Source organism: Christiangramia portivictoriae DSM 23547 (genome assembly GCF_000423045.1).
GTDB classification, from domain to species: Bacteria; Bacteroidota; Bacteroidia; order Flavobacteriales; family Flavobacteriaceae; genus Christiangramia; species Christiangramia portivictoriae.
On the sequence record NZ_AUHF01000008.1, the window covers coordinates 57,672 to 115,342 of the forward strand.

The 57,671-nt window shown below is 36.9% G+C and carries 49 protein-coding genes and 1 tRNA gene (2 of these 50 cut by a window edge); 34 read left to right on the forward strand and 16 right to left on the reverse strand.

All coding sequences use genetic code 11. The annotated features are described in order from the left end of the window. A protein-coding gene (locus tag G529_RS0106940; protein ID WP_026914854.1) for a DUF349 domain-containing protein crosses the window boundary here: on the forward strand, window positions 1-1,870 show its 3' portion. Its footprint begins 407 nt before the window's first position; only the last 1,870 of its 2,277 coding nucleotides appear in the window; its start codon lies off the left edge, out of view; it ends in the stop codon at window positions 1,868-1,870. Window positions 1,871-1,993: 123 nt separating this feature from the next. Further along, window positions 1,994-2,365, forward strand: coding sequence for a DUF2200 domain-containing protein (locus G529_RS0106945; RefSeq protein WP_026914855.1), 372 nt, complete (start codon window positions 1,994-1,996; stop codon window positions 2,363-2,365). 329 nt (window positions 2,366-2,694) lie between these two features. Here the strand turns inward: G529_RS0106945 and mazG are convergent, their stop codons facing one another. The 5 genes from mazG to G529_RS0106970 form a co-directional block, all read right to left on the reverse strand. Further along, window positions 2,695-3,486, reverse strand: coding sequence for a nucleoside triphosphate pyrophosphohydrolase (gene mazG / locus G529_RS0106950; RefSeq protein ID WP_026914856.1), 792 nt, complete (start codon window positions 3,484-3,486; stop codon window positions 2,695-2,697). 62 nt (window positions 3,487-3,548) lie between these two features. Beyond that, window positions 3,549-3,950, reverse strand: a complete 402-nt coding sequence (locus G529_RS0106955) for a lipocalin-like domain-containing protein (protein WP_169513785.1) — start codon at window positions 3,948-3,950, stop codon at window positions 3,549-3,551. Between the two features lie 90 nt (window positions 3,951-4,040). Continuing rightward, window positions 4,041-4,116, reverse strand: a tRNA-His gene (locus tag G529_RS0106960). A gap of 60 nt (window positions 4,117-4,176) precedes the next feature. Next, window positions 4,177-4,893 carry a bacillithiol biosynthesis deacetylase BshB1 gene (gene bshB1 / locus G529_RS0106965; RefSeq protein WP_026914858.1) on the reverse strand — a complete coding sequence of 239 codons (717 nt, stop codon included), beginning with the start codon at window positions 4,891-4,893 and terminating at the stop codon, window positions 4,177-4,179. 6 nt (window positions 4,894-4,899) lie between these two features. Next, window positions 4,900-6,048: a trans-sulfuration enzyme family protein gene (locus G529_RS0106970; protein WP_035695746.1), complete on the reverse strand. Its 1,149-nt coding sequence runs from the start codon at window positions 6,046-6,048 to the stop codon at window positions 4,900-4,902. Between the two features lie 166 nt (window positions 6,049-6,214). Between G529_RS0106970 and G529_RS0106975 the strand changes: the two genes are divergently transcribed. Continuing rightward, window positions 6,215-7,261, forward strand: coding sequence for an NAD(P)-dependent alcohol dehydrogenase (locus tag G529_RS0106975; RefSeq protein ID WP_026914860.1), 1,047 nt, complete (start codon window positions 6,215-6,217; stop codon window positions 7,259-7,261). Between the two features lie 2 nt (window positions 7,262-7,263). Next, the gene (locus G529_RS0106980; protein WP_026914861.1) at window positions 7,264-7,641 is read left to right on the forward strand and encodes a PH domain-containing protein; all 378 of its coding nucleotides are present in this window, start codon (window positions 7,264-7,266) and stop codon (window positions 7,639-7,641) included. 63 nt (window positions 7,642-7,704) lie between these two features. On the opposite strand, the gene G529_RS0106985 is transcribed toward G529_RS0106980, so the two are convergent. Next, entirely contained in the window at window positions 7,705-8,073 is a 369-nt protein-coding gene (locus tag G529_RS0106985) for a DUF1622 domain-containing protein (RefSeq protein ID WP_026914862.1), read from the reverse strand. Between the two features lie 3 nt (window positions 8,074-8,076). Beyond that, window positions 8,077-9,696, reverse strand: a complete 1,620-nt coding sequence (gene treF, locus G529_RS15570; RefSeq protein ID WP_084509754.1) for an alpha,alpha-trehalase TreF — start codon at window positions 9,694-9,696, stop codon at window positions 8,077-8,079. A 98-nt stretch (window positions 9,697-9,794) separates the two neighbouring features. Here treF and G529_RS0106995 point away from each other — a divergent pair, with 98 nt between their 5' ends. After that, complete coding sequence (locus G529_RS0106995) at window positions 9,795-10,253, forward strand: GNAT family N-acetyltransferase (RefSeq protein WP_026914863.1); 459 nt, start codon at window positions 9,795-9,797, stop codon at window positions 10,251-10,253. A gap of 61 nt (window positions 10,254-10,314) precedes the next feature. After that, window positions 10,315-11,124: an MBL fold metallo-hydrolase gene (locus tag G529_RS0107000; RefSeq protein WP_026914864.1), complete on the forward strand. Its 810-nt coding sequence runs from the start codon at window positions 10,315-10,317 to the stop codon at window positions 11,122-11,124. 452 nt (window positions 11,125-11,576) lie between these two features. On the opposite strand, the gene sucC is transcribed toward G529_RS0107000, so the two are convergent. After that, entirely contained in the window at window positions 11,577-12,770 is a 1,194-nt protein-coding gene (gene sucC, locus G529_RS0107005) for an ADP-forming succinate--CoA ligase subunit beta (protein WP_026914865.1), read from the reverse strand. Between the two features lie 225 nt (window positions 12,771-12,995). Here sucC and G529_RS0107010 point away from each other — a divergent pair, with 225 nt between their 5' ends. Next, window positions 12,996-14,165 carry an MFS transporter gene (locus tag G529_RS0107010; protein ID WP_026914866.1) on the forward strand — a complete coding sequence of 390 codons (1,170 nt, stop codon included), beginning with the start codon at window positions 12,996-12,998 and terminating at the stop codon, window positions 14,163-14,165. A gap of 102 nt (window positions 14,166-14,267) precedes the next feature. Beyond that, window positions 14,268-15,506 carry a diaminopimelate decarboxylase gene (gene lysA / locus G529_RS0107015; protein ID WP_026914867.1) on the forward strand — a complete coding sequence of 413 codons (1,239 nt, stop codon included), beginning with the start codon at window positions 14,268-14,270 and terminating at the stop codon, window positions 15,504-15,506. Here lysA and trhA read toward each other — a convergent pair. The 7 genes from trhA to G529_RS0107050 all read right to left on the reverse strand — a co-directional run bounded on the left by trhA (window position 15,503) and on the right by G529_RS0107050 (window position 22,742). Next, a complete protein-coding gene (gene trhA, locus G529_RS0107020; RefSeq protein ID WP_026914868.1) occupies window positions 15,503-16,150 on the reverse strand; it encodes a PAQR family membrane homeostasis protein TrhA in 648 nt (215 codons plus the stop codon). The two genes, lysA and trhA, sit on opposite strands and share 4 nt — an antisense overlap. Window positions 16,151-16,205: 55 nt before the next feature. Beyond that, window positions 16,206-17,312 (reverse strand): sensor histidine kinase, encoded by a 1,107-nt coding sequence (locus tag G529_RS0107025; RefSeq protein ID WP_026914869.1) that lies wholly within the window; start codon window positions 17,310-17,312, stop codon window positions 16,206-16,208. Then, window positions 17,312-18,073: a LytR/AlgR family response regulator transcription factor gene (locus tag G529_RS0107030; protein WP_026914870.1), complete on the reverse strand. Its 762-nt coding sequence runs from the start codon at window positions 18,071-18,073 to the stop codon at window positions 17,312-17,314. Before G529_RS0107030 ends, G529_RS0107025 begins: the two co-directional genes overlap by 1 nt. Window positions 18,074-18,237: 164 nt before the next feature. Continuing rightward, window positions 18,238-18,789: a hypothetical protein gene (locus G529_RS0107035; protein WP_026914871.1), complete on the reverse strand. Its 552-nt coding sequence runs from the start codon at window positions 18,787-18,789 to the stop codon at window positions 18,238-18,240. A 287-nt stretch (window positions 18,790-19,076) separates the two neighbouring features. Continuing rightward, window positions 19,077-19,244 (reverse strand): hypothetical protein, encoded by a 168-nt coding sequence (locus G529_RS16495; protein ID WP_157514563.1) that lies wholly within the window; start codon window positions 19,242-19,244, stop codon window positions 19,077-19,079. A 160-nt stretch (window positions 19,245-19,404) separates the two neighbouring features. After that, window positions 19,405-21,294, reverse strand: a complete 1,890-nt coding sequence (serA, locus tag G529_RS0107045) for a phosphoglycerate dehydrogenase (RefSeq protein WP_026914872.1) — start codon at window positions 21,292-21,294, stop codon at window positions 19,405-19,407. Between the two features lie 203 nt (window positions 21,295-21,497). After that, window positions 21,498-22,742: an NAD(P)/FAD-dependent oxidoreductase gene (locus G529_RS0107050; RefSeq protein WP_026914873.1), complete on the reverse strand. Its 1,245-nt coding sequence runs from the start codon at window positions 22,740-22,742 to the stop codon at window positions 21,498-21,500. 274 nt (window positions 22,743-23,016) lie between these two features. Between G529_RS0107050 and G529_RS0107060 the strand changes: the two genes are divergently transcribed. From G529_RS0107060 to G529_RS0107080, 4 genes are all read left to right on the forward strand, one after another. After that, complete coding sequence (locus tag G529_RS0107060; protein WP_026914875.1) at window positions 23,017-24,237, forward strand: exonuclease SbcCD subunit D C-terminal domain-containing protein; 1,221 nt, start codon at window positions 23,017-23,019, stop codon at window positions 24,235-24,237. Then, window positions 24,238-27,261 (forward strand): AAA family ATPase, encoded by a 3,024-nt coding sequence (locus tag G529_RS0107065; protein ID WP_026914876.1) that lies wholly within the window; start codon window positions 24,238-24,240, stop codon window positions 27,259-27,261. A gap of 312 nt (window positions 27,262-27,573) precedes the next feature. Continuing rightward, window positions 27,574-28,425, forward strand: a complete 852-nt coding sequence (locus tag G529_RS0107070; protein ID WP_026914877.1) for a universal stress protein — start codon at window positions 27,574-27,576, stop codon at window positions 28,423-28,425. Window positions 28,426-28,543: 118 nt separating this feature from the next. Next, on the forward strand, window positions 28,544-32,497 hold the full coding sequence (locus G529_RS0107080) for an AsmA family protein (RefSeq protein WP_026914878.1): 3,954 nt from the start codon (window positions 28,544-28,546) through the stop codon (window positions 32,495-32,497). Window positions 32,498-32,534: 37 nt separating this feature from the next. Here the strand turns inward: G529_RS0107080 and G529_RS0107085 are convergent, their stop codons facing one another. Then, window positions 32,535-34,319, reverse strand: a complete 1,785-nt coding sequence (locus G529_RS0107085) for an alpha-amylase family glycosyl hydrolase (RefSeq protein ID WP_026914879.1) — start codon at window positions 34,317-34,319, stop codon at window positions 32,535-32,537. Window positions 34,320-34,477: 158 nt separating this feature from the next. On the opposite strand from G529_RS0107085, the gene G529_RS0107090 reads away from it, so the two are divergent. From G529_RS0107090 to G529_RS0107190, 22 genes are all read left to right on the forward strand, one after another. After that, window positions 34,478-35,683 (forward strand): NAD(P)/FAD-dependent oxidoreductase, encoded by a 1,206-nt coding sequence (locus tag G529_RS0107090; protein WP_026914880.1) that lies wholly within the window; start codon window positions 34,478-34,480, stop codon window positions 35,681-35,683. A gap of 270 nt (window positions 35,684-35,953) precedes the next feature. Continuing rightward, window positions 35,954-37,249 carry a phage integrase SAM-like domain-containing protein gene (locus tag G529_RS15575; RefSeq protein ID WP_051201374.1) on the forward strand — a complete coding sequence of 432 codons (1,296 nt, stop codon included), beginning with the start codon at window positions 35,954-35,956 and terminating at the stop codon, window positions 37,247-37,249. Further along, window positions 37,236-38,099 carry a hypothetical protein gene (locus tag G529_RS0107100; RefSeq protein ID WP_157514565.1) on the forward strand — a complete coding sequence of 288 codons (864 nt, stop codon included), beginning with the start codon at window positions 37,236-37,238 and terminating at the stop codon, window positions 38,097-38,099. Before G529_RS15575 ends, G529_RS0107100 begins: the two co-directional genes overlap by 14 nt. Before the next feature lie 112 nt (window positions 38,100-38,211). Then, window positions 38,212-38,514, forward strand: coding sequence for a helix-turn-helix domain-containing protein (locus tag G529_RS0107105; RefSeq protein ID WP_035695750.1), 303 nt, complete (start codon window positions 38,212-38,214; stop codon window positions 38,512-38,514). 39 nt (window positions 38,515-38,553) lie between these two features. Further along, window positions 38,554-38,721, forward strand: a complete 168-nt coding sequence (locus G529_RS16500; RefSeq protein ID WP_157514567.1) for a hypothetical protein — start codon at window positions 38,554-38,556, stop codon at window positions 38,719-38,721. 4 nt (window positions 38,722-38,725) lie between these two features. Further along, the gene (locus tag G529_RS15580; RefSeq protein ID WP_035695751.1) at window positions 38,726-39,934 is read left to right on the forward strand and encodes a primase-helicase family protein; all 1,209 of its coding nucleotides are present in this window, start codon (window positions 38,726-38,728) and stop codon (window positions 39,932-39,934) included. A 541-nt stretch (window positions 39,935-40,475) separates the two neighbouring features. Next, window positions 40,476-40,604, forward strand: a complete 129-nt coding sequence (locus tag G529_RS16760) for a hypothetical protein (protein ID WP_262489254.1) — start codon at window positions 40,476-40,478, stop codon at window positions 40,602-40,604. Between the two features lie 47 nt (window positions 40,605-40,651). Next, the gene (locus tag G529_RS16855) at window positions 40,652-40,783 is read left to right on the forward strand and encodes a hypothetical protein (RefSeq protein WP_422678726.1); all 132 of its coding nucleotides are present in this window, start codon (window positions 40,652-40,654) and stop codon (window positions 40,781-40,783) included. A gap of 152 nt (window positions 40,784-40,935) precedes the next feature. After that, window positions 40,936-42,078, forward strand: coding sequence for a DUF4268 domain-containing protein (locus G529_RS0107125; protein ID WP_211220655.1), 1,143 nt, complete (start codon window positions 40,936-40,938; stop codon window positions 42,076-42,078). A gap of 94 nt (window positions 42,079-42,172) precedes the next feature. Next, window positions 42,173-43,471 (forward strand): DUF4236 domain-containing protein, encoded by a 1,299-nt coding sequence (locus G529_RS0107130; RefSeq protein ID WP_026914884.1) that lies wholly within the window; start codon window positions 42,173-42,175, stop codon window positions 43,469-43,471. Between the two features lie 151 nt (window positions 43,472-43,622). Next, on the forward strand, window positions 43,623-44,423 hold the full coding sequence (locus G529_RS0107135) for an ion transporter (RefSeq protein WP_026914885.1): 801 nt from the start codon (window positions 43,623-43,625) through the stop codon (window positions 44,421-44,423). A 257-nt stretch (window positions 44,424-44,680) separates the two neighbouring features. Further along, window positions 44,681-47,920, forward strand: coding sequence for a type ISP restriction/modification enzyme (locus G529_RS0107140; RefSeq protein WP_026914886.1), 3,240 nt, complete (start codon window positions 44,681-44,683; stop codon window positions 47,918-47,920). Beyond that, a complete protein-coding gene (locus G529_RS16140; RefSeq protein ID WP_051201375.1) occupies window positions 47,913-48,491 on the forward strand; it encodes a GIY-YIG nuclease family protein in 579 nt (192 codons plus the stop codon). The genes G529_RS0107140 and G529_RS16140 overlap by 8 nt, the downstream gene beginning before the upstream one ends. A gap of 30 nt (window positions 48,492-48,521) precedes the next feature. After that, on the forward strand, window positions 48,522-49,652 hold the full coding sequence (locus tag G529_RS0107150) for a hypothetical protein (RefSeq protein WP_026914887.1): 1,131 nt from the start codon (window positions 48,522-48,524) through the stop codon (window positions 49,650-49,652). A 22-nt stretch (window positions 49,653-49,674) separates the two neighbouring features. Then, on the forward strand, window positions 49,675-49,833 hold the full coding sequence (locus tag G529_RS16510; protein WP_157514569.1) for a hypothetical protein: 159 nt from the start codon (window positions 49,675-49,677) through the stop codon (window positions 49,831-49,833). A 32-nt stretch (window positions 49,834-49,865) separates the two neighbouring features. Further along, window positions 49,866-50,243, forward strand: coding sequence for a hypothetical protein (locus G529_RS0107160; RefSeq protein ID WP_026914888.1), 378 nt, complete (start codon window positions 49,866-49,868; stop codon window positions 50,241-50,243). An 82-nt stretch (window positions 50,244-50,325) separates the two neighbouring features. Next, the gene (locus G529_RS0107165) at window positions 50,326-50,892 is read left to right on the forward strand and encodes a thermonuclease family protein (protein ID WP_026914889.1); all 567 of its coding nucleotides are present in this window, start codon (window positions 50,326-50,328) and stop codon (window positions 50,890-50,892) included. 6 nt (window positions 50,893-50,898) lie between these two features. Further along, the gene (locus G529_RS0107170) at window positions 50,899-52,227 is read left to right on the forward strand and encodes a hypothetical protein (RefSeq protein WP_026914890.1); all 1,329 of its coding nucleotides are present in this window, start codon (window positions 50,899-50,901) and stop codon (window positions 52,225-52,227) included. Window positions 52,228-52,232: 5 nt separating this feature from the next. After that, window positions 52,233-52,643 carry a hypothetical protein gene (locus G529_RS0107175; protein ID WP_035695758.1) on the forward strand — a complete coding sequence of 137 codons (411 nt, stop codon included), beginning with the start codon at window positions 52,233-52,235 and terminating at the stop codon, window positions 52,641-52,643. Between the two features lie 2 nt (window positions 52,644-52,645). Then, window positions 52,646-54,130 (forward strand): hypothetical protein, encoded by a 1,485-nt coding sequence (locus G529_RS0107180; RefSeq protein ID WP_026914892.1) that lies wholly within the window; start codon window positions 52,646-52,648, stop codon window positions 54,128-54,130. Between the two features lie 5 nt (window positions 54,131-54,135). Continuing rightward, complete coding sequence (locus G529_RS0107185) at window positions 54,136-57,465, forward strand: hypothetical protein (protein ID WP_026914893.1); 3,330 nt, start codon at window positions 54,136-54,138, stop codon at window positions 57,463-57,465. Then, window positions 57,462-57,671: the start of a hypothetical protein gene (locus G529_RS0107190; RefSeq protein ID WP_026914894.1), read on the forward strand. It continues 576 nt past the right edge of the window; 210 of the gene's 786 nt are visible here — the first part of the coding sequence; its start codon is at window positions 57,462-57,464; its stop codon lies off the right edge, out of view. Before G529_RS0107185 ends, G529_RS0107190 begins: the two co-directional genes overlap by 4 nt.

Sequence of the window (57,671 nt, forward strand, 5' to 3'; positions counted from 1 at the left end):
AACATCAGAAGAACAGGATGAAGATCTTAATAGTGATATAGGCGAGGCAGTGGTTGGTGAAAACCAGAAGAGTTCCGGCAATCATGAAGAGGATATGGATAATGCGGTTGCGGAAGATAGCGAAGATGAAAGTGCCGGAGAGAGGCACGCGATCGAGAAAAAAGACTATCATTCCATGAGTAAGGAAGCACTGGTTGATGAACTGGAAAAATTGCTAAAGACTGAAAAAGTGCAGGCGATCAAAGAACATGTTCAGGAAATCAGAACAGAATTCAACGCTAAGTACGATGAAGAACTGGAAGAGAAAAAAGAAGAATTTCTCGCTGAAGGTGGGAATATAATTGACTTCCACTACTCTACCCCGCTCAATAAAAGATTTAGTTCCATCTACTTCGATTATCGGGAAAAGAGAAACGATTATTACAAACGCCTTAAAAAAGATCTTAACCAGAACCTCAGCATACGTCTGGAACTTATTGAGGAATTAAAAGGATTACTTGGTGTAGAGGAAAATATTAATACCACCTACAATCATTTCAAAGAAATCCAGGATAAATGGCGTACTGCCGGACCAATTCCACGAGACAGATATAACAATGTATGGAACACCTATCACCATCATGTTGAGAATTTCTATGATTTTCTACATTTAAACCGGGAATTCAGAGATCTGGACTTCAAGCATAATCTTGAGCAAAAACTTAAGGTGATAGACCGCGCTGAAGAATTGGCGCAGGAAAAAGATACCAATCGTTCTTTCCGTGAACTACAGATGCTACATAAAATGTGGAAAGAAGAACTGGGTCCAGTAGCCAAGGAATATCGCGAGGATATCTGGAAGCGGTTTAGTGCTGCCACCAAGCAAATTCACGATCGCCGCCAGGCATATTATTCACAGCTAGACGAACAATACGAGAAGAACTGGGAAAACAAGCGAGATATCATCGTGAAGATAAAAGAGATCGCAGAGCAGGATTTTGACAGCCACAACAAATGGCAGCAAAGCATCAAACAAATTGAAGCGTTGCGCGAAGAATTCTTTAAGGCGGGAAAGGTTCCCAGGAGCAAGAATCAGGAAACCTGGAACGAGTTCAAGAAACATGTTCGAAAATTCAATCGCAAGAAAAATGCGTATTACAAGAACTTAAAAAAGCAGCAATACGATAATCTTGAGAAAAAGAAAGAACTTATTAAAATTGCGGAAGATAACATGAATAGCGATGACTTTAAAACGGTCACGCCTCTCATGAAGAAAATCCAGAACGACTGGAAGAAAGTTGGACACGTGCCCCGAAAAGACAGCGATAAGGTCTGGAAACAGTTCAAAAAGGCCTGTAACCATTATTTTGATCGCATGCACGCGCAAAAGAACGAGGAGAACAAGGAAGAAGTGGAAGCTTTCGAAAAAAAGAAGGCTTTGCTGGATGATATGAAATCGATGGAACTTACTGGCACTAAAAAAGAAGATCTTACTGCCATCAAGGCTAAGATCGCGTCATGGAAAGATATTGGTCGGGTTCCTTACAACAAAAGATTTATCGAAGGAAAGTTTAACAAAGCGCTGGATCAACTCTTTAAAAAGCTCGATGTGGACAACACGAAAGCAGAGATGATGAAGTACGAGAACAAAATCCAGGCTCTGGATGATGCAGATGACGATAAGAAAATTAGGAATGAACACTATTTCCTTACCAAGAAGATCGAAGAAACCAGGAGTGAGATCAGGCAGCTTGAAAACAATCTACAGTTCTTCAGCAATGTAGATAATGACAATCCACTGGTACGGGATGTACATAAAAATATCGCTCAGCATAAAGCAGATCTTGAGGTATGGCAGGAAAAACTTGCCAAGATCAAAACTCTGTACTAATTTAAAATCAAATTACAGCCTGTTTTTCCAAGATTACATATGACAGGCTGTAATATTCAAGAACAACCGGAAAAGGAGTGATGCCTAACAATAGGCTTTGCTGAGCTGTCCAATCACTTAAATATGGGAGAAGTAACAGCAGAGAAAAATGAGCAGATCGCGAAAATGAGTTTTGGATCTGTTTATCCGCATTATCTGAACAGGATAGAAAAGAACGGCAGGACAAAAGAAGAACTTGACTGTGTAATTTCATGGTTTACAGGTTTCAACCAGGACCAATTAGAATCTTTTATTAACGGTCAGGCCACATTCAAGGATTTTTTTGAAGAAGCCAGAATCCATCAAAATGCCCACATGATCAAAGGCGTTGTGTGCGGATATCGTATTGAAGAGATTCCTGAAGAATTTGCCTTGTATCGCGATTGTAGAAAAATGGAAAAGCTGATCGATGAATTAGCCAAAGGCCGAAAAATGGAAAAGATCTTAAGAAAATGACTGAAACCGCGATGAAATTAAGGTTACATTAGCTATCAGGTATCGTCTGTATCTTGACGCTGTTTATAAGACTTCAACTGATGATTAAATTGTCTACTTTTCATTTGGATGAATGCAAATTTCAGCAAACATCCACTCCGGATTTATATTCTTTTATAGGAACCTTCTGAATGATTCACACGTGAATTATTCAGAAAATTTACCTCTGAGCAATAATGTAGAATTTGCTACATAACTATCTTCCAACAAAACCGAAAGTTTGAAAAATTGACCGATCTCTATGAAAATAGCTGGTCTTTGCTAAAATAATATCTCGCATTATTATATTTTTAGAAATTGCGATTTGCTTTAACTTTCTTGGCCTCGTTCCAGAACACATCCATCTCAGCAAGACTCATATCTTTCAGTGATTTTCCTTGCTCTGCCGCTTTCTCTTCCAGATATTGAAATCGCTTAATGAACTTTTTGTTGGTACGCTCCAGGGCATTTTCAGGATTTACATTTAGAAAACGAGCATAGTTGATCATAGAAAACAGTACATCACCAAATTCTGCTTCAATCAGGTCACTGTTATCATCTGTTACCTCCGCTTCCAACTCTCTGAGTTCTTCCTGAAGTTTTTCAAATACCTGCTTAGGCTCTTCCCAGTCAAAGCCAACTCCTGCAACTTTATCCTGTATACGATTAGCTTTGACCATGGCTGGTAAAGATCTGGGCACTCCTTCCAGAACGCTTTTCTTACCTTCCTTCAATTTGAGGTTTTCCCAGTTTCGTTTTACCTCTTCTTCATCTGCGACGATCACATCCCCGTAAATATGAGGATGCCGATCTATAAGTTTATCACATATTCCATTCGCAACATCTGCGATATCGAAGTCATTCGTTTCACTTCCAATCTTTGAATAAAACACCAGATGTAATAATACATCTCCAAGTTCTTTCCGTATCTCTTCCATGTCTTTATCCAGAATGGCATCACCAAGCTCATAGGTTTCCTCAATGGTAAGATGACGAAGGGATTCCATGGTTTGTTTACGATCCCAGGGACATTTTTCCCGGAGCTCATCCATGATGGTTAATAGTCTGTCAAAAGCCTGGAGTTGATCTTGCCTGGAATTCATACTGAAAAACAATTTTTTCAAAAGTAATATATCAAAACCGTATGATAAACATGAACTGAAGTTTATTGCTTGCGATATCTATAACTGCAAGCTTCTATACAACCAATATAACTTATCTCCATTTCGCTTTCAGTAATGCTGACTACCCTGAAGGAGCGCATACTTTCTGTGTTATCTGTGCAAGTGAATGAAAGTTCGCTGTCATTGAGATTGAGACTGTAGGTTCCTGTTGAACATTCGTCCTGCGTAGCATTGAAATTACCATTAGAAAAAAATGTATATTCTGTACCATTTTCAACCGTTTGCCAGGTGGTCTCTCCGCCCGGGCTTACATATGCCTCGGTCAATTTCCAGGTTCCTGAAAGACTGTCTACTGTAAGGTCTACGATTAACAGACTATCATCACTACTGCTGCAGCTATTTAAAGAAATGGCTGCGACAAAAAGAAGGATTAATTCTCTCATTTTCATTGATTTGATTCATTAGGTAGATGCAAATAATTGAGAAAGGTTGCGTAAACAAAAAAAGCTTCTCATTTCTGAGAAGCTTTGTGAGGGTGGAAGACCGGTTTCGAACCGGCGACCTCCGGAACCACAATCCGGCGCTCTAACCAGCTGAGCTACAACCACCATTTGATTAGCGGTTGCAAATGTAAGTTATTTGTACAATTCAGCAAAGAAAAAAATTCAATTAAATGAGGTCAAATACAGAATCTACTGCTACATAGCGATCTACATTGTACCCTTCAGCATGATCAGTATTGATAAGCCTTCCCATATCCTGTGCCCTGTATGTAATGCTATCCAGGAAGTTACTACTGGAGATGGGTGTTTCCGGCTCTTTACTGTCTTCGCTATAAAATTGCGATCTGTATGCTTTTACTGATTCAATTTTTTTGTCCAGAAAACCTGTAATATCCACTACAAAATCTGGTTTTAGATTCTTCCATTGGATATAATGAAACACATGTTTAGGTCGCCATGCATTCTGACTCTCACCATTCATAATGGTCTCGATCTTGCGCAAACCACTTAAAAAACAGGCATCACTAGCTAATTTCGCGGCTTTCCCATGATCGATATGCCTGTCATCTACTGCGTTGCACAAAACAATTTCTGGCTGATATTTTCTTATCATCTTAATGATCTCCATTTGATGGGAAGTGTTGTTAGTAAAAAATGCATCACTAAACTCAAGATTCTCGCGAACCTCAACTCCCAAAACCTTGGCTGCTGCAGCTGCTTCCTGATCTCGGATCTCTGCCGTTCCCCTCGTACCAAGTTCTCCCCTGGTAAGATCAAGAATTCCAACCTTTTTTCCTCTGCTAATCTCTTTTGCAATGGTACCGGCACAACTCAATTCTACATCATCTGGGTGTGCCCCGATCGCAAGTATATCTAATTTCATAAAGTATTATTTGGTATTTGCTATAGCCTGCTCGAGGTCGTTCTTGATATCCTCGAACTCTTCTATTCCAACAGAGAATCTTAGTAGATTATCCTTGATGCCCTGCTGAGCTCTTTCTTCCTCGGTTAACAAACCATGACTTGTTTTGGAAGGTAAGAGAATGGTACTTTCCACTCCGGCCAGACTCATGGAAGGTTTTATTAGTTTTAGAGATTTCATGAAATGTTGCACGTCGATCTCAGCATTCAGTTCGAATGACATCATTCCTCCAAAACCCGACATTTGTTTTGCTGCCAGTTCATGATCTGGATGATCTTTTAAACCTGGATAATAGACATTTGCTACGCTGGGATGTGTACTTAAATACCCGGCAAGTTGCATGGCGTTCGCATTTTGAGCTTTAACACGTAAACCCATTGTTTTAATACTTCTTTCCAGTAACCAGACCGTATAATCGCTTAAACTCCCACCAAAATTCTTCGCCATTTGAAAGATGCGGTCCATATGATCTTCTGAGCTTATGGCAGTTCCAGCCAGGATATCACTATGCCCTCCCATATATTTTGTTGCAGAATGCAGAACGATATCTATCCCCAGATCCAACGGATTCTGATTCACTGGTGAAGCGAATGTATTATCGATCATACTAACGAGTCCGTGCTTTTTAGCTAGTTTAGCTACTCCTTCGATATCTGTGATCTTCAGCAACGGGTTAGATGGTGTTTCTATATAAATTACCTTTGTATTCTCCCTGATTTCAGATTCTAAAGAAGCTATGGTAGAATCCTTGGCAAAAGTATATTCTATTCCGAATTTGGCGAACTCTTCTACCGCAAGATTACTGGTTCCTCCGTAAAGTGCATCTGGAAAAACAACGTGATCACCAGACCTTAAAAACGCCATTAATGAAGTGCTCACTGCGGCCATTCCGCTTCCGAAGATCAATGCAGCTTCTCCATGTTCCAGCGCAGCCATTTTTTTAGCAAGGGCTACCTGGTTGGGAGTGTTAAAATATCTGGGATAACGTTTTGTTTCCACATCTTCAAAAGCGTATGATGTTGCCATGTACAGCGGCGAAACAGCACCTTTAAACTGGGTATCTTCCAGTTCTCCGGTATGTGTGCATATAGTATTGATTCCTTTAGAATCGCTCATAATTAAAGTTTCAAGATTGAGCTCCTAAGGTACTAAGAATTCTTTGAAAGCAATGGTTTACCTGAAACTTGACAATGATCAATTCAACACGTTAAGAATAGTTAAACCTACCAGGCATTAGCCTTCTGAAAGCTATATTTTAAGTAAATTTCCAAAAAAGACAGAAATGAAGAATATAAAAGCTTTCGGCGCCAAATCAAACGATGCCGATCTTGAGAAAATGGAAATTGAACGCAGGGAAATTCTTGCTAATGATGTAAAGATAGAAATAGATTATTGCGGAGTTTGCCATAGTGATATTCACCAGGTAAGAAATGATTGGGGAAACAGTAAATATCCAGTGGTACCAGGCCATGAAATTATAGGACGTGTAGTAGAAGTTGGTGCCGATGTGAAAAACTTTAAGCAGGGTGATCTTGTGGGGGTTGGATGTATGGTGGATTCGTGCCAGGAATGTCAATCCTGTGAAGACGGGCTTGAGCAGTATTGTGAAAATGGTATGACCGCTACTTATAATGGAAAAGATGAACATTTAGGAGGTCATACCTTTGGCGGATATTCAGAGATGGTAGTGGTTCGAGAAAAATTCGTCCTTAAAGTGCCAGAGAATCTGGATACAAAAGCTGTTGCACCTTTATTGTGCGCTGGAATTACGACCTGGTCCCCACTTAGGCAATGGAATGTGAAAAAAGGTGATAAAGTTGGTGTTGTTGGACTTGGTGGTCTTGGACATATGGGAGTGAAATTCGCTCACGCTCTGGGTGCTCACGTGGTCATGATCACTACTTCTCCTGCGAAAGCTGAAGATGCAAAATCTTTGGGTGCAGATGAAGTCTTGATATCCAAGGATGAGGACGAAATGAAGAAACACGCGAACTCATTCGATTTTATTTTAAATACAGTTCCTGTTGGTCATGACACGAATCCTTATGTCGCTCTGCTCAAAAGAGATGCAACCATGACGTTAGTTGGTGCGATCGATGAAGTTGATATACATGGTGGAGGACTCATCATGGGAAGAAAAAGACTTGCAGGCTCGCTGATTGGCGGAATAAAGGAAACTCAGGAAATGCTGGATTTCTGTGGAGAGCATAATATTGTTTCAGATATCGAAATGATCGATATGGATTCTATTAATACTGCTTTTGACAGAGTCGTAAAATCTGATGTAAAGTATAGATTTGTAATCGACATGAAATCATTGAAATACTAGATATGGGACTACTATCCTCTTTGTTAGGTAATGCAGGAGCACTGGAGAAAACCGTTATTCAGGAGAAATATGGCAAATTGCTGATACCTTCTGAAGATGTTATAGCTGGCTTCAAGATTATTAGAGATACTTTCATTTTTACCAATAAACGCCTCATCATCGTGGATGTTCAGGGTCTTACTGGTAGCAAAGTGGAGTATTTCACAGTGCTGTACAAAAGCATCACGCGCTTTAGCGTGGAAACTGCAGGCAGCTTTGATCTGGATGCAGAACTTAAGATCTGGATTTCTGGACAACAGTCTCCAAGTATTACTAAAAAGTTCAACAAGAGTGTTGATATATATGAAGTACAGAAGTTACTCGCTGAGTACACCTTGTAAATAAGGATAGTTTAATAGAATATGAAAGCCACTGTAATCTCAGTGGCTTTTTTATGTCATGTGCTAAGCTTCCTGGTCCAGCCTGTTCTCGCTTTCTTTTCTTTGCCAGGGAAATCTGCCTTCAATTTCAAGTTCTATGGAAAGGCTTAGAAAGGTTCTAATCAGGACAATGATTCCCAGGGAGATCACTTCCTCCAATGTTGGTCTTGTCACAACGGTTGCGATGATATCTGCAGCGACCAGGATTTCGAGTCCAAGAAGAATTGCTTTTCCTAGTTCCTGTCTTAGTAATTTATAAGACCTGCTTCCATGTCCTTGCTTTGCCAGGGCATATTTGAATAGTGCGATGATCGTGCCCAGAAGTATTACCACCACTCCGGCAACTTCAATAAATTTAGCGGCATACTCGATATATAAACCTATTTCCTCCATAAACTATTCTTCTGAAGCTAATTTTTTATAAACTCCATTGGTCCACCCGAATCCATCCTGGGTGGGATATTCCCCACCTCCACTCTCTTTCGAAAGGTCCAGTACATTGTATTTCTCTGTCATTTTATAAGTTCTATCGTATACCTCCCGGTTGATCTTAAGCCATCTCTTTTTTATCTCTTCGGAAAGTTCCAGATGCTCATAATTCCTCAACCCCCGTATAGTGATCCACTGCAAAGGAGCCCAGCCATTTGGTGCATCCCACTGCTGTCCGGTATTATAAGGCGTAGTTACAACTCCACCCGGTCTCAGGAATTCTTCTTTGATTCTTATAGCCACCTTACCTGCCTGCTGTTCATCTGCGATCTGAAAAAACAAAGGATACATTGCTGCCAAAGATAGGTTTCCCGTAAATTCCTGATTTTCGAAATTGTAATCCTGGAAAAACTCGAGTTCAGAATCCCAGAAGTACGTCTTGATCGCCTCCGCCCTATCGTCTGCCAGCTTCCCATAACTAGCCGATATTTCATGTTCTCCTGAAATTTTTGCTGTCCTGGAGATGGTCTTTTCCAGTTTGTACAATAGCGCGTTCAGATCTACAGGTAAAATGGAAGTCGTACGAATACTTGAAAGTTTGAACTCGTTTTCTTCATTTCTCACCAGCCATCTGCTGGAATAATCCCAACCGGACTCTGCACCCGCTCTTAGATTACGGTAGATTTCTTCTTTCTTCAAATCTAGGTTTCTTTTTAAAGCGATTTCCGCAGTTTCCAGATCTTCCCGGTAGCTTTCTGGTCTGGGTGTCGCGAATTGATCATAATACCGGTTCAGCACGGTACCATCCTCCAGCATAACAACTCTATGCAGCGCATTTCCTGGATTTAACTGGCTTGCGCCTTTCATCCAGAAGCTATGTTCTTTTTCCAGTGCTCCCAGAAATTCTGCATAAACCTGCTCACCTTCAATATCAGCCAGTATTTCGACCATAAGCGAAAAAAAGGGTGGCTGGGATCTTCCGAGGTAATAGGTGCGGTTCCCATTCGGAATAAAACCCAATTCATCGATCAGGAACGCAAAGTTTTCCACCATGTTCCTGATGACTTCATTTTCGTCATCCACCTGCAATCCTAACATGGTAAAATAACTATCCCAGTAATAAACCTCACGAAATCTACCTCCAGGCACTATATAATTATTTGGCAACGGAATCAGGGTCCCGGAAATACTATCATTTGCAGGCCTTTTCAGCTCTTCCCATAAACTCTTTATGTGGTTACCTATCTGCAGACTATCACTTTTAAAATCCTGATCGGCTTCAGGAATTTCAAAATGTTGATTCAGGAAAGTTTTCAAACCGGCAGTAGTGGTATCCTCCAGCATATCGTAACGTTGCCTGATTAGGCCTACATTATATTTGGGAATCGCATCAACGAAGGTTTTACTATCCTGGAAAATAGCTCTTGTTTGCACGTCATAAAATAAATTTCCGTAGAGCTCGGCAGGCGGCAGAATTTCAATATTCTCATTTTTTTCAACTACAGCCGGTTCCGGACTGGACTTACAGGCATAGAAAGTGCTCATGAGGCCTAGCAGAAAAATTTTGAAATATCTTCGGAAGTTCATAATGCAGCGTTTAAGATCTATAAATATAAAGAAATAGATACGTGTAAAGGTTCGCTACTCAAAGCTTCTTTATATTTTTGAATTACGAAACAACAATCATGGAGATACTCAATTGGGATAAAAAGTATGCTGAGGAATTTGAAAAGATGAACCTGCACTGGCTAAATGAATTCTTTTATGTAGAACCACATGATGAAGAGGTTCTGGGAAACCCTGAGAAATTCATTATTGAACCGGGTGGCAAGATCTTCTATGTAAAGAAAGATGGTTCAATAGTGGCTTGTGTTGCCTTGATGAAGATAGAAGATAGAGTTTTCGAGCTAACAAAAATGGCAGTAAAACCAGCATTTCGCGGGCAGAAGATTGGACATTTTCTTATAGAACATGCCCTACAGTTTGCCAAAGAAAGCGGCTGGAGTAAATTGATCATTTATTCTAATAGAAAACTCGCAAATGCCATCCATTTATATCGCAAATATGGATTTAAAGAAATTCCTATCGAGAAGGATAATCCTTATGCCCGTGGTGATATTAAAATGTCATTAATCCTTTCATAATTCTTTATTAAACCAAACAGTCAAAGGCAGTTGCAGCCTTATCTTAGGCAAAAAATTGACTATGAAAAATTTGGCTACTCTAATTGCTGCGGGTTTAATACTTGTAGGTTGTAAAGATCAGGGCCAGGAAAATGAAAGTAGTAAGGATACTCTTGCAGAGAATAGTGCAGAAGTAAATCTGCCTTACGATCAGGATTCACTGGATCTTCAAATTGAACCAATTTCACATGCTACTGCTGTTTTCAAGTGGGGAGACAAAACTTTTTATACAGATCCAGTTGGCGGTGCCGAAGCGTTTGAAAATAAAGAAAGACCTGATTTTATTTTGATCACAGACATACACGGAGATCATATGAATGCCGAGACACTAATGGCGATTGGTATTGATAGTGTCACTGTAATCGTACCGCAGGCGGTTAAAGACAAGTTACCTGCAGAACTAAAAGCAAATTACGTTGTATTAAACAACGGAGAATCCAGAGATTTTATGGGAATAAATATAAAAGCCATTCCTATGTATAATTTACCACAATCTAAAGATGCCATGCATGTAAAGGGTCGTGGAAACGGCTATGTTCTTGAACGAAATGGCAAAAGACTTTATATCTCTGGTGATACAGAAGATATCCCGGAAATGAGAAATCTTGAAAATATTGATGTAGCTCTGGTTTCCATGAATTTACCCTACACCATGCCAGTAGATCGTGCTGCGAAGGGCGTTCTCGCATTCAAACCCAGAAAAGTAATTCCGTACCATTATCGAGGTAAAAACGGACTTTCAGATGTGGAAGAATTTAAACGCCTTGTCAATGAAGAGAATTCGAAGATTGAAGTAGAACTGATGGACTGGTACCCGGAAAGATCGAAATAGTATCGTATCAAAATTAGAAGTCGCTCTTCAGATTAATAAGCTTTTATATTTTGATAAATTTTTAGTTGGCTAAAACAAATTCAACAATAATATCATCAAGCATTTTTATTAATCTGGGAAGCGACTTTTAAGTTATTCATTCTCATATCTTTAAATATAAGCTTTCTTCTTTATTTAGAACGAATCTTTTTTAGTTCAATTGCCTGAAAGATTTATATTTTAGAAAACTTTATGATTTAGTTGTCAGCTGAATTCAGCCATGGACTCTCATTCTTTGCAAATTTGAATGGCTAATTAATATTATTAATTTATACTTCGTTACAAAATTTAAAGGTAGATGACTCTAGTATCTGATACTTCTTATCGGAAATTTTAATTAAGGAGGAATTAGTTTATTGAAACAAAAAACCCGGCTAAATGGCCGGGTTTTTCTATGACTTAAATTGAAGTTCTTAAGAAAGTACTTCCTGAACTTTGTCTGCTGCTTCCTGGAATTGTACTGCGCTGTAAACTTTTAGTCCACTATTATCAATCAGTTCCTTAGCGATATCTGCATTTGTTCCCTGTAATCTTACAATGATTGGCACATTCATCGCATCTCCCATATTCTTGGAAGCGTCTACTATTCCCTGTGCTACACGATCACATCTTACAATCCCTCCGAAGATATTCACCAAGATTGCTTCTACCTTATCATCTTTTAAGATTAATCTAAAAGCTTCTTCCACTCGCTTGGCATCAGCTGTTCCACCAACATCAAGGAAGTTTGCCGGTTCTCCACCTGCCTGCTTGATAAGATCCATAGTTGCCATAGCAAGTCCTGCACCGTTTACCATACATCCAACGTTCCCGTCAAGATCTACGTAGTTCAATCCAACTTCTCTTGCTTCAACTTCCGTAGCATTTTCTTCACGAACGTCACGCATTTCAGCATAGTCCTTGTGACGGAAAAGTGCATTATCATCCAAAGTCACCTTTGCATCTACCGCCATAATCTTATCATCACTTGTTTTCAAAACCGGGTTGATCTCGAAAAGTGAAGAATCAGATTTTTCAAAAGCTTCATACAGAGACATTACGAATTTGGTCATTTCTTTAAATGCCTTCCCGCTAAGTCCAAGATTGAAAGCGATTCTACGTGCCTGGAATCCAAGTAATCCCGTAGATGGATCGATTTCTTCAGTGAATATAAGGTCTGGAGTTTCTTCAGCAACGGTTTCAATATCCATTCCACCTTCGGTAGAATACATGATCATGTTACGGCCGGTAGCTCTGTTTAAAAGAACAGACATATAATATTCTTCCGGCTCACTGTCTCCAGGATAGTAAACATCTTCAGCAACTAAAACCTGGTGTACCTTTTTCCCTTCCGCAGAAGTTTGAGGTGTTACAAGATTCATCCCGATGATCTCTCCGGCAATCTCTTCTACTTCTTTCAGGTTTTTGGCAAGTTTCACACCACCACCTTTACCACGTCCACCAGCATGAACCTGTGCTTTGATCACATGCCATCCAGTACCAGTTTGCTCGGTAAGTGCTTTTGCAGCCTCTACTGCTTCTTTAGCGTTTCTTGCTACGGTTCCACGTTGAATGCGGACTCCAAAGCTGCTTAAAATTTCTTTTCCTTGATATTCGTGTATATTCATAATCAGCTATTTCTTCTGTATTTATTATGGACAGCAAAAGTAACAAATACATACTATTGTACCAATCTTTTTTGAGCTTCTTAACGATAGCCTAATACTCGGAAATTCTTATTACGCAGGGCTTTTGAAATATCTTCGGAAAAACGAAAAGGTTATCGCAGAAATCTGATCTATAACTAGCAAGGCATTCTATTCTCATTTAAATTTGCCCCTTAATATTTTCTAATGAAAAAGGCATTATTAGCATTGGCAATTGGTGGTTTTGGAATAGGGATGACCGAGTTTGTGATTATGGGAATTTTGCCTGAGATCGCAACTGCCCTGGAGGTTTCCATCCCGGTAGCCGGACATTTTATCTCGGCTTATGCCCTTGGAGTAGTCGTTGGCGCGCCCCTGCTTACAATTTTTGGAAACAAATGGCCGCCTCAAAAGACACTTCTTGGTCTTATGGTTTGGTTCACCATATTCAATACCCTGTCTGCTTTTGCAAATTCTTACGAGCTTTTAATGCTCGCCAGGTTTCTTTCCGGTCTTCCCCATGGAGCATTCTTCGGAATTGGCGCTGTAGTGGCCGGCAAACTGGCCAGCCCCGGCAAGGAAGCCCAGGCCATTGCAATGATGTTCACCGGGTTAACGGTCGCCAACGTCATAGGGGTTCCGCTTGGCACCTGGCTGGGACAAAATTTTAGCTGGGGAATTGCGTTTCTTGCGGTTGGAATCGTGGGGATTTGTGCAATTCTTAGCATCAAATTCTGGATGCCCGAAGTTAAAATTGCCAATGCCGGCGGAATGAAAGAAGAATTAAGATTACTTCGGAAACCAGAACTCTGGATGGTTATCCTTCTAACAACTATAGGAACTGGTGGCTTTTTCGCCTGGTACAGCTATATAGCTCCGCTAATTACAGATGTCGCAGGTCATTCTGAAGGTGTTGTAAGTTATGCGATGATCCTTGCCGGTTTAGGAATGGTCGCCGGAAACTTTCTGGGTGCGAAACTGGCTGAGATGTTCAGTCCGATCAAAGCAGTTATTATAGCCCTGATCCTTATGGTAACAGCGCTTTTAGTAAATACTTTTGTGGCTTACGACCAGATTGGGGTGCTTGTAACCACTTTTGTAATTCCGGTGATCGCATTTTGTATTGCCACCCCTATACAAATGGCGGTAATTAATACTGCCAAAGGCTCTGAGATGTTAGGCTCCTCTCTTAATCAAAGTGCTTTTAATATGGGGAATGCCAGTGGTGCCTATCTTGCCGGGCTACCTATCGCTTACGGGTATGGAATTGTATCTGCCCAATATGTGGGAGCCGTGATGGCAGGTATTGGAATTTTCATTGGAATTGGCGTTATCCTTATGCGCAAAAGGCAGGCTTCTCTTCAAGTTACCAATTAGGAATACACATATTTAACAAAAGGTATAAATTGGTTATATTTAAAATTGATCTAGGGTAACTTTTGCAAAACGCTGTAGTTTTACGGCAAATTAGGAATAGAAATGACACATAAGGATCTACTCACTGTAGCAAATGATTTTGGCAGCCCGGTTTACGTTTATGATGCTGATAAGATTATCTCTCAATATCAGAGGTTAACCAATGCTTTTAAAGTGGATGAACTAAGAATTCATTACGCTGTAAAAGCTCTTTCCAATATCTCCATCCTTAAACTACTTAATTCTCTGGGTTGCGGTTTGGATACCGTATCGATTCAGGAAGTAAAACTGGGAATCAAGGCAGGTGTGTCTCCCAGTAAGATCATTTACACTCCTAATGGGGTTTCTCTTGAAGAAATCGAGGAAGTAGTTAAGCTCGGTGCCCAGATCAACATTGATAATCTTTCCATTTTGGAACAGTTTGGAAGCAGGCATCCTGAAATTCCTGTCTGCATTCGTATTAATCCTCATGTAATGGCAGGTGGAAATTCAAAGATCTCTGTTGGTCATATTGATTCCAAGTTCGGGATTAGTATCCACCAAATGCCGCACCTACTTAGAATAGTAGAAAATACAGGAATGCATATTAACGGTATCCATATGCATACCGGTAGTGATATTCTTGATATCGGTGTTTTTCTGCATGCTTCTGAAATACTTTTTGAAGCAGCTAGAAATTTTAAAGAACTTGAATTCATCGATTTTGGTAGCGGCTTTAAAGTTCCTTACCGTCCAGGTGATATAGAAACAGATATTGAAGATCTTGGCGAACAACTTACGCAGAAGTTCAAGGCTTTTTGTAAAGAATATGGGCGTGACCTGGCGCTGGCTTTTGAACCCGGAAAATACCTGGTAAGTGAAGCTGGAAATTTCCTGGCTAAAGTGAATGTTATCAAACAAACCACCTCAACGGTGTTTGCCGGTATAGACTCAGGTTTTAATCATTTGATCAGGCCCATGTTCTACGGTTCACATCATGAAATTACCAATATTAGCAACCCTGATGCCAAGAACAGGTTCTATAGTGTTGTAGGATACATTTGTGAAACTGATACTTTCGGGAATAACAGGCGTATTTCTGAAATCAGGGAAGGTGATATTTTAAGTTTCAGCAATGCCGGGGCTTACTGCTTCAGCATGGCCAGTAATTTTAATTCCAGGTTAAGACCTGCGGAAGTTTTGTGGCATAATAACCAGGCGCATCTTATTCGGGAGCGGGAAGTATTTGAAGATCTTACCAGGCACCAGATTGAACTTGATTTCGAAAACGTTACAACTGAAGTTTCAGAAGTTCAAAGTTAGACTACATAAAGGTAGATGGACATAAAATGGCAAAATGTCCCCAGTAATACGAACACATGAAATATGGCGTGATTAAACGGTAGATTCTTCAGCATAAAAAGGACGGCGCCAACAGTATAGGAAACTCCGCCTGCTCCCAGCCACCATAAACCTTGTGCACTTAGATTCTCCAGCATGGAATTGCCCGCAAAGACAATGATCCAGCCCATGGCTACATACATGATCGTTGATAGAAGCTGGTATTTTCCTGTGAAGAAAAACTTCAGAATAACTCCTGCGAGTGCGATCAACCAGACAGTCCATAAAATGATATTCCCAATTTGTCCGGGCAAAGTGATCACGGCAAAGGGTGTGTAGGTTCCTGCTATCAAAATGTAAATTGAAGCGTGATCCAGTATATTCAACTTCGCTCTTTTCTGATGATCTTTAGCGCTATGATATAAAGTACTCGCCGCATATAACAGGATCATACTGCCTCCAAATACTGAAAAACTTACAAGATAAGCTGAGGAATCAAATTCTAATGCGCGCTCGGTAAGCAGGAAGAGGGCAAGGATACTCAGCAGAAAACCTATTCCGTGGGAAATAATATTGAGACGCTCTTCTGCTGGAGGATAATATTTTGGATCTTTATTCACTGGCACGGTAACAAATTTAATCTTTTTGGGAAAGTCCTTACAGGTTTCTTAAACAATCCTGTTACGCGGGAATTTTTACCAGTGTCACCACACCGCTGGCGTCTGTCCTGTTCCTTATCTCAAAGCTGTATTTCTCTTTGTATAGATTTTTTAAGCGATCGTCAATATTTCGTAAACCCACCCCTTTTTCCAGCAACTCTGCGTGTGAAAGTTGTAAAGGCTCCCCGTCATTCTCCACCTTGATGATAAGGTATCCCCTTACCTGCCGTATCTCTATCAAAATATGAAGATCTGTATGATCATAGGAATACCCGTGCTTGATCGAGTTCTCTATCATAGGCTGCAGCAACATTGCGGGAATCTTCTTTGATAACAATTTTCCATCTATATTTTTTTCGATGCTTAGATGATCTGAAAACCGGACATTTAGGATATTGAGATAATACTCCAGAATCCTAAGCTCCTCATCCAGACTTATCCGGTTTCTATCACTTTGGTAAAGAATCTCACGTAGAAAATCGCTTAGATCTGCAATGGTATCCTTCGCTTTGTTACGATCAAGGTCTGTCAGCACCGCAATACTGTTTAGCGTATTGAACAGAAAATGTGGTTGCAGCTGGGAAGAAAGCATGCGCATCCTGGTATTCATTAACTGACTTTCCAGTTTCGAGTGTCGCTTCTCTGCTTCTTTTACCTGCCGAAGATAATAATAGGTATAGATGATAAAGGTCATCGCGAAATAGATCAGAAAATTTAGGTCAAGAACATAGACGAAGGCGTTCACACTCTTCCGAAGATCAAATTCTGCAAGACTTATTCTACCGGCTATTATGGAATAGAAATCAAAAACCAGCCTGATGATGATACCTATTAAAATGGAGAACAGGGTATGTATGGAAATGATCTTTACCCATGAATAGTTCTTGTTAAGAAATCTCTTGGTACTCATCGCAATGAGCGTCATGTAGCTTACCACGATGATATAATCAAATAACATGTTGAAGACAAGAAAGTCATGCCAGTTGAAAAGTTCCATTTCCTTGGGCATGAATTTCTGCATATACGCAGTTTTTGCAATATGTATCAAATCAAACATCAGGTAGAAACCGGCGAGAAGAAGCACCAGCTTGAAATCTATATACTTTTGTTTAAGTTCATGAAGACTCATTAGATTCCGATTTTATCAAGAAATTCTTTTTTATGAGATTTACTAACGTGAAGTAATTCTCCTGAGATCATTTTTGCATCGATCTCAGAATAGTCTGAATGTATGATCTCATGTACAAAATTGAGGTTGACGATCGTAGACCTGTGTATCCTCACAAAATTGTGATCCAGGATCTCTTCCAGATTATTCAGCGATTCGCGTAACACATGCTTCCTTTCATTTACATGAATTTCAGCATAATAACCAGATGCCTGTATGTAATGTATTTCCCGGGGATCTACCAGCGAAGTCTTGTTGCCTTGTTTAACGGGTATTTTGGCGACCGAATTTAAATGCAGGGTACTTTTCGAGTATTCGTGAAAAAGTTCTACGAGTCGTTTTTCAAAATTCTCTTCAGCTTCAGAAGTAGTTGTATTCAATACTTTTTTAATAGTTTTAAAGAATCGCTCATCCTTGAATGGTTTCAGAAGAAAATCAAAAGCTTCTGCATCAAAGGCCTTCAATGCATAAGTATCATAAGCCGTGACAAAGATCACGATTGGTTTGGGCTGTATCTCAATCTTTTTGAGTACATCAAAGCCATTCATATCCTTCATATTTATATCGAGAAATATAAGATCTGGCTTTTCCTGATTGATCTTTTCAATAGCGGTTTTGCCATTGGAACATTCTCCCAGGATATCTATTTGAGCAATATCTTCCAGGAGATTGACAACACGTTTACGTGCTAATTCCTCATCATCGATGATCAAGGCTTTCATATTCAATGTTTTTGGCCTCTACAAGTTATCATTATTTCTAATAAGTAAAACTGCCGGGGCTTTTTGTAATTATGTATGTATAGAATCGCAATTTTGTGATTACCGAATAAAGGGCTGCCGAACTTACCCGACAGCCCTCTGACTAACTAACTACTAACCTGCTTTTAGTTACTCGCTACCGAAACACTGGATAATGTTCTCGGGTCAAGTTTAACCGTTCGCTTTTGATTTGCATTTTCTAACTTGATCTTATACATCTCTTTATTCACTAAATCCCCTTTTCCTGAAGCAATATAATTGTTTGAAATCACGCTCCAGCCCTTGTTAGAATTGTAAAGTTCTGTTCTTAGTTCTGCTGGTAAAACAATGTTCCTGAATTTCTGACTGGTTCTTTGCAGCACTCCATTTTTGTCAAATTCTGCCGAAAGGTAGCCTTTATCGCTTCGGAAGGTGACCTGGTAAGAAACAAAGTTCTCACTGGCGAGTTCTTCCAGCATCGCATTAATATCCAGGTTGGATTTCATAAAGGCCATGGGGTTCTTTTCGAATTCTCCAGAACTTTTTTCACTCACAGCATAAGTGAAACCATCTCCAGTTCTAACAAATTTTGCTTTGTTCGTTTCCAGACGAACTTCAGCCTCGTCCAATTCAATTTCCTGTGCATTTCCAAATGCTGTTACTGCGATAAGTAATACTGAAATAAATAAAGTCTTCATAATGTACGTTTTTTGAATGATGAATAATGATTTATTGATATCACTAAACTACATCCAAATTAGAGTCAGAATAAAGTGAATGATCTGGAAAACAGTATTTAAGAATTAAAACCCCTGGAAAGAGATATAAAAGAAGATTACATTACCTGAATCAATTATGGAAAGGAGACTGGTGTTCAATGCATCAATTTAATCGTTCAGGGCAAAAACAATGTGATTGACAGCTTCCCAACTTAAAAAAGAAGGTAACCCAATCGGTGATTTAGATATGAATGACGCCCAGAAGTCTATGCCGATTTTACGTGCTTCCGAACTTTACGCAGTGAGTTCAGCTCGCGTTTGTACGATTTGATCAACTTTTCCTGTTTGGAATTGTCCTTTCTCAATTGATAATAGATGGCTCCAATAACGGTAATCGCCGCAACCATTACTGAACAAAATAATATGATGTCCACTTTGGATTTTTTTATAATTAGATCTTTTTACGGGGGCCGATAAAGATAAACACCAAAGCCACTTAACCTCTTAATTTTTAGTTAATTAACTACCCTAAAAACACAAAAAGGAGAACACACCAGGTATGATCTCCTTTTTCTTATTTGAATAAACTACTGCTTAATAAAGTACTCGGAATCTAATGGTTCCTTCAATTCCTTTCAATTCTTTGATCACGGTATCATCGTATGCTTTATCGATATCTGTAATTACATAACCAATGGTTTCGTTCGTTTTCAGGTACTGCCCAACGATATTGATATCATTAGCTGCCAGTATCCTGTTAATATGAGCGATAATACCAGGTTTGTTATGGTGAATATGGATAAGCCTGTGGGCATTTTCAAGAATTGGAAGTTGCAGATTCGGGAAATTTACAGAATTCGTTGTGCTTCCTGTATTAATGTAATTAATGATCTTTCCCGGTACGAAATTTCCAATATTTTCCTGAGCTTCTTCCGTAGAACCTCCAATGTGGGGAGTAAGGATTAGATTTGGCAATCCTCTCAATGGTGATTCAAACTCCTCCTGGTTTGTTTTAGGCTCCTTTGGAAACACGTCTACACCCGCTCCAATGATCCTCTTGCTTTCCATATACCTGCGTAAGGCATCCACATCTACTACCTGTCCCCTGGCAAGATTCAGGAAAACACTTCCTTCTTTCATCCAGCCAAATTGCTTATCACCAATCATATTGGTATTTTCCTTGCGACCATCCACGTGCAGCGTGACAATATCCACTTTTTCGAAAAGCTCTTTCAGGCTATTGCATTTCGTGGCATTCCCCAAAGCAAGACGTTCCACCAGGTCATAGTAATACACATCAAAGCCTATAGCCTCTGCCACCACCGATAACTGTGATCCAATATTCCCGTAACCAACGATTCCCAGTTTCTTCCCACGGGTTTCGTAGCTCCCTTTAGCCGATTTGTTCCACTCGCCCCGATGCATTTCTGCAATTCGATCGGGCAGATTTCTCATGAGCAGGATGATCTCTCCTATCGCCAGTTCCACTACAGACCTGGTATTACTATAAGGCGCATTGAAAACCGCGACTCCTTTTTTAAGACAGGCTTCCAGATCGATCTGGTTCGTCCCGATACAAAACGCCCCTACAGCGATAAGCCGGTTTGCGTTTTCCAGCACCTTTGCAGTAAGATTGGTCTTGGACCTGATCCCGAGAATGGAAACATCCTTGATCTTTTCGGCGAGTTCCTGCTCGTCCAGAGCTCCGGAAACTGTTTCTACATTATAGCCTTCTTCTTTCATCAAGGTTACAGCATCTGCATGTACATTTTCAAGAAGTAATACTTTGATTCGATTCTTAGGGTATGATATTGCTTTGTTCATTTTGTGTAAATATAGAAATTCGTCCAGGCTGGGAGTTACATGATCTGCTTTTTCAAGTACCTCTCCTCGTTGAACATTTTCAGTAAAAGCGTAAAATTTATTGGCCAGTCCTGCCGCCTTGATCTCATAATCATTATAGCCATCTCCAATCACGTAAACATCGCCCTGAAGATCCATTTGCTTCAGCAGGGCTACTTTGCCATTGCTTGAAGATAACACATTATCCCTGTCAAAGCCAGTGATATGTCCATTTTCAGAAGTAAAAGTATTGGCATAAACATTTTCTTCTCTAACTCCAAGTTCCTTTACAATAGGAACGATGATCTCCTTAAAACCATTGGAAACAATGTAAATCTGATCTTTGTTTTCCTGAAAAAAGGCTTCATTTCTCACAAAAGAAACAGAAACTTTGCTTTTAAGGTCTTCAATCACCTGTGGGATCATTCGCATCTCAGCTTCCAGTATCTCCAGTCTTTGTTCCAGGGATTCGCGAAAACCAATCTTTCCCGCCATGGCAAGATCTGTAAGCTCGGTTAATCGCTGTAATTTTTTTGCCTTTTCAGGATGCGATTTTAAACTGATCTCGCCCAGCACATCCAATGCTTCTACCTGCGTAAAAGTACTGTCAAAATCGATAACATAATGTCGGTTTTCCTTCATGTCAGGATATCATTCGGTTGAAAATAGGTATAAAACTAGTTGTTTTCTGAAGATTTAAAAATGCCAAATTCCTTCTATTTTTACTGAATTAGCATATTCTCAATTTCAGTTTAAAATTTTGATGTAATCTAAAAAACGATAGCAGAATTAAGGTTTCGCCTGGTATTAATGCAATGATTGCAGAAAGAATCCCACTTTAAACCTTATCCTTCCAATACTTCGATCACTCCTAATGCTGCCCGTTCACCACTAAGTATGGCAGCATTTTGTGAACCATTGAGCAGTTGATCTCCGGCAAGAAAAACCTGCGTGCTCAAACGAGTTTCTGTAGATTGTAATTCATACTGAATATCTCTAAGATCTGGTAGCGCCTTTGGAATAAAGAACTGTTTTAAAAATTTGATCGTTCTAATACCAAATTCAGTTTTCAGTTCTTCGGAAACTTTCTCCACGAGTTCTTCTTCGCTATAATCCACATCACGAACTATAGTGGCCGAAAGCAGCTTTCCTGCTGAAGAATTTTTGTTTGAAATTGAGGAGTGGTAAAAAATATTGTTGACCAGCTTATCTTTATCAGACTGCAAACCGATGGTCGCATCACCAATCACATCTTCTTCTACGGTAAAATAAAGACATCGACATGCCTTCCAGGCCTGCTTTTGCCCACGAAGATTGGCTACCATCGAACTTGCTTCCGTAGCGATAATGGTAAAATGAGATTTCACCTGTTCACCGTTTTCCAGCGTCAGTACATCATCGGTTACCTGCTTGATCCTGGAATTAAAATTCACCTTGGTGGTCTTCAGCCTTTTATATAGCTGCATTGGGATCGCGTTAATTCCATCTTTCGGGATGACCGCATCGCCTTCACCAAACATTTTATAGACGAACTCGAACATTCTGCTGGAAGTGTTCAAATCTGGTTCAAGAAAAATTCCGGAGAAAAAAGGTCTGAAAAAATTACTGATCATCTTTTCTGAAAATCCTTTGTCCTGAAGGTATTGCAGCGTCGTGGTTTCTTTCTTCTTAAAGATTTCGTGCAGACTTAATTTCTTGAGCTCAAGGTTTAACTGAAGCACTTTCAACTTATCTGAAATTGATCCAACACTGGAAAAAATGGTTGGAAACAAAGCTGAAAAATCCCTCGTAGGATCGCCAATTCTGGTACTTTTCCCTTTTTGATAGATCACAGCTCCGGGTTTCAGCTTTTGAAGCTGCAGTGCTTCCAGATCAAGATATTGCTGAATTTTTGGATACTGACTCAACATTACCTGAAAACCTCTGTCCAGCTGGTATCCATCTACTTCAAAAGTTCGCAACCTTCCTCCTACGTGGCTTTCAGCTTCATAAATCGTAGGTTGATATCCATGATCTTCAAGCACCATGGCGGCAACGAGTCCGCTCAAACCAGCTCCGATAATATTTATATTGTAATCTTCCTTTTCCATAACATCTCAAATGTAAAACTAAAAAGCAGCAGAAGGTTCTATAGAATTGTTAACATTCTCAAGATTACTACTTTAAAAACGCTATGAACTCACAGAAATTCATCACTGAAATTGTTGGTAAAAATCTGCTATTTTGGATACTTCAGGTTTTCCTGAAACTCAAATTTGATTATCTTGATTTCGCGAATTTCTTGTCTGAAATTCAATTATCCATCACCTATGACGACAGGATCTGTCACCGGTGCAGCATACTTTTGCAAACTAAGATGTATACATGAAAATAGTTCATACTGCCGACTGGCATATTGGAAAGAAACTACATAAACATGATCTAAGCCAGGACTTCGATCTATTCATCGACTGGCTTGCCCATTTCATTGAAACTGAAAAGGTGGATTTGCTCCTGATTTCCGGAGATGTTTTTGACCTGGCGAATCCGTCTTCAGAAGCGCGAAGGCAATATTACAGAGCACTTATTCGCTTGCAAAAATTGAACTGCAAGATAATAGCTACCGGTGGAAATCACGATTCCCCGGCAATGCTCGACGCTCCCCAGGAAATTATGCGCGCCCTGGACCTTACCGTGATTGGCGGTCTAACACAGAATTTAGACGATGTGATCGTTCCGGTAAGAAATAGCACTGGAGAGATTGAACTGGTCATAGCTGCGATCCCTTATCTTAGGGATGCCGATCTAAGAAGCGGTGAACAGGCTTCCAATCATGAAGATAGAGTTGAAGCTATTCGAACGGGCATTGAAAGAATTTTTGCAGAAGCTGCTGCGATCTGCCAGCAGAAATATCCTGGAATACCTGCGATTGCCATGGGCCATCTATATACGGCTGGGATCGAATCTTCAGAAAGTGAACGGGACATCCAGATTGGCAATCTTGCTGCTTTCCGGGCTTCGCAGTTCGGTAATTATTTTAAATATCTCGCCTTGGGACATATTCACAAACCACAACGGGTATCTGCAGAAAAACCAGTTTTTTACAGCGGCTCCCCATTTCCGCTAAGTTTTAGCGAAAGAACAGATGAAAAAAGAATTCTTTTGCTGGACACAAGGTCTGGCTACGAACCAAAAAGTATTGCCATTCCCAGCTTCAGGAGGCTTCTTAAACTCAGTGGCAATCTTAGCGAACTGGAATTAAAACTTAATTCCCTGGAACATCACGCCAGTTTAAAGTCTTTAATAGAAGTGGATCTCGTGGAAGAACAATACGATGCCCATAAAGTTTATGCGCTCGACCAGTTAGTAGATCAATTTCAAACTGATGGGTTTGAGATCGTGAAACAACGCGTTCAATTCAAAAACCAGATAGATGGAAGTTCCCAGTTGTACCATGAGGAACAGCAGCTTGAAGATCTAAAGCCTAAAGATGTTTTTGCTGAATTGATCGCGACACATAATTATGCGGAAGATGATCAACATGAGATCATGGCTGCTTTTGATGAAATACTGGAAGATGTTCAATCTGGAAATACAGGCGTTTAAATGAAGATCTTAAAAATAGAGTTCGAAAACATCAATTCCCTTAAGGGGTCTTATAGTATCGATTTTACCAAAGAGCCTTTCACCACCAATTCGCTTTTTGCCATCACCGGTCCAACGGGTAGCGGGAAAAGCACTATTCTCGATGTAATCTCGCTGGCTTTGTTTAATCATGTGCCCAGATTGGGGAAGATCACTAAAAACGAAATTGCCACTAAAGGAGCAATTCTTACCCGGAACCAGAAAAACGCGATGGCGCGTATCACTTATAGCTGTAATTCCGGGATCTACAGTTCTCAATGGAGCATAGAAATCAACCGGAATAATAATCTGAATGATTATGAAATGGAACTTCATGATCATCAATCTGGAAAATTGATTGATCTCAAGAAGTCACTCATTCCAGGTAAGAACGAAGAATTGATCGGGCTTAATTATGACCAGTTCATCAAAGCAGTTCTCTTGGCGCAGGGTGAATTTGCCCAGTTTCTAAGAGCAAAGAAAGAGGAACGAGGTGAATTGCTGGAAAAGATCACTGGAACCGGCATCTATCGACAGCTTGGTATCAGGGCTTTTGAGAAAAATAAGGAAGCCAGCCAGGAGATCATACTGCAGCAAAATGAGATCAGGATCATTGATCAGAATTTACTGGATAAAGAGCTGCTTACCAAGAAAAGGCGGGATCTAAAGGAAAAATCGCAGACCTGTGAAAACTCGAAAACTGAGATTGAAAAGATCAAAAAAGCGATAGAACTAAAAAGATCTGTTTCAGAACTGGAAACTCAGCTTCATACGCTAAAGTCTTCTGAAAAACAGACGAAAGCTCAATTGGAAGTTTTTGAAAGGGAACAGGGAAAACAACTGAAATTCCACGAAAAGGTGGAACCTAAAGCTGAAAAGTTTCGGGAATGGTCTCAGAATATTTCCAGGATAAGGGAACTAGAGGTTGAGAAAACCAGACTCTCTAATAAGCTTATTTCTACAAAAAAGAATATTGAGGAGCTTCTGAAAAATGCTTCAACCCTTGTGCAGTCCAAACTGTCAGAAGAAAATATTGAAAAAAGCCTGTTCGGTTTTAGAGAACAGGTACTGGATCTACAACAAAAGAGAGCAGATAAACTTTCTCTTTATAACACTAAAAAAGAACAGTTAAAAACTGAATTAAGAGATACAGAGATTTTAGTAAGTGATGATGTTGCTGAGTTAAAATCGAGTCTCAATTCTGCTTTTAGTACTAATTCATCAGAATTAAACCGACTGCTTCAGAAACATCAAGTTTTGACAATCGTGGATATTTCCGAAGAAAAGGAAAAGCTACGAGTACTTCAGAAGCGATCGCGGGATGCCTACCGTTCTTTTATGGAGCTTCAGGATTGTAAGAAAGAATCTGGAGCGATTTTGGAGCAGTTAAAAATCCTGGAACCTGAGTTAAAATCTGCTCCGGAAAGGATCAACAATTTATCCAAAGACACAGCCATATTAAGATCTAACCTGGAAAATAAACAGCTTAGCCTTGAAAATTTAAAGTTGCGGGCGAGCCTGCAAGAACACAGGAAAAATCTGGTGGATGGAAAGCCCTGTCCTTTATGCGGAGCCACTCATCACCCGCTTGCAGAAGATAATGAGGCTAATGCTTCAGTTCTGGAAACTGAAATTACCAGCCTTTCCAAGAAGTACGAGAGTTCCCGGGATCAACTTACGCGAGAAGCGTCAAAACTGGAAACTCTGCGCAATAGTTTTACAGAGCTTTCTGAGAAATTAAAAACACTTCAGCAGCAGGAAAAAGAGCAGATTCAGCAGTTGAGCATTCATTTTGAGGAATTCAGCCATATTAAGACCCGAGAAGAATTTCAGGAATACGAAAAAAGCCTGGAAGAGAAACTACAAGATCTGGCTGAAATGGAAAGATATTCGCGTCTTGGCAATGCTTATAAAAATGCTCTACCTATTGCTGAAGCGCTTCAGGAAATAATTGAAGCTGGAAAGACCCTCAAATTACAGATCGAAAGGCTTTATTCGGGATCAAATATCCAGAATGATGTACAGCAACTGCATACGAACTGGATCAGGCTATTGCAGGAAAGAGACCATACCGAAGAACAACTGGCGGCCATAAGTTCGCAATATGCAAAGATCATGGAAAACCAAAGGCTGGTAGAAAGTGATCTTGCAAATTTCTGTGAAAAGCACAATTTTGAAAGCATAGAAGAGGCACGGAAAAATCTACTTAGCGAATCCCAGGCCAGTGATTTTAGAAAAGAAAGGCAACTTATAGCCGATCGATTGACCAGTGCCCGAGCCTCTGGCAAAACACTTCTGGAACAACTGTCCAGGTTGAAAAAGATCGAACCTGAACAGGAACGCGACATGCTTGAAAAACAGCTACAGGAAAAAACTACTGAGCTGGCCAGTATGGAAACTGCCTGTAAGGAAATTGAGCGCGTCCTGAAAAATTACGAGGAGCAAGTTGATCGTAAAACAAAACTTCAGGAAGAAATTGCAGAAAAGGAAAAGCTTAGCAAAAGATGGCGAATTCTGAATGAACTTATTGGAGACTCAAAAGGTAAAAAATTCAATGATTTCGCACAGGATCTTACATTGTTCAGATTACTCAGTCTTGCGAATGTTCGATTGAAGGACCTAAACGATCGCTATCTTATTGATAAACCAGAAGAAAAAGAAGATGACGGCCTGGTAGCTATAGATCAACACATGGGTGGGCAGCGAAGATCTGTAAAAACGCTGTCTGGTGGCGAGACTTTTATACTCAGTCTAAGCATGGCCCTGGCCTTGTCTGATCTTGCTTCTAAAAACGTAGAGATCAACAGCCTGTTTATAGACGAAGGTTTTGGAACGCTGGATCCTGAAACACTGGATCAAACACTGGATACTCTGGAACGGCTGCAAGCCGAAAGTTCCAAGACCATTGGAATTATTAGTCATGTAGATTCTTTAAAGGAACGAATATCCACCCAGATAAAATTAACCAGAAATGGACAGGGTTACAGCAGCCTGGAAATCACTTAAAAGAGAAAAGCCGGACTCTCCGGCTTTGTCTTAGGCTAATTCAATGATTAAAAATTAAAAATTGAACCATAGTTTTGAATTTTATCTCTTCATATAAACCTCCTTCTTTTTAGTCTCGATATATTTACGACAATTTGGAAGTCAGAGTTTTATGATAATAAACACTATTGGTTAAATGATTAACACAAAAGCAACAAAAGGCTTAAATTTTAAAATATTCGGCAAAAATTGTTGCTAAGCGGGTGTAAAGTCAGATTTCAAACGAAGGAGTTTAATTATCTTTACTCAAACTTGCTACTATAAACACTATTTATGGAAAAGAAGATCCTAGTCCCTACCAATTTCACCAAACATTCATGGAGTGCATTGATTTTTGCCATGAAATTATTCAAAAAGTTTCCATGTACCTTTTACCTAATCAATGTGTACAGCTCCCGTGGTTCTTTGAGCGAGGCCATGTCTATCCACAAGGAGGACGAGGAGGAAACCAATGCTTCTGTTTCTGAAAAAGGACTTGCACGCATCATGCAGGGGCTTAGTTTTAGAAAGGAGAATCAAAAACATCAGTTTGAGCAGATTAGTTATGACGGTAACCTGGTGGAAGGGATTCAGGAGCAGGTGATTAAACTTGGAATTGATATGATTATTGTTGGCTCTCCCGGAGATACGGCGGGTATTAATACTGCTGAAAATAACAAGATTTCCAAGATCACTGAAAAGATCAAAGAATGTCCTGTACTCGTGATTCCTGAAAAGTACGAGACTGCGATCGATCCAAATCTCGAAATCGTATTCCCAACAAATTTACGTAAGCCTTTCAAGCCGAGTGAACTGGAACACCTGGTTGAACTGGCCCAGAATACCGAATGTTCCATCAGGGTGCTGTATATCAATACTGAAGGAAAAGCGCTCTCCACAGAGCAGGAAAAGAATAAAGAGGATTTGCTAAAGCAACTGTCAAAAGTAAATACCAGTTTTCATATGCTTACTAAAACCAGTCCTACCACTGGGGTGCATTTATTTATAGAAAGCAGGGAAAGTGATTTTCTCGCGCTATATCAAAGAAAACAGGGATTCTTCGGAAAGATTTTCAACAAAGCCGCTATTGAGGATATCGATTTTGATCCAAAATTACCCGTTCTTATACTGAAGGAAATACGCTAAAGACTAAAAAAGCAGGTCATCAAGCTGTTTTCCATATAAGTGGTACCAATTTAATTTTAATGTACTTTGGTGCGGCAGGAGCAACTCAGTAAAAACCTGAAAAAGCATCATCGAAGCTGTGGATCAAACCAATTCAAAAAAGAAGACAGGAAAATCTAAATGGATCAAGCGTGTCCTGATTGCGGCAGGTCTCTTGTTTGTAGCGCCGTTGTTTCTTTTTATCCTGGGATGGTTTAGCAGGGATCTTTTGATCGATGAACTTCAGATATGGTACGAAGCGAACAGTAATGGAACCCTGGAAATTGGGGAAGTGAATGCGAACTTTTTCATTGGATTTCCAAATGTAGGCTTCAGTATAGAAGATGTCAAACAAAGCAGTTTTGATACCATTCTGGACAAGCGAACCATCATAAAGCTGGCGCGGGCAGATGTTAATATCTCGGCAAAAGACCTAATGCGTGGTGATGTTCAATTTCGAAATATCCGGATTAGAGATGCCAGTATACATACACAGGTACTTACTGAAAAGACCCTTCAGGAATATATTGAACTAAAGCTAAGGAAGCAGCTGGAGAACAATAGCGGCTTCGAACTTCCCTCCTGGATTCACCCAAAAATATCGACATTTCAATTGCAGAATGTTCATTTTATTGCTGAAAATAAGATGCTTCATAAATACTTCGACCTGGTGGCAGAGAATGTTACCGGAGAAATTAGATCTGAGGATGAACTGATTCGCGGAAATATCGACTTTGAAGTATTTATCAACGACCTTGGATTTAACACTCGCAAAGGCAGTTTTATTAATGGTGCGATGGTCACTGGAAGTCCGAGTTTTAAATTAAGAAATTCAAATAATAAGCTGGAAATCCCAGCTTTCAATCTTCAATTGGAAGATCAGAATTTTGATGCCAAAGCTCAGTTTGAATTTGAGCAACTTACAGGCTATGAATTCAGTTTAGAAAATAAGCTAACCGATCTTAAAAAGATCCAGCAATTCCTGCCAGATTCTCTGGCGGCAAAGATTCAACCATACCAGGTTCAGGAACCCATGGCAACTCGTTTGGAGCTTAAAGGAAAATTCGCATACGGCGACGTGCCTTTTATCCATGTAGACTTCAGCACTAAGGATAACCGCCTGGAGCTATTCGAAGAACATCAATTGGTGAATGTAGCCACACATGGTGTGCTTACCAATAATTTACATTCAGTTGACTCACTAATGGAACAACCCGGGAAACGCGATATCAAATTGTTCTTTAAGGACTTTTCAGCGAATTTAGGCGATATGCAGTTAAATGCTCAAAATAGTTATTACCAGTCTACAGCAACATCCAGAAACCAGGTAAAAGCAACAATCCAGGTGAATGGTTCGAATGAAGCTATGGCAAAGGCACTGAATAATGAAAATTTCAGCTTCAAGGGTGGCCAGTTTTCATTGGAGGCCGCTATCGATGGTAATATCGATGATCCTTATACGATACTGAATGCCGGGAAAGGTACTTTTAGCATGGGAAACACCCGGGTTATACTGGAAGAAAACAATGTGCAGTTACCTTTAAGAAAACTTCAGCTGGAGCTGGATCATAACAATTCTACACTCAGGGAATTAAAAATTGATCTGCCCAATGGCGAGCATTTGAACTTCCGCGGAAATGTTAAGAATGTCTCTGCATTAATGGCTTCCAATCCGGCAGAACCGGCAGAGGCCCGACTAAGACTGGACTCCGATGCGCTGAATATTGATAACCTCATCGATACGGCGACCAAATTTACGTCCAATAATGAAGAGGAGCAGGAGAACTTAAAAACCCTGCACCAGACATTGGCAGCGATCTACAAAAAATTTCAACCCGGCTTTCAACTAAATATTAATTCTGTGATCTACCGGGATAACCTATTTCAAAACCTGAAAGCCCGGGTACGCTTAAAAAATTCTGAAGTTATCCAGTTCGATCAGCTGGAGTTCGATTACCAGGATGCAGAAACTCTACTTAGCGGAACGGTTAGGGTTCCAGAGGTGAAAGAGAACATCAACGAGCCAATTTTCATAAATGTAGATGCAGATACAAAAGGTTCCATTCGGGTGTTCCAGGATCTTTTCAATATCCAGTTGGTTTCTTTAAGAAAAGGTGATTTTTCATTTAAAGGTAAGTTCACGGGCAATATTCAATATTTCGATCAACTACTTAGAAATGCGGAAGGTGACCTACAATTGTCTGAAACAGAATTTTACTATCCTGAGGCCGACCTGAAATTCGCCATGGATACACTACACGTTGGTATTGATAAGAGCAATATCAGCCTGGACCGCTTTGCCCTGGAAACTAAAGACCACCACCCTATCTATCTTCAAAGTACGATCACAGATTTTCCTTCCTTTTTACTGGAAGAGGACACCGACACCGGAAGTATTGCCGTAAAACTGGATGCAGATTATCTTGATATGGACCAGTGGCTGGAATCCATTGCTGAAATGGAGCGAGACACTTTGAAGAAGGCATCCCAAAAAGCCCATGTTTCAAATATATTCCGGGATATCTATAAATTTCACCCAACCATTCAAATCGAGTTGGATTCAGTAAAATACAACGAACTTGTTTCTGAAGATCTTCAGGCTTACGTTGTCTTTGAAAATGATTCTATTTTGAAACTTGATGACCTCTACCTGAAATTCAAAGAAACAAGAGCCAATATTCAAGGCTCTGTAACCGCCCGGGAACCCAAAATGAATACTGAAAATGAAAACCCGTTTGACTTCAGGTTTGCACTGGCTATGAATGGAAAATCCAGAGATCTCAATGAACTTCTTAATACGGTAAACTTTGAATTAAATTCAGGAGACTTTGAATTTACGGGTAGCTATCAAGGCCAGGCACAGGACCTTAGTATTCTTAATTCCAACGCTGAAGGTGATCTCAAACTAGGCGCCACCTTGGTCAAGATCAATGAAACAGCGCTTCAAATACCCGTGGATAGCCTGCATCTGGTCATTAAAAACGACCTCGCAAGCCTGGACCGGCTGGATATAGACCTTCCAGGCAAGAGTTCGATCGATATCACAGGAACTATCGATCATTTTTCAGACTTTATCAACAACAAACAGTCTGAACTTGGACATACTTCAACATTTAAGATCAAGTCTCCATTTCTCGATAGCAAGGATATCGTTGAATTCATAGGAGCAGATTCAGTCAAAACCAAAAAAGACTCGAAAGCAGGTTTTAAGATTGCCAATATCAAGGACATTCTTAGAAATATTAATGATTCCTATTATCCTTCAGCCAGTATCGCCCTGGACAGTGTATTGGTGGATGAGCTGGCAGTTTCAGATTTTAAGGCATCGCTTAATTTTGATCCCGAAGGCAATTTTAAATTAACCAATACAGATTTTAAATACCAGCAAGGTTCTGTGGGTATTCAACTTCTCGCCACCATAGATACTTCGAAAGTACTGCCGGTGCATTTGGAGACAGAATTCAAGAACATCGATATTCAGAAGCTATTAGAGGATCTCGACTATCTGAATATGGAGGAATTACGAGCTGCTAAGAAAATTGCCGGTACACTTCATCTAGATATTGACGCCAGAACCAGATTGCTGCCCAATGGCAGTATGGATCTAAACTCTTTAAACGGTACAGTAAAATTTGATCTTCAGGATTTAGAACTTTATGGCTTTAAACCTGTAAAGGAGTCGGTCGTACTTTTGAAAGAAGAGCGATTTGAAAAACTTAGATTCAGACCTATTACTCAGACCTTCAGAATTACGAACGGTGTAGTGAAAATTCCAAGAACACAGATACAATCCTCGGCCTTACAGTTGTATGCTGAAGGCGAATTTAAACTGGATGAATATGTTGACATCTGGCTTTCCCTGCCATGGAAGAACCTAAAATCGAATGACGGACTTCAATTACCACAAAAACAGTCCTATGAAGAGGCTGGAGCTAAATTCTATCTTCAATTGATTCAGAAGAAGAACAGTGAAGAAGAAAAAGATAAAAAGTTAAGGACACGGTTTCGCTTCTGGAATCGAGAGCTTAAACATAGAACTGAGGCAGATCATTAAAATTCCCGCCATACAGCGGGAATTCATTATCTATTTTTTACTCCGGAACAAAGATCAAAGCTGCGTACGCGGGAATTTCAAAAGTTGCCTTGCAGGCTTCTTCTGAAGGGCTGCTGGAAAATTCTGGATCATTAACTTCCATCTCCGAAAAATCGTCATCATACTCTTTTGCTACGGTATTTAAACAAAGTTTCCATTTAGAATTTTCCGGAAGATCCAGGTTATACTCCATATAATCTGTATTACTGAAGTTGATCACAATCAAAACTCTCGAGTTCTCTTCACCACGCAGGTACGCCAGCACCTTCGAATCGTTATTTAAATGAGTGATATTTACAGGCTGCTGTCTCAGACCCTCGTAGCCTGCAAATTCTCCTGTTCTCATCTTGATAAGATCGCTTACAAGCCTGGATATACCATGGTGTTTTTCTAATTTGTCCCAGTTGAGCTCTACAGTATCCTGAAAATATGAATCTTCCATAAATTCCTGACCCTGGAAAAGCATTGGAATACCTGGTGCGGTAAGACTTAGTACTATCCCCAGTAGCGCACGCTTTTTAGCGAATGCACTTTCAGCATCCCCCGGCTGAACTTCTTCCGGCACTCTCGCTTTTCCATTGGCGACTTCATCATGGGATTCAGTATAAATAATTCTTTTGAATGCATCGTTACTTTGCACAAATTGCAATGCTCCCGCGATCTTTTCCAGGTCCCTACTGTCATCATGAGTATCTGTTAGAACTTCCCGAACGGGATGAACAAAATTCATATCCCATTGTGAACCATAGCCAATTCCACCACTTTCAATGGTATCGGTAACCAGGTCATGACCTTTCAGATCTTCAGCAATAGTAAGAATATGAGGATATTTCTCCTGAATTTCAGCATTGATCTCGCGCATCATCTGGTTCCCCTCCTCAATTGCAGTGTCTTCACCCAATCCTCCACCTTCGAATCGAATGTAAGAGGTGGCGTCCATACGCAATCCATCGCAACGGTATTTCTCTATCCACATAAGGGCATTATCTCTTAGATACTGGCGAACTTCTTCCCTTCCGTAATCGGGACGGGTATCTCCCCAAGGGGTACTGCTTCTATGGTCATTATAGAAATAAATACCACCCTTGTTATTTTGCGACCAGCCATCAAATTGCCAGAGATCCATGTCTGAAGGACCAAAATGGTTGTAGACTACATCCATGATTACTCCAATACCATGTTCATGAGCTGCTTTCACCAGGTTTGCGAGTCCGTCTGGACCGCCATAATCCTGTTCGATGGCAAATGGATGTGCCGGGTTATATCCCCAGGATTCACCGCCAGGAAACTCTGCCACGGGAAGTAACTCGATACAATTAATTCCCAGACTTTTAAGATAACCCAGTTTTTCTATAACATCCTGAAAAGTACCTACGGTATCTGCCGATTTTCTATTAAAAGTTCCAACGTGTAACTCATAAATTACCAGTTGATTAAAAGAAGGTAACTGGTAATGACTATCACCAAAGTCGAAGTTTAGATCCCTGATAACAGAATTACCGTCACTATTGGTAAGCTCAAAGGCGTAAGGATCATTACGATACAAAACTTCACCATTATTGTGGATCACATATTTATATTCATCTCCCGGTTTGGCCTTATCGGTCGTGCCAGCCCAGTAACCATTTTCTTCCCTTTCCAATTCCAGGTCATCTGCATTCCATGCATTAAAAGTTCCTGTTACAAAAATTTTCTCAGCGTTTGGCGCCCACACTCTAAAGGTGGTAAGGCCTTCCTGCAAAATACTCCCCATTCCTGGTGAATGTTTTATGATAGTTTCCATATTCTTTTTCTGAATTAATTAGTTCAAAGTGGTCTTAAAACAAGTAATAAAAGTAGCTTCAGATCCTATTACAAAACGTTAATTGTCATTACCTTAACTAAAATATCAAGTACACTTGCTGCAATTAAAATCTACAAACAATCGGCAATTCAAAGGATATGGATTTAAGATCTAGTGAACCATTCTGGCTTCAAAAAAACGGACTTCTGAATAGCTACCCTTCTCTACAGGAAGACCTTGAAACTGAAATTTTAATTGTTGGTGGCGAAATCACTGGAAGTTTGATCGCACATCAATGCATCAATGATGGGTTTCAAACGACTTTAATAGATCGCCGGGATATCGCCAATGGAAGTACAGCGGCTACCACATCGATGCTGCAATATGAAATAGATGTACCACTCTCTGCACTCATAGCAAAAATTGGGAAAGAAGCTGCGATACAAAATTATCAAGCCTGTTCAGATGCTATTGATACTTTGGGAGCTTTAGTCAAAGAGGTGAAATCAAAATGTGGTTTTAAAAAGAAAAAGAGTCTGTATTTCGCTGCATATAAAAAGGACGTTGCTGCACTTAAAAGAGAATTCAACGCCAGAAAAGAAGCTGGTTTCCCGGTGAAATGGCTTGAAAGCGAAACTATTGAAGAATTATATGGAGTCAGTCATACACATGGAGGTATTTTAAGCGACCAGGCGGGAAGCATAGATGCCTACAAACTGGCTCACGATCTTTTGAAGTTCAATTCAAAAAAAGGACTATGCATATATGACAAAACAATCATTGCGCATGTGGATTATGGAAAGAACGGAGTACAGGTTAGCTTAGAAAATGGCAGGCATATCAAATGCAAAAAATTGATTTACTGCAACGGTTTTGAAAGCACGGAAATCATCAGAGAGAATTTCGTGAAATTACTATCCACCTACGCCATCGTTGGGGAACAGCAACCAGAAAAACTTCACATGGAAAACCTGGTGGTATGGAATACGGCCAACCCGTATATATACATGAGAACCACCACAGATCATAGAATACTCATTGGTGGGGAAGATGAGGATTATGTAAGTAGTACCAGGCGGGAGGCTAACCTGGAAAAGAAGGCGAAAAAATTAGAAAAAAAAGTATGGCAACTACTTCCGGATACTGCTTTTAAAAGAGATTTTGCCTGGGCAGGTACTTTTGGAGAAACCAAAGATGGTTTGCCATATATTGGAATTCATCCGGATTTTGATTCTACATACTTTGTTCTGGGCTTTGGTGGAAACGGGATCACCTTCTCTGTCACTGGGATGGAATTGGTCTCCTGCTTCTTGGCCGGGAAAAGCCATAAACTCAGCGAGTATTACAGGTTTCAAAGAAATTAAGCTTTAGAAACTCTATAAAAGAAAAAACCCGCAATGATATTGCGGGATTCTAATTGCGGAGAAAGAGGGAACGTAACGACTTTATTTTCAACTTTCTATTAAACACTAAGAATTCTAATGAACACCCTGTACTTACTGGTAACATCAGTATTTACGAGTGCTTTAAAAGAATAAAAGAAATTAAGTAAAAAAAGGACAAATAAAATTTTCTTCGGTACAAGTTACGGTACAAGTTTTTGTTTTCATAGATTTGACTACCAAACAGAATAAATGGCTTCCGTAAAATTCCAGGTTCGGGGAAAAAGAAACCCGTCAAAAATTACTGCTAGATTAATAATTGATAAGGATAATGATTTTAGAAGATCTACTCCAATATTGGTCAATCCAAGATATTTCAATAATAAAGGTGGCAAGGTTCGTCAGATAGCAGAGTTCACAGATAAGTTATCAGTACAAGAAAAACTAGATGATCTTAGGCACTACATAATTCAAGAATACAACAAAGCAGTTGCAAATTCTACTTACATAAATAGTGACTGGTTGCAGAATTGTATTGATTCAAAATTTGAAGTCGTAAAAAAAACTGATCACAATATACTTACTAATTATTGTGAGCTTTATGTAGATAGGCTGAAGCACAAGACTAATGATAAAACTGGAGAAGTAGGTAGTTCCAAGGCTACTATCACAAAATACAATACTATTAAGACGAAAATTGAAAATTTTGAGAAACATACCAGAAAAAAATATAGGCTTACCGATGTAAACTTAAAGTTCCGAAACGCATTTCTTAAGTACTTACTAGAAAAAGATAAATTAGCCCGAAATACTGCTGGACGTTACCTCAAATTTCTAAAAACAATTTGTTTAGATGCCCAAAGGTATGGCTATCAAGTTAGCCCTGAGCTTCCTTTAGTCAAAGGTTTTAAAGTCGAGGTAGAAAAGATTTATCTGACTTTTGACGAAATTGAAAAGATTTCAAATACTGAATTTGAAGAAGAGCACTATAAAGCTGCCCGCGATTGGTTGGTAATTGGTTGTTTTATAGGCCAAAGAGTTAGTGACCTATTGAAGCTTACCAATGAAAACATAGTTAAATACAAAGGGAGAAATTTTATCGAATTGGTTCAGCAGAAAACTAAAACTAAAGTCACAATTCTAATACATCCAAAGGTTGAAGAAATATTAAAAAAATATAAATGGGACTTCCCTCCTAAATACAGTAAGAATTTCGATAGTTCAAAGGCTAAATTCAATCTTTACATAAAACATGTGGCATTCGAGGCAGGCCTAGAAGAAAAGATAGAAGGCGCCAAAATTCATGAGAAGAAAAATAGAAAAGAGTCCGGTGTTTTTCCCAAGTGGCAATTAGTTACTTCACATATATGCCGTAGATCTTTTGCAACCAATCATTACGGGGAATTACCTACTCCTCTATTAATAAATGTCACTGGACATAGTACAGAAAGAGAATTTTTAAATTATATAGGAAAAACTCCAATTGATTACGCCGATCAAATGGCTAGTTATTGGGATAGATTAACAAACAAAAATGATGACAACTAGAGAACTTCACCAATATTTTCACAATAACGGATTTTATATATCCCAAAAAAAATTTAAAGAACCTTTTGAGTTCTCAGAAATGAGAGAACTCCCGATATTATATAAAGTTCGTGATTGTTTCATTGATGAATATATACATTTTACCTTTAGACTTAAAGATCTATTGATGGATGCCGAAAGAGAAGTATTAGACCAACTTTCATTGTACAAAGACAAGCAAGGCAAAGTACATGCATGTTATCGGATGATTGATAAACTAAGTGAAGAATATAAAGACATAAATTGGGAACCTTTATTAAGTAAGGAGAATTTTCATAACGAATTACTTATGAAAACAAAATTCGAAAGTTTAATATATAATCTTTTTAGCTTAAATGACCAGGAAATTGAGGAGTGGGATGAGAACTCCGAATACATTCAGGAAGCAAAACCATATAGTAGTGAAGTTTTCGGTGGAAACTTCAGAGATCAGCTTTTGAGTATCATAGATGAAGATTGGAGAAGTTTTAAAGACTTAGTATATATTGTAATGAAATTAGCCGTAATAAACTCAGAAGTAAATAATAATACTTCAAGTACAGAAACGGAAAAAAAATCTAAGAAAACCAATAAGGACCGATTTTCCAGAAATCAAAGAGTTTTATTATTAGATCGATTAGGTTTTATCGCAAATAATGAGAATAAATCTAATGTTGATTTGGCTAATATTATTTCTAAATTGACAGATTTAAATGAAGACAATATTAAAGACTCCTTAAAATCCCTCGATAAATCATCAACTGAATTAACTCGACAGGAAAAATTAGATATCAAGAGGGTAGATACTTTTCTAAATTCACTTAACACCTAAATAACTCATATTCTTTTTTTTACGTTATTCTGGGGTAACCTATGGGGTTACCCCAAGACATAAAATTTGATTAAGTCAGGATAAGTTTGCCCAGAACTTAAAATCAATTTTTATGAAAAACAAAGTAATTCAATTGATCAATGTTGATCCAGAAGATCTGAAAAATGAAATAATTTCAGATTTAGTCAAAGAACTCAAAAAATTTTCGAAAAATTTTAAACCAAAAGAACCTGAAACTTGGATTGGCCGAAAGGAAGCATCCGAAATTTTAGGTGTCACCTTCCCTACTCTATTAGACTGGAATAAAAAAGGGATTCTCACTCCTTACAAGGTCGGTAATCGCGTTCGATACAGACGCTCGGAAATAGAAAAAGTAATTATTAACTCAAATAAAAAGGCTTCAGAATATAATTAATTCTGAAGCCCATATCTACTATTTGATTTATCAATTTTTATGAGCAAGAAACCAACGAATCGAAGATTTACTTGGAGTGAGATAAAAAAAGATTTAGAACAAATTATGAATAAAGATCCAGATATAGAAATAATTAAACTATCAATTCAGGTCAAAAAATATAAAGGAGACAATCCTAAAACTGCATTGTTAGTATATAAAAAATAAAACGATGAAATATTTGAGAATAGGGTCTGAATATTATAAATCGGTTTTACAACCCACCCTCTATAATAGGAAGATCAAGAAATTAATAAAATGGAAAAGACAAACTATAATTGACGATCATGGCAAAGATGAGCTTGATAACATTCCAAAATATGATGGATTTACAGTTATTCCCTCCCATGAGAATTATGAAAAAGAAATTGGTGGATTTTATAATAAATATTCAGAATTAAATCATACTAAAAAGGAAAGAGGTTACAATATCACAGATATAACTCACACTCTAGGCTTCTTAAAGCATATTTTCGGTGAACAATTTGAGATTGGACTTGACTACCTCTCTCTATTATGGCATAAGCCTTCACAACTACTTCCTATCCTTTGTTTGGTAAGTGAAGAGAGAAGTACTGGAAAAACTACTTTTTTGAATTGGTTAAAACTAATTTTCCAGGATAATATGACTTTAAATAAAAATGAGGATTTAAGAAGTCGGTTTAATTCTGACTGGACCGACAAACTAGTGATTGGTATTGATGAAGTTCTATTAGACAGGAAAGAAGATACCGAAAGACTTAAAAACCTCTCCACCGCAAAAGATTTTAAAACAGAGGCGAAAGGTAAAGATAAAGATGAAAAATCATTTTTTGGAAAATTCATTCTTTGTTCTAATAATGAGACAAATTTTATTTTGATTGACGAAAAAGAAATCAGGTTTTGGGTTAGAAAAATTAAAACATTGAATAATTCAGATCCAAATCTACCCAACAAATTGGAAAAAGAGATTCCTTGGTTTGTTAAGTACTTATCAAATAGAAATATAAAGCATAAAAAACAGTCAAGAATGTGGTTTACTAGATCTCAAATTCATACCGAGGCTCTTGAAAATTTAATTAAAGGGACTATGTATAATAACGAAAAGGAACTTGTTCTGATATTAGATGAGTTATTAGAAGATTTCAATGTAGGTGAATTAAAGTTTACTTTGAGTGATCTACAGGAGCTTTTCAGTGATTCAAAAGTGAGAATAAGCAGAAGAGAATTGAATCGTATTTTGGAAGAAAAATGGAAACTTGAAAAATATAATTCAAGCTATAAAAAATATTACAAAACTTACCTCCCTGGTAAAAAAGAATGGTGTGTAGAGCATTCAGAAAATAAAGGCCGGTACTATACTTTCAGGAAAGACTTTATTAAATCCATGTTGAAAAGTTGACAAATAAATGTTGATACTATCTTAGCTAGATAAAAGAGAATTTAAATCAACCAGTATTCAACAAATAATTAGTTGAATACTGGTTGAATTTTTTTAGCCGGCTTAAAAGGCCTCAGAAAGCTTTTCAACTTTCAACATTTAGTCTAAGTTCCGTTCTACTAATTAAAACTTTATCCAGAATGGAAGTCTTTCCATCTGTCAAGATTCTTTTGTGTTACGTTGTGTCCCGATAATTCATGTTCAGGATCGTTTCAACATATTAGGAAATGATATGTCGCGATACGGCACGTTAATGCCCGTTAATGCATATTAGAGCACGTTATATCTCGATATTAAAAAAATTGCACTTTAAAAACTTACGGGGTAAGCATATACTTATTTTACTGTGAAATGGGTAAGTATATACTCATTATTTAAACTAATTACTTGTTAACTTTGATAATTTATAAAAGAAACTGGGGGTAAGTTTTTCATTTTACAGTAGGAATGAATTATTTATAATTGGATATGAAAACAAAAATTTATTTAAAAATATTAATTAATGGAAAATCCATTTGAGCTAATCCTGGAAAGATTAGACCGAATAGAAAAGAAATTGGATCAATTGGAAAGTAAACAAAGTGATGATGAATTAATGGACCTTGAAGAAGTTGCTAAATACATCCATTAAAAAAAAACTCAATTTATGGCCTCGTAAAGAAGAGAAAAATTCCTTTTATAAAAGCAAGCGGCAAATTACATTTTCGGAAAAGTGAAATTGATAACTGGTTAGATAATAGAAAAGTTAAATCTAAATCTGAGATTGAGCAGATGGCTGATGAGTATATTCTAAAAAATCCTCTTAAATGAAAATTGTAAATTAAAAACGTTATAAAAATTTACTACTATGCTCTAGAAAATAGCTGTTACCGTTAGAAATAAAATAATTAACTTTCCCAATTAATAGGTCTAAGCTATCTAAACAGTAACCCTACTCTACCAAATTGGATTAATAGAGACCTTTGTTACCAATTTTAAAAGAATTTATGTACTTAATCGACAAAGAAAGTAACAGAATTACCAAGCTTAAGCAAAAAACATTTTCTGAATTAAGATTTAGAGAAAGAGATCATTTACAAGAATGGATTGCCAATAATCCATCCTCACTAGGGGAAGAATTATTAATTATTCAAAAAGAATTTTGTGGATTTACCGAAACAAATGAAAGGTTAGACTTACTAGCACTTGATAAACTTGGAAATATTGTAGTAGTAGAAAATAAATTAGATGATTCTGGTAAAGATGTAACTTGGCAGGCTATAAAATATGCATCTTATTGCGCAAGCTTAACAAAGCAGGATATAATAAAAATATATCAAGACTTCTTAGGTACTTCTGCAATTGCACAGGATAAATTATGTGATTTCTTCGAAGGGAAAGATATTAGCGAGATAGTTTTAAATCAAGGATTAAATTCTCAAAGACTGATTTTAGTTGCTGCAAATTTCAGAAAAGAAGTCACATCATCAGTATTATGGTTACTAAACTTCAAAATTAGATTACAATGTTTTAAAGTCACTCCATTTGCATACGATAATCAATTATTTCTAAATGTAGAACAAATATTACCTACGAAGGAAACGGAGGATTTTGCAATTAGTATTTCTACAAAAGCTCAGGAAGAAATTGAGGTACAAGAAACCTTGAAAAATCGCCATCATGTCAGATTGAAATTTTGGGAAAACTTCATAAATCATAGTAATTCAAAAAACAATCTTTTTTCGAATAATTCACCTTCAAAAGAGAGTTGGATTGGTAAAGGAATTGGAATGAGTGGAGTTAGTTTAAATTTAGTTGTAAGTAGTAATTATTGTCGATGTGAAATAATCTTTAATCGTGGAAGTAAAGAAGAAAACAAAGACCTATTTGATTATATATATCAAATGAAAGATAAAATTGAAGAGGATTTTGGCGGTCCCCTGAACTGGGAAAGAATGGATGAAAATGTAACCTGTCGGATTAAACATCAATTAGACGGTTTGAGTTATTTTGAAGAAACAGACTGGCCCACAATAAATGAGTTCCTCGTGGACTCCTCTGTTAGAATGGAGAACACATTCAAGGAACCGATAAGAAAATTAAATCGGTATGCTAAAAACAGGTGATTTAAACACGTAGAATCTAAGGCCAAAATCCGCATATCCGTCAAAACCACTTTGCCTATAACAAGAACTTAAAATCTATTTAATTGAACAAAAGATGAGATATCGAAATAGAATCAAATTAGCACCAGGTTTAAACATCAATTTATCTAGATCAGGTATTAGTGCAACCGTCGGTCCAAGAGGAGCAAATATCAATATAGGAAAAAGCGGATCATATTTGAATACGGGGATCCCTGGGACGGGACTTTACAAGAGGAATAGAATTTCCGGTTTAAATGGGAGGCCTGAGCATTTAACTAGTAACTCCACAAATAATGTAGGAGTGCAACTTGACTTAAATGAAAATTATGAGCCGGTTATCCAAATTTTTAGTGAAAGTGGAAGCAATATAACAAGCGAAACTCTTATAAATAAGATAAAAAGGACTTCAGAATATAAGGAGAACTTAAAAACTATTTATAAAAAATATGAAGATCTAATACATAAACAGACCCTCGAATTTACAGAAATCCATAAACAAATCATTACTCCAATAACAAGAATAGATATAGAAAAGGAAATTGAAAATTTAAAACCTGAAATCTATTCAAAAGAAAGGTTTAAGAAACGTGAGCCTTCACTTGAGGAAACTGAAAAGGAACTTCTGAGGGAAGCCAAAGAAAATTATCGATCAATACTATTTTGGAAAAATAGCAAAAATCGGAAGATATATATATCTGAAAATTTAGAGGTAAGGTACAAGACCAGATTGGAGAATTGGAGACATGAAAAAAGCTTTTTTGAAAATGAAGAATCAGAAAAAGAGCGAAAGAAAAACGATGAATTTCAAAAAGAATTTGAATTCAAAAAGCGACTATTGGAAGGCAATTTGGAAGGAACAAGTGAAGCCGTTCTAATGAACTTTGAAACAATTTTAAATGAAATTAATATAAAACCTGAATTCTTTTTAGATTTTGAATATGATGAAAAACAAAAACATTTCCATATCGATTTAGATCTTCCAGAAATCGAAAATATTCCAAATGAGACTGGAAGTATTTTAAAATCAGGCAAATTGTCTGTGAAAAATAAAACCCAAAAATCGCTTAAAGAAGATTACGCAAAATGTGTAACAGGTCTTGGTTTACTAATCGCAGGAGTCGCTTTTATGTCTGGTGCCGGAGTTGAAAAAGTATTTATCTCAGGATATTCTCAACGAATTGACAAGAGAGACGGGAAAGAAAAAAACGATTATTTGTATACGATAGATCTTGATAAAGAACAATTTTCAAAGATTAATTTTGAACAAATAGATCCTTTAGAAACTTTTAAATTGTTCTCACATAACATATCACTTTCTAAAACATTTGAATTTACTCCTATAGAAAAAACTTTAATAAATCAACAAGTCTGATTATTGATTAAGCAAATAGTGGATTTTGAATTAAATAGGAATTTAGAAATCCATTAAAATGAGATACATAATTATTAACCAATGATTATTTAGGAAAGATCCATAAACAGGCAACTCATAGAGACTATTTTAAAATCTCAGAAATTAATCAATGACTAAGAGGAAAGTTTATCAATTCATTCATCACAATTCATTTTTCATCAACTTTATATACGGGCTTATTGTTTTAAATGTGCTTTTGGTGGTATTAAGTTCATATAAGGAAATTAGGAACGATTTTGAAAATTTGCTAAGCGGTTTTGAAGTATTTTCAGTTATAATATTTTCATTGGAGTTTCTTTTACGATTATGGACTTCCGACTTAAAATATGAATCAGGAAATAAGATTTCAAAACGGGTTAAATTCATTATCTCTAAATATGGTTTGATTGACCTTATAGCTATTTTACCATTTTACCTACCATTTATTATTCCTTTTGATTTAAGAGTCCTCAGAATCTTACGACTATTTAGGTTATTAAGAATTTTCAAATTAGGTAGGATTTCAAAATCTATGCAAACAATTAGTAGTGTGCTGAGAGAAACTAAATCGGAATTATTTGTAACCTTATTTGTGGCTGCAATTTTATTGGTTCTTTCATCAACTTTAATGTACTCAATTGAAAATGAAGCTCAACCTGAAAAATTTGAAAATATTGGCCAAGCTTTATGGTGGTCCGTTGCAACTTTGACGACTGTAGGTTATGGAGATGTTTATCCCGTAACAGGGATTGGGAAGGTATTAAGTGCGATAATTGCTTTAATAGGTATTGGGTTTGTGGCGCTACCAACCGGTATTATAAGTTCAGCTTTTATAGAGAAGGTACAAAAAGACAAAAAGAAACAAGCTTCTAATTATAGGACCTGTAAATGCCGCAACTGTGGTGAAGAATTAGTGGATCACGGATTATAAAGAAGATATAAACCTGATTTTGAGATTCTTTTAGTTAAAAATACCACCCAAATTAATTAAAAAAATGTAGCAAATAGATATTAATCTCACTCCAAATACTTTCTGAATTGTATAAGATGTATTTTTATTTTTGATAACTTCTTAAACGCATCTTAAAATTTTAGGGATATTTTTTTAGATTTACAATCCGAAGATCTGCTACTACTCCTACCCTACTAGTTAGTAACGCAGTTTGTAAAACTAACGAACTAACCTACATGAATATTTCTCAATATCTTGAGATCCTTAATAATAGATACCAATCTGGTATTTCTAGAGAACACTCCTATCGTGCTGATCTTGAAAATTTAATAAGAGCCTTAGTGCCCACCATTCACGTTACTAATGAGCCTGCTGATGTGACCGACTGCGGTAACCCCGATTATGTTCTAACTAAAGGGAAAATCCCTGTAGGCTATATTGAAGCAAAAGATATTGGCAAGGACCTTTCTTCAAAGGTATATGACGAGCAATTTAATCGTTACCGTGATGCTCTGGATAATCTAATTATTACTGATTATCTCTGGTTCAGGTTCTATGATCATTCTGAATTGGTTCATGAAATTCGTATAGGCAAGATCGAAGGTGGAAAAATAGTTCCGCTTCCAGATAATTTCAAGAAGTTCGAAAACCTCATTATAAATTTTAGCGGATTCATTGGTCAGACGATCAGATCCCCAAAAAAGCTAGCGATCATGATGGCCAATAAGGCCAGGCTACTTCAGAATATTCTAGAAAATGCGGTCACTTCAGATGAAAAAACTCAGGAGAACACTTCGTTAAAAGGTCAGTTTGAAACTTTTAAAGAAATTCTTATTCATGATCTTACTCCGAAAGGCTTTGCAGATATCTATGCACAGACTTTAGCTCATGGAATGTTTGCAGCTCGCTTGCACGACCCTACCCTAGAAGATTTTAGCAGACAGGAAGCGGCAGAGCTGATTCCAAAATCAAATCCGTTTCTTAGGAAGCTTTTCGGATATGTAGCTGGACCTGATATAGATGAAAGAATTAAGGCAGTAGTTGACAACCTTGCTGAGGTTTTTAGAGCCACAAATGTGGAACAAATTCTGAAGAATTTTGGTCGAGCTACTCAGACACAGGATGCCATTATTCACTTTTATGAAACTTTCCTTGCCGAGTATGATCCTAAACTCAGGAAAGCCAGAGGGGTTTGGTATACCCCAGAACCTGTTGTGAAATTTATTGTTAGAGCTGTAGACGATATTTTAAAAACTGAATTTAAACTTCCACAAGGTCTTGCAGACACCTCTAAAACTAAGATCAAGGTTAACACTGACGTCGCGGACAAACGTTCATCTACTGGTTATAAGCAGGTAGAGAAAGAAGTTCATAAAGTGCAAATACTTGATCCTGCAACTGGAACAGGGACTTTTCTTGCTGAGGTTATCAGTTACATATACTCTGAAAGGTTTGAGAAGATGCATGGGGCTTGGAGTGGTTACGTAGAAGAACATTTGATTCCAAGAATTAACGGTTTCGAACTATTGATGGCTTCTTATGCGATGGCACATTTAAAGCTCGATATGCTACTAAAAGATACTGGTTACGAATCAAATGGTGATTCTCAAAGACTGAATGTTTATTTGACAAATTCACTTGAGGAACACCACAAGGATACCGGAACACTTTTTTCAAACTGGTTAAGTACTGAAGCTAATGAAGCGAATCATATTAAACGTGACACCCCCGTAATGTGTGTTATTGGAAATCCACCATATAGCGGAATCTCTTCTAACAAAGGAGAATGGATTTCAGAATTGATTGAAGATTATAAATATGTTGATGGAGTCCATTTTAATGAACGTAAACATTGGCTTAACGATGATTACGTAAAGTTTATGAGATATGGGCAACATTTTATCGAGAAAAATGGGGAAGGTATTTTAGCCTTTATTAATCCACACGGCTTTTTAGACAATCCTACTTTTCGGGGAATGCGCTGGAATCTACTAAAGACCTATGATAAGATCTACACAATCGACCTCCATGGAAATACTAAAAGAAAAGAAAAAACACCTGACGGGGGCAAAGATGAAAATGTATTCGATATTATGCAGGGTGTTTCAATAAACCTTCTAATAAAGACTGATAATAAAAGAGGAGATCAATTAGGTGAAATCTATCATTTCGATTGTTATGGGAAGAGAAAAATTAAATATGACTTCCTTAACAAAAATCGATTGAAATCAATTGACTTCAAACACTTCAAACCTGAGAAACCTTATTACACCTTTGTCCCGTCAGACAGAGAAGCATTTAAGCAATATAAAAGAGGCTTTAAATCGGATGATCTTTTTCGGCATAAGACAAGTGGTGTACAAACATCTCGTGATTTCCTTGTAATTGATGAAAAAAAGAATCAGTTGATTGATCGATTAGAGAAATTTCTCGACAAGGAAAAAAGTATAGAGAATATTAGGGAAGAGTTTTTCGCGGGGGCTACGAGTAAGAAGTATCCTAAAGGGGATACAAGAGGATGGAAAATAGATCAAATTAGACCTAAACTCCAGCAAATTAATTTAGAAGACATAATCACGGAAATATCTTACAGACCTTTCGATAAACAACATATAGCTTATTCTCCATTACTCGTAGATTGGACAAGAGAAAAAATTCAAAAACACCTCTTAAAGGAAAATATTAGTCTAACAATTGGTAGACAAGGACAGGCAACCGGAAGTAACTTATGGAATTTAATTTTTATTCAAGACACTATTTCAGACTTGAATTTGTTTTATCGGGGAGGAGGAATTGTCTGTCCACTTTATATCTATACTGATATAGATGAGAATCTTGAAACTTTAGCAGTAGGTAGTAATAGGGTATCAAATCTTAATAATGAAATTGTAAAAGTCTTTGAAAGTAGAATAGGTTATCAGTTTACATCTGAAAAAGAAGAGAAAGAAAACTCTTTCGCTCCCATAGATATATTAGACTACGTTTATGCTGTACTTCATTCCCCATGGTATAGGAGACAATATGAAGAATTTTTAAAGATAGACTTTCCTCGAATTCCTTATCCCAAGGATACAGAAACCTTTCATAGATTGGTTGAACTTGGTGGCTATTTAAGACAGATTCATTTACTAGAGTCTCAGAAAGTTGAAGAACACATAACGTCCTATCCTATTTCTGGAGATAATAGAATATTGAGAAAAATCACAAAAAGCTCTCCTGGCTTTGAGCCGTATAAAGACGAACCTTTACTTGGAAAGGTCTGGATTAATGATGAGCAGTACTTTGATGGGGTTCCAAAGGTAGCTTGGCAATTCTATGTTGGTGGTTATCAACCTGCCCAAAAATGGCTTAAGGACAGAAAGGAACGTAAATTAAGTTATGAAGAAATAGAACACTATCAGAAGATGATAGTGGCGCTTACAGAGACAGACCGATTAATGAAAGAGATTGATAAAATTGATATCATTAATGAGTAAAAATCCTAGAATAAAATTACAAGCAAGCTGGCCAGAAGGTATTGTTCCTGACAGAAGAAGTTTTAAAGAAATTTCTAAATCGTTTGAATTGTCTTTCACCAAATTAATGGATCCCAAAAACAGATTTTCCGTAGCGGATTATTTTGGAGATGGAGTTGGTTTAAAGACGAGTCAAAGTTTATTTGAGGATAAATATAAATTGCGTGAGGATGATTCTGACTTCCAAGGTATATACATCTTTTTTATAGATGGCGAACCTATCTATACAGGTATCTCAAAGGTTATTCTAAAAAGGCTTCAGCAACATGTAAAGGGGAAAAGTCATTTTACCTCATCCCTATGTTATAAAATGGGTGCTGATTACCATAAGGAGTTGTCCGGTGAAGCCCACGCTGGAGGTCGTGAAGGATTATGCTTTAAAACCTATTCTGAGCCATTTAAAAAAATTATAAAAGAAAATAGCGAAGTATCGCTTTTGCCTATAGAAAGCCCTATCGAATTATACTTATTTGAATGCTATGTAGCGATGAATGCTAATACCCATTATTATAACCGATTTGAAACCCATTAAAAGGATAGATAAAATTTTGACTTTAACTATATGAAACAAAATTACTTCTTACTACTATTATTAATTCCATTTTTAAATTTTGCCAATAATACTCCTATTCTAGTTACTGAAAGTTCGGTCTCTTTAAATATGGACGAGACAAAAGAGTTTTTCTTCAGCTTCGACAAAGGAGATGAGATTGTTTTCAATTTAGAAATGATAAAAGGTAGAAATATAAAGGCCGTTGAAATTATTGAGCTACCTAACAAACAAGTTTTTTCAGCATTCAAAGCCGAAAATATTTCAAATAAAACTATTAATGTCCGAGAAAAAGGAGTTTATGCTTTTAGGTTTTATAGCTCTTCTTTGACCACTCGGGTTTGTAATGTTCGTATTTCAAGAAAATATGGAGAATCAGGAAATCCAAATTTTGATACTGGTTGGGAATGGAAAACTTTAAAGGATACTACCTATTCCAATTATACAATAGATAGCATTACAGGGTATAATAAAATAAAATATAAGGATACTTTAAGAACCCTGGTCAAAACTGACACTATTGACGAGACTTTATTCAGCAAATCTCAAAGAGTACACTCTTATTATAATGAAAATCCAAGTTCGGCTTATCTTAAAGTAGATCTACCACAAAATACTTTTAGCGACTTGAAGGAAGATAAGGTTTTGGCATGGGCTTACTGGATCGGCGTTGGACAGGAATCTCAAGAAGCATATAAAGAAAATATCCATTCCATAAGTGGTATGGCTGAGGGTTTATCTGGCCTGTATGATGTTTCCCCGCTATCTAAATTAGCTATAGGTACAATTACTGACTTAATGATTCCTAAGACTGGTGAAGACGTCTCGTATTATTTTATGCAGGGATTTGAAAATGTACAAAAGTTTATGGCGGGAACTCAATTTTATCAATTTGACAATGGAAAAGGAATCGCTGCTTATGGACGTAATAATAGACTTACCCAAGGAACCTTCTATATTGGTCTTTCCAACGATAATGATTGGCATGGAATAAATGTAGATGTAAAAGTAATAGCAATTAGGCAAATTGATCATTATCGAAAAGATATTGTGGATAAAATACGAGAGGAGCCTATTATAGTACAAGTAAATAAAACCAGAATGAATATCCAGGAATCTAAAATTAGAGTTCCTGCTCAATAAACTAACCCTTAAATCTAAATCAATGACATTTTTCAACGCAATTGGCGCACCGCAAGTAATCCTCATTTTTTTAATTCCAGTAGCAATCTTTTTCCTAGGCTATTATTTTGGAAAAAAAGCTGGGTATCTTAAAAGAATAAAAGAGACTGAAAAAGACCAATTAGTAAACAGCGAAAATTAATTTAAAACATAGTAAAAAACACTTTTCAGTTAATGAAGAAATATATTTTTATCGGTTTATTCCTAATTATAGGAATTACAGTTTTAGCGAATTATCAAAGCATATTCGAAAGCGTTGTGCCTCCAAATCCTGAAATAATTAATGAATCTGCAGATACTTCCTCTTCAAGGATATTTAATTATAGTATGAAGGTTAAAGGTGAGGTTCGCAATACCGGTGGAGACGGCTATATCATAGTCAAAGCCATCGCTACCCAAGAAGGCCAGGAATGGGACCGGACTCAAAAAATTTATTTACCAGCTTACGAAAGCGCAGCTTTCGAATTTATTTTTGATGAAGTAAAATTAATGAAAGACAATCCTACTTATAAGGTCGAAGCCTATGCAATGGGAAGTGTTATTTCCAATTAGTTAATTAGGAAAATTTTATTAATATTTAACAGCCGTTTAAAGTTACAATGAAATAAAAAAATCAATCCTTATAAAACACTGAATGAATTTTAAACCTTTCCTAGTTTTATTATTTCTTATTCTATTTGGTAGTTGCGAAGAGAACGTCGATAAGAGATACCCTCCCAGCGATAGCTCCAAGAATATACTGAGTGAAAAAGACTACAATGGTGACTCAAAAAATAAGCCTGAGAGTAATCAAAAAATAATTAATGGGAAGGTAATAAAAATTGCCGATGGCGATACTTTCACAATGTTGTTTGAAAACGGTTTTGAAGTTAGGGTTAGACTCGACGGTATAGATACCCCTGAAAGAAAACAACCCTACTCAAAAGCAGCTAAAAAGGCACTCTCTAATTTGATATTTGGTAAAAATGTTACGGTATACTATACCAAAAAAGATGGATACGGTAGAGTTTTGGGAGAAATTTTTATTGATAATATTAATGTCAATAGAGAACTAGTTAGACAAGGTTTAGCTTGGCATTATAAGAAATATTCTGATGATCGAACTTTGGCAAAACTAGAGAAAGAAGCACAGTTAAATAAAATGGGCTTATGGCAAGAGCCCAATCCTGTTGCTCCCTGGACTTATAGAAAAAATAAATAATCAAAAATGAACAAAACTCTTAAACTGTATCTAGTCTTCATTACAATTTTCTCTCTTGCAATAAGTAGCTGTCGAAACAATAGTGGAAGTCGATACCCAGATCCAAGTGAGAATAAAACTAAAGACTCTATAAAACCACCCAAATCAGAATCAAAAATTGAGGGCATAAATTTCTATTTGGAGAACTCTGGAAGTATGCCTCCATATAACACTGAAGGTTCTAATTTTAATCTTGCATTAGTAAAGCTATTAAGGGATATAGAGCTTTTAAATTTAGATACGATTGATTTCTTCGCAGCGAATACAAAAATTCATCCCTTAAATCAAAATGTAAATGATTTTACTAATTCATTAATAGAAGAAGGCATACCAAATGTTGGCAATACGAATAGCAGTAATTTAAATTTAATTTTTGAAAATATTTTAACTCGACACCAGGATAATGATATTTCGATACTAGTTACCGATGCTATTTATTCAGTAAAAGGAACTCCTGAGCAAATTATCCAAAAACTCGAAACGGAAGCATATAAAACTAGGAATAGCTTTGTAAAAGCTTTGGAAAATAAAAATTTAGGAACTGTCTGTTTACAATTAATATCTAATTATAATGGATCCTATTATCCAGCGGAAGGCGGGTCAGTAAAAATTAATCAGGATCGACCATTTTATATATGGATATTTGGTGATAGCCGCATTCTATCTAAGTTCTCAGACGATATCGACATTTTTAATTTACCTGGCTACAATAATTATTTCATTCGATTAAAAAAATCTGAATTTGATCTACCCTATACTATAATTCACGACAATATTGGGAAAATTGGTAATTTCAAATATGCGAAAAAGTATCCTTCATTTGAAATAACAGATGCAGAGAGATCTAGCAGGCCGGATACTAAAGGTGAATTCGGGTTTGCGGTAGCTGTTGATTATTCAAATATCCCCTTACCTTCTAAGCACTTCATGAATAATATTAATTACCAACTAAATTCAGATGATTACGAGTTGTATGATATTAGATCTATTAATAAGGGTCTCGAAGAAAAGCAATCTGAAATAATAAGAGAAATAGAGGACGAAATAGGGGGAATTGACTTCACACATATATTATTTTTCAAAACCAAAACTAAATACCTACAAACCTTTGAAATTACGCTTAACAATGAAATTCCGAATTGGATTTCAGAAGTCGGTATTGATAATGATTCTAAAATTGAAGGAAATACAAATCAAACTTTTGGTTTTGACAAATTAAGTTCTGGAATAATTAACGCTTATAACAAGTCAAATAATAGTGAAACAATTCTAACAATAAAAGTCACAATAAAATAAAGAATATGAATACATTTTTTGCAGAATTATACGAAGTAAATATTGACAATGCTATGATGGAGTTTGCTCGTGATGTTTATATGGCCAATGACTACCTATTTATAGGTCTTGGGGCAATTTTTATTCCAATGATTTTATTAGCTGTATTCTATAGAATAATCGATCCACAGCCAGTAAAAATCTTTAAATGGATATTGACAGGTGTGATTACTTTAATCGCGGTATATGCATTTTCATTCGTATGGCTCTATTATCATGGTATGTATATTCATATAGAAAATGAAGTCAATAGTGCCATGAGTTTTACGAATATTATAGCCTTTCGCAATACTCTTTTTGCCATTCTTATGGTTATTGTTTTCAGCTTTATTTGGAATAGGACAATTAGTATTAACAACTCACGAAACCCTCTTTAATTATGTCAAAATTATACGTATTTGGAATTGGCGGTACAGGTGCAAGAGTAATTAAATCTCTTATTCACCTTCTAGCATCTGGAGTTAAGATGGAGAAAAACATTACTACCGTTGTTCCCATTTTAATTGATCCTGATAATGGTAATGGTGATTTAACTCGCACGATGAGACTTTTAAGCCTCTATAAAGAGTTACAAACTAAGGTTGATCGAAATAAAGGATTTTTTTCAACCTCTATCCAGACGCTTAATGATCTTACCAATGCAGGCGTGACCATTAATAATCAATTCAAAATGTTAGATGTTAACGCGGCGCAAAATCAAAAATTCCGCAGCTTTATAGGTCACGGTTCGTTATCAAAAGAATCCCAATCTCTTATGGAGCTTTTATTCTCTGAAGATAACCTTAATGCAGATATGTCAGTAGGTTTCAAGGGAAATCCTAACATTGGAAGTATTGTATTAAATCAATTTAAAAATTCACCAGAATATAAAGTTTTCACCTCATCATTCTCTCAAGGAGATTCGATATTCGTAATAAGTTCCATTTTTGGAGGAACGGGAGCTGCTGGATTCCCGCTTTTATTAAGGAATTTAAGAAAAGTTGACCCAAATATACCTGGTTCTGATAATGTCGCATCTGCACCTATTGGTGCTCTATCTATGATGCCTTACTTTAAAGTAAATGAACCAGATGATTCTAATAAAAAAACTATTGATTCTGGAACTTTCATGGGTAAAGCAAAAGCTGCTTTATCTCACTATTCTACGTCGATATTCCAGAACAACGAAATTGATGCGTTCTATACCTTAGGTGAAGACGCCGGTAATTTCTACGAACACAATGATGGTCAGGCTTCTCAAAGAAATAATGCCCACTTTTTAGAATTGGCTGCAGCAACATCAATTATCGACTTTACTTTGACAAAAAATCAATTACCAAGATCTAATGATTTACAACGCCATACCCACTTTCGAGAATTCGGGATTAAGGAAGATACAAGGAACTTAAATTTTAAGACTTTAGGTGATAGTTTTAGAAATACTATTATGACACCGCTCTCTCAATTTTATCTCATGTCTTTGTTCAATAAGAATGTGAAAATGAGACCGGATTATTTTGCTAAATCGCCATGGTATATTCACTTAAATCCGGTGTATTCAAATGATGGTTTACACGAGAAATACTTAAAAGAATTTGAAACTCATTTTATTGAATGGTTCGATGAAATGAAGAATAATGATGTCTCATTCCACCCTTTCAAGGAAAGTCCAAACTACAATGCTTTATTAAACTTCATTAACGAATATGACAGTAAAGGTGGAATTTTGAACAGTTTTTTAAACAATAAAGATCACGGTGATAAGTTTCAAAAAACCTTAAATACTTCACATAAGAAATTTCAGAGCTCAAATGATTTAGGGAAGGACTTTCTGATATTATTTGAAGAGGCTACAGAAAAACAAATTGCATCAGTAATAAAATAATAGACATGGCTAAAGTTTTTAGAATTTTCAATAACTCCGCAACTGTGAAAGAGGATTGGTTTAATTCAGCAAATATCGGAGATGGTGTAATTCAATCTATAAAAGTGGAAAATACTGGAGGTAACAAACTTCCTACTTCAATTCCAAGTCCTTTTGCTCAACTTGATTTAGTTCGAGCTGCATTCAAAGAGGTTTGCGAAAGCAACTTGACAGGTCTAGATCTTGATTCAGACCATGATGTGCATATTCTCGTATCTAATGCATTAGACATTGGGGAAATTTTTTTCAATTTTGAAAAACACAAAAAAGACCTTTCTATTGAAGTTTGGGATAAAGACGTTGAATTAAAAAAACTACTTAATTCGAATACTATTGAAAATCGTCATCTTGGAGAAAGCCTACAATTATTTTTAGACTCCTCAGATGCTTCCTCTCTTAATTTTGACCGATTTGACAAATTTTTCATTTTAAAATATCAAGATGAAGTAATCGGTGGGACTTCACCACGTACACTATTCTTTGCCTCTGCTGATGCGCCAAAAAGAGATATTAAGATATACCGGGGAAAGAAAGATAAAATGTTAAGCAACAGTCCAAAGGCTTTGTATAAAAGGGACAAAAAATTTATTGAAGCTATATTTGATTTAAATCAAACAAATCATTTTCAAAATGATTTTCCTGAATTTCATCAGTATCTAAATTTAACTCTCAAAATTATTCAACAAAGGGACGCTAATTTTGCTTCTCAATTAAGAAACTCAAGCAGTTCTACAAAAAATCATACTGACCTAACCCTTCCCAATAATCCAGGAATCAAGATAGAACCTCTACCAGGATATTCCATTCAGAAAGCACTTCCTGTAGATCCGGTTAATTCAGAATTCATTATAAAAACGGAAAAAGATCACGCAAAGCTTCCCCTAGTATTACCAGTGGATAAATATCAAAGTATATTATATACAACAGACGTTTGGGATGATCAGATCGAAGTTCCAATTAATGATCCCAGACCGTTAGATAAACGCACCTTACCCAGAGTAAACGAAACTTATCCTTATTTAACCTTAGGAGATTTTCTAGCCAATAATATAATTAGACTGCCTTATGAATTAAATTCTGAACATTTTTTAACGCTACCTAATAGTGAGAATTTTTTATTACCACTTACATCTAGATTCTTTGATTATTTCGATGAGGAAGATTTGGAAAAGGAAAATATGTTGGAAATTAGGGAGTACGGTGATGGAAAAATGGTTACGGTAACCTTAAATATACCTATCCAAAATGGTCATACAATTCCATATAAAAGAGAATATTATGTCAACCTTCAGCCTAATCCAGATAAGACTGGAAAAATAATTGATATAGAATTTGCTTTAGGAATTTATCCTTTTGTTAAGTCTCAGACTCCCATCAATTACACTATTGCATTAGCTGAAAATACTTCTAGAAAAAATGTCAATATTCAGTTAATTGATAAAGCGAGTAATACAAAAATAGAAGGCAAAGAATTTGACAGGTCCTCAAAACAAAATTTATATAGCTCTTATTATTTAACAGAGAAAAGCTTTGATCTGATTAAAATAACCACTGATGGGGGGGATAATTTTATAATTCCAAAAATGAGACATCATGAGAATACTGGGACAAATTTTCATTTTGCCATAGATTTTGGAACGACTAACACGCATATAGAATATATTACAAATCAAAGCAACCTCCCGGAGGAATATAAATTAGAAAAAGATCACTTTGTATTTTTAAGAAATCGAAATATTTCTCTTCGAGGGCAAGTAAAAGTTAATTCTGAAGTAAATGAGCAACTATTAACCCAAGAGGTTATTAATAATGAATTGGGTAGAGAAAAATATAGTTTCCCTTTTCGCTCAGTCCTATTAGAAAATGATACTATCAATTATGATAAAAGCTCCCATTTATTTAGTCATGTCAATATTGGTTTTGATTATGGAAAGGTGGAAATAAAAGATCATCTTCAAGAAATTACAAATTTGAAATGGCTTCATACAAACGAAGATTATAATAGCGAACGAATTAAAAAATTTATACATCAACTTATTATACTTTGTAAGAATCATGTTTTACTTCAAAATGGCAATTTAAACCAGACTAAAATCACCTGGTTATTTCCATCTAGCATGACTTACTACCAAAGGTCGAATTTTACAGAAATTTGGAAAGAATGCTTTCAAAAAGAATTTCCTCAATCAGAATCTTCTAATTTAAACAGTTTACCTGAAAGTATCGCCCCCTTCTATTTTTATACTGAATTTGACAATAAAATGAATCTTACCAAACCTACAGTAACGATAGATGTTGGTGGGGGTACTACTGATATGACGGTCTTCGAGAAAAATTCACCGCAATATATAACATCAGTTAAATTCGCAGGAGATGCAATCTTTGGAGATGGTTACGCGAACAATATTCACAATAATGGATTTATAAAAAAATTCTATCCAGGAATTAAAGAAAAATTAAATGCTAACCACAATATTCTATCAAATGAGATAAAAGTTCTTGAAGATATCTTTAAAAAAAGTAGTTCTAGAGATTTATCAAATTTCTTCTTTTCATTAAAAAATAATACAAATTTAGTTGATGAAAATATTCAAATAGATTATTCAAAGTTGCTTAAGAAAGATGAGGATACTAAAATCATTTTTTTAATTTTCTATAGTGCTTTGATATATCATCTTGCGCAACTAATGAAAAAGAAGAACTTAGAAGTTCCAAAACAAATTCTTTTCAGTGGTACAGGTTCCAAATCCTTAAATATTCTCGATCCAAGTGAAATGAAGGTCAAAGTCAATAAGCTTTTTAATGAAATTTTCAATTCTATTTACAGCAATAAGGATTCAGAATTAAAAGCGGAGATTTATCCTAAACCGAAAATTATTACAGCTAAAGGAGCACTTAGAGGTTCAATAGACAGGGAAATTGATGATTTAATGTATTCTTTCCCTGGAAATGAGTTAAGTACGAATTTTAATGATGCGATTTCATATAACGCAATCAATGAAGAACTTAAGGAAAGTATTCTGGAAAATGTAAAATCTTTTTTTAAACTATTAGACAACTTAAATAAAAAAACGGATTTCTTTAAATCATTTGGAGTTTCTCAAAATTCATATGAAGTATTTAAAACCATGAGAAACGAAAATCTTAAGGATTATCTTCTTCGAGGGCTTTCGGAAAGAGAGAAGGACCTCAATAGTCATGATTCCCCAATAGAAGAAACTTTATTCTTTTATCCATTTATCGGTTTGTTAAACGAGCTGGCTTCTAAAGTTGCTCAAAAAACAAAAATATCATGAGGCCTATCTTTTATTTAAAAAGTTTCAACTTAATGCTTCAAAATCAAATACCAGAGGAAAACACCTTTGACATCTTTGAACTGGAAACCATACTTTTAATTCTGGTATTAATTCTTTTAGGCCTAGTATTATTTTGTTTTTTCAAAATTCAAAAATTTAATAAATATGAAGCTAGACTTAATAGGCATAGAGAAGCAATTGGTTAT

What these genes read in the sequence shown, in the direction of transcription:
- G529_RS0106945 (WP_026914855.1), top strand. Translation starts at nt 1,994, where the DNA reads ATGGGAGAAGTAACAGCAGAGAAAAATGAGCAGATCGCGAAAATGAGT.
- mazG (WP_026914856.1), bottom strand. Translation starts at nt 3,486, where the DNA reads ATGAATTCCAGGCAAGATCAACTCCAGGCTTTTGACAGACTATTAACC.
- G529_RS0106955 (WP_169513785.1), bottom strand. Translation starts at nt 3,950, where the DNA reads ATGAGAGAATTAATCCTTCTTTTTGTCGCAGCCATTTCTTTAAATAGC.
- bshB1 (WP_026914858.1), bottom strand. Translation starts at nt 4,893, where the DNA reads ATGAAATTAGATATACTTGCGATCGGGGCACACCCAGATGATGTAGAA.
- G529_RS0106970 (WP_035695746.1), bottom strand. Translation starts at nt 6,048, where the DNA reads ATGAGCGATTCTAAAGGAATCAATACTATATGCACACATACCGGAGAA.
- G529_RS0106975 (WP_026914860.1), top strand. Translation starts at nt 6,215, where the DNA reads ATGAAGAATATAAAAGCTTTCGGCGCCAAATCAAACGATGCCGATCTT.
- G529_RS0106980 (WP_026914861.1), top strand. Translation starts at nt 7,264, where the DNA reads ATGGGACTACTATCCTCTTTGTTAGGTAATGCAGGAGCACTGGAGAAA.
- G529_RS0106985 (WP_026914862.1), bottom strand. Translation starts at nt 8,073, where the DNA reads ATGGAGGAAATAGGTTTATATATCGAGTATGCCGCTAAATTTATTGAA.
- treF (WP_084509754.1), bottom strand. Translation starts at nt 9,696, where the DNA reads ATGAACTTCCGAAGATATTTCAAAATTTTTCTGCTAGGCCTCATGAGC.
- G529_RS0106995 (WP_026914863.1), top strand. Translation starts at nt 9,795, where the DNA reads ATGGAGATACTCAATTGGGATAAAAAGTATGCTGAGGAATTTGAAAAG.
- G529_RS0107000 (WP_026914864.1), top strand. Translation starts at nt 10,315, where the DNA reads ATGAAAAATTTGGCTACTCTAATTGCTGCGGGTTTAATACTTGTAGGT.
- sucC (WP_026914865.1), bottom strand. Translation starts at nt 12,770, where the DNA reads ATGAATATACACGAATATCAAGGAAAAGAAATTTTAAGCAGCTTTGGA.
- G529_RS0107010 (WP_026914866.1), top strand. Translation starts at nt 12,996, where the DNA reads ATGAAAAAGGCATTATTAGCATTGGCAATTGGTGGTTTTGGAATAGGG.
- lysA (WP_026914867.1), top strand. Translation starts at nt 14,268, where the DNA reads ATGACACATAAGGATCTACTCACTGTAGCAAATGATTTTGGCAGCCCG.
- G529_RS0107025 (WP_026914869.1), bottom strand. Translation starts at nt 17,312, where the DNA reads ATGAGTCTTCATGAACTTAAACAAAAGTATATAGATTTCAAGCTGGTG.
- G529_RS0107030 (WP_026914870.1), bottom strand. Translation starts at nt 18,073, where the DNA reads ATGAAAGCCTTGATCATCGATGATGAGGAATTAGCACGTAAACGTGTT.
- G529_RS0107035 (WP_026914871.1), bottom strand. Translation starts at nt 18,789, where the DNA reads ATGAAGACTTTATTTATTTCAGTATTACTTATCGCAGTAACAGCATTT.
- serA (WP_026914872.1), bottom strand. Translation starts at nt 21,294, where the DNA reads ATGAAGGAAAACCGACATTATGTTATCGATTTTGACAGTACTTTTACG.
- G529_RS0107050 (WP_026914873.1), bottom strand. Translation starts at nt 22,742, where the DNA reads ATGGAAAAGGAAGATTACAATATAAATATTATCGGAGCTGGTTTGAGC.
- G529_RS0107060 (WP_026914875.1), top strand. Translation starts at nt 23,017, where the DNA reads ATGAAAATAGTTCATACTGCCGACTGGCATATTGGAAAGAAACTACAT.
- G529_RS0107065 (WP_026914876.1), top strand. Translation starts at nt 24,238, where the DNA reads ATGAAGATCTTAAAAATAGAGTTCGAAAACATCAATTCCCTTAAGGGG.
- G529_RS0107070 (WP_026914877.1), top strand. Translation starts at nt 27,574, where the DNA reads ATGGAAAAGAAGATCCTAGTCCCTACCAATTTCACCAAACATTCATGG.
- G529_RS0107085 (WP_026914879.1), bottom strand. Translation starts at nt 34,319, where the DNA reads ATGGAAACTATCATAAAACATTCACCAGGAATGGGGAGTATTTTGCAG.
- G529_RS0107090 (WP_026914880.1), top strand. Translation starts at nt 34,478, where the DNA reads ATGGATTTAAGATCTAGTGAACCATTCTGGCTTCAAAAAAACGGACTT.
- G529_RS15575 (WP_051201374.1), top strand. Translation starts at nt 35,954, where the DNA reads ATGGCTTCCGTAAAATTCCAGGTTCGGGGAAAAAGAAACCCGTCAAAA.
- G529_RS0107100 (WP_157514565.1), top strand. Translation starts at nt 37,236, where the DNA reads ATGATGACAACTAGAGAACTTCACCAATATTTTCACAATAACGGATTT.
- G529_RS0107105 (WP_035695750.1), top strand. Translation starts at nt 38,212, where the DNA reads ATGAAAAACAAAGTAATTCAATTGATCAATGTTGATCCAGAAGATCTG.
- G529_RS16500 (WP_157514567.1), top strand. Translation starts at nt 38,554, where the DNA reads ATGAGCAAGAAACCAACGAATCGAAGATTTACTTGGAGTGAGATAAAA.
- G529_RS15580 (WP_035695751.1), top strand. Translation starts at nt 38,726, where the DNA reads ATGAAATATTTGAGAATAGGGTCTGAATATTATAAATCGGTTTTACAA.
- G529_RS16760 (WP_262489254.1), top strand. Translation starts at nt 40,476, where the DNA reads ATGGAAAATCCATTTGAGCTAATCCTGGAAAGATTAGACCGAATAGAA.
- G529_RS0107130 (WP_026914884.1), top strand. Translation starts at nt 42,173, where the DNA reads ATGAGATATCGAAATAGAATCAAATTAGCACCAGGTTTAAACATCAAT.
- G529_RS0107135 (WP_026914885.1), top strand. Translation starts at nt 43,623, where the DNA reads ATGACTAAGAGGAAAGTTTATCAATTCATTCATCACAATTCATTTTTC.
- G529_RS0107140 (WP_026914886.1), top strand. Translation starts at nt 44,681, where the DNA reads ATGAATATTTCTCAATATCTTGAGATCCTTAATAATAGATACCAATCT.
- G529_RS16140 (WP_051201375.1), top strand. Translation starts at nt 47,913, where the DNA reads ATGAGTAAAAATCCTAGAATAAAATTACAAGCAAGCTGGCCAGAAGGT.
- G529_RS0107150 (WP_026914887.1), top strand. Translation starts at nt 48,522, where the DNA reads ATGAAACAAAATTACTTCTTACTACTATTATTAATTCCATTTTTAAAT.
- G529_RS16510 (WP_157514569.1), top strand. Translation starts at nt 49,675, where the DNA reads ATGACATTTTTCAACGCAATTGGCGCACCGCAAGTAATCCTCATTTTT.
- G529_RS0107160 (WP_026914888.1), top strand. Translation starts at nt 49,866, where the DNA reads ATGAAGAAATATATTTTTATCGGTTTATTCCTAATTATAGGAATTACA.
- G529_RS0107165 (WP_026914889.1), top strand. Translation starts at nt 50,326, where the DNA reads ATGAATTTTAAACCTTTCCTAGTTTTATTATTTCTTATTCTATTTGGT.
- G529_RS0107170 (WP_026914890.1), top strand. Translation starts at nt 50,899, where the DNA reads ATGAACAAAACTCTTAAACTGTATCTAGTCTTCATTACAATTTTCTCT.
- G529_RS0107175 (WP_035695758.1), top strand. Translation starts at nt 52,233, where the DNA reads ATGAATACATTTTTTGCAGAATTATACGAAGTAAATATTGACAATGCT.
- G529_RS0107180 (WP_026914892.1), top strand. Translation starts at nt 52,646, where the DNA reads ATGTCAAAATTATACGTATTTGGAATTGGCGGTACAGGTGCAAGAGTA.
- G529_RS0107185 (WP_026914893.1), top strand. Translation starts at nt 54,136, where the DNA reads ATGGCTAAAGTTTTTAGAATTTTCAATAACTCCGCAACTGTGAAAGAG.